At 53.4% G+C, this 57,671-nt stretch carries 41 protein-coding genes and 2 pseudogenes (2 of these 43 only partly in view); 18 read left to right on the plus strand and 25 right to left on the minus strand.

All coding sequences use genetic code 11. The features are described from left to right. Positions 1-651: the 5' portion of a 7-carboxy-7-deazaguanine synthase QueE gene (gene queE, locus H4F65_RS17950; protein ID WP_010681608.1), read on the minus strand. Its footprint begins 21 nt before the window's first position; only the first 651 of its 672 coding nucleotides appear in the window; its start codon is at positions 649-651; its stop codon lies off the left edge, out of view. A gap of 202 nt (positions 652-853) precedes the next feature. Between queE and H4F65_RS17955 the strand changes: the two genes are divergently transcribed. After that, a complete protein-coding gene (locus tag H4F65_RS17955; RefSeq protein WP_010681609.1) occupies positions 854-1,837 on the plus strand; it encodes an MBL fold metallo-hydrolase in 984 nt (327 codons plus the stop codon). An 8-nt stretch (positions 1,838-1,845) separates the two neighbouring features. Next, positions 1,846-2,592: an SDR family oxidoreductase gene (locus H4F65_RS17960; protein WP_010681610.1), complete on the plus strand. Its 747-nt coding sequence runs from the start codon at positions 1,846-1,848 to the stop codon at positions 2,590-2,592. A 233-nt stretch (positions 2,593-2,825) separates the two neighbouring features. On the opposite strand, the gene bglB is transcribed toward H4F65_RS17960, so the two are convergent. From bglB to H4F65_RS17975, 3 genes are all read right to left on the minus strand, one after another. Next, complete coding sequence (bglB, locus tag H4F65_RS17965; RefSeq protein ID WP_010681611.1) at positions 2,826-3,965, minus strand: beta-galactosidase BglB; 1,140 nt, start codon at positions 3,963-3,965, stop codon at positions 2,826-2,828. A gap of 43 nt (positions 3,966-4,008) precedes the next feature. Next, on the minus strand, positions 4,009-5,568 hold the full coding sequence (locus H4F65_RS17970; protein WP_010681612.1) for an MFS transporter: 1,560 nt from the start codon (positions 5,566-5,568) through the stop codon (positions 4,009-4,011). 301 nt (positions 5,569-5,869) lie between these two features. Beyond that, positions 5,870-6,760, minus strand: coding sequence for a LysR family transcriptional regulator (locus tag H4F65_RS17975; RefSeq protein ID WP_010681613.1), 891 nt, complete (start codon positions 6,758-6,760; stop codon positions 5,870-5,872). A 169-nt stretch (positions 6,761-6,929) separates the two neighbouring features. On the opposite strand from H4F65_RS17975, the gene H4F65_RS17980 reads away from it, so the two are divergent. Both H4F65_RS17980 and H4F65_RS17985 read left to right on the plus strand, forming a co-directional pair. Beyond that, on the plus strand, positions 6,930-8,348 hold the full coding sequence (locus H4F65_RS17980; RefSeq protein WP_010681614.1) for a coniferyl aldehyde dehydrogenase: 1,419 nt from the start codon (positions 6,930-6,932) through the stop codon (positions 8,346-8,348). Between the two features lie 47 nt (positions 8,349-8,395). Beyond that, complete coding sequence (locus tag H4F65_RS17985; protein WP_010681615.1) at positions 8,396-9,073, plus strand: type 1 glutamine amidotransferase domain-containing protein; 678 nt, start codon at positions 8,396-8,398, stop codon at positions 9,071-9,073. An 87-nt stretch (positions 9,074-9,160) separates the two neighbouring features. On the opposite strand, the gene H4F65_RS17990 is transcribed toward H4F65_RS17985, so the two are convergent. The 7 genes and pseudogenes from H4F65_RS17990 to rlmD all read right to left on the minus strand — a co-directional run bounded on the left by H4F65_RS17990 (position 9,161) and on the right by rlmD (position 20,993). Next, entirely contained in the window at positions 9,161-10,237 is a 1,077-nt protein-coding gene (locus H4F65_RS17990; protein ID WP_010681616.1) for an ABC transporter substrate-binding protein, read from the minus strand. 5 nt (positions 10,238-10,242) lie between these two features. Continuing rightward, a complete protein-coding gene (locus H4F65_RS17995; protein WP_010681617.1) occupies positions 10,243-12,438 on the minus strand; it encodes a TonB-dependent receptor in 2,196 nt (731 codons plus the stop codon). Between the two features lie 455 nt (positions 12,439-12,893). After that, entirely contained in the window at positions 12,894-14,189 is a 1,296-nt protein-coding gene (gene eno / locus H4F65_RS18000) for a phosphopyruvate hydratase (RefSeq protein ID WP_010305823.1), read from the minus strand. Positions 14,190-14,287: 98 nt separating this feature from the next. Beyond that, entirely contained in the window at positions 14,288-15,925 is a 1,638-nt protein-coding gene (gene pyrG, locus H4F65_RS18005; protein WP_010305827.1) for a glutamine hydrolyzing CTP synthase, read from the minus strand. A gap of 226 nt (positions 15,926-16,151) precedes the next feature. Continuing rightward, positions 16,152-16,964, minus strand: coding sequence for a nucleoside triphosphate pyrophosphohydrolase (mazG, locus tag H4F65_RS18010; RefSeq protein ID WP_039316978.1), 813 nt, complete (start codon positions 16,962-16,964; stop codon positions 16,152-16,154). Positions 16,965-17,353: 389 nt separating this feature from the next. After that, positions 17,354-19,590 (minus strand): annotated as a pseudogene (relA, locus tag H4F65_RS18015) (GTP diphosphokinase). Positions 19,591-19,643: 53 nt separating this feature from the next. After that, positions 19,644-20,993: a 23S rRNA (uracil(1939)-C(5))-methyltransferase RlmD gene (rlmD, locus tag H4F65_RS18020; RefSeq protein ID WP_010285141.1), complete on the minus strand. Its 1,350-nt coding sequence runs from the start codon at positions 20,991-20,993 to the stop codon at positions 19,644-19,646. A 117-nt stretch (positions 20,994-21,110) separates the two neighbouring features. Here rlmD and barA point away from each other — a divergent pair, with 117 nt between their 5' ends. From barA to H4F65_RS18050, 6 genes and pseudogenes are all read left to right on the plus strand, one after another. Further along, a complete protein-coding gene (gene barA / locus H4F65_RS18025) occupies positions 21,111-23,906 on the plus strand; it encodes a two-component sensor histidine kinase BarA (RefSeq protein ID WP_010285143.1) in 2,796 nt (931 codons plus the stop codon). 296 nt (positions 23,907-24,202) lie between these two features. Further along, positions 24,203-26,640: pseudogene (locus H4F65_RS22015) on the plus strand (DMSO/selenate family reductase complex A subunit). A 13-nt stretch (positions 26,641-26,653) separates the two neighbouring features. Continuing rightward, entirely contained in the window at positions 26,654-27,280 is a 627-nt protein-coding gene (locus H4F65_RS18035) for a DMSO/selenate family reductase complex B subunit (protein ID WP_010285146.1), read from the plus strand. Continuing rightward, positions 27,273-28,049, plus strand: coding sequence for a dimethyl sulfoxide reductase anchor subunit family protein (locus tag H4F65_RS18040; RefSeq protein WP_010285147.1), 777 nt, complete (start codon positions 27,273-27,275; stop codon positions 28,047-28,049). The genes H4F65_RS18035 and H4F65_RS18040 overlap by 8 nt, the downstream gene beginning before the upstream one ends. A gap of 51 nt (positions 28,050-28,100) precedes the next feature. Continuing rightward, entirely contained in the window at positions 28,101-28,694 is a 594-nt protein-coding gene (locus H4F65_RS18045; protein ID WP_010285149.1) for a molecular chaperone TorD family protein, read from the plus strand. Beyond that, complete coding sequence (locus H4F65_RS18050; protein ID WP_039319036.1) at positions 28,694-29,236, plus strand: 4Fe-4S dicluster domain-containing protein; 543 nt, start codon at positions 28,694-28,696, stop codon at positions 29,234-29,236. The genes H4F65_RS18045 and H4F65_RS18050 overlap by 1 nt, the downstream gene beginning before the upstream one ends. A gap of 176 nt (positions 29,237-29,412) precedes the next feature. On the opposite strand, the gene H4F65_RS18055 is transcribed toward H4F65_RS18050, so the two are convergent. The 6 genes from H4F65_RS18055 to H4F65_RS18080 form a co-directional block, all read right to left on the minus strand. Continuing rightward, positions 29,413-30,558, minus strand: a complete 1,146-nt coding sequence (locus H4F65_RS18055; protein ID WP_010285152.1) for a glycerate kinase — start codon at positions 30,556-30,558, stop codon at positions 29,413-29,415. Between the two features lie 178 nt (positions 30,559-30,736). Beyond that, positions 30,737-31,651 carry a 2-hydroxy-3-oxopropionate reductase gene (gene garR, locus H4F65_RS18060; protein ID WP_258070492.1) on the minus strand — a complete coding sequence of 305 codons (915 nt, stop codon included), beginning with the start codon at positions 31,649-31,651 and terminating at the stop codon, positions 30,737-30,739. Positions 31,652-31,710: 59 nt separating this feature from the next. Then, complete coding sequence (gene garL, locus H4F65_RS18065; RefSeq protein WP_010285154.1) at positions 31,711-32,481, minus strand: 2-dehydro-3-deoxyglucarate aldolase; 771 nt, start codon at positions 32,479-32,481, stop codon at positions 31,711-31,713. 69 nt (positions 32,482-32,550) lie between these two features. Further along, positions 32,551-33,891 carry a glucarate dehydratase gene (gene gudD, locus H4F65_RS18070; RefSeq protein ID WP_010285155.1) on the minus strand — a complete coding sequence of 447 codons (1,341 nt, stop codon included), beginning with the start codon at positions 33,889-33,891 and terminating at the stop codon, positions 32,551-32,553. Positions 33,892-33,927: 36 nt separating this feature from the next. Then, positions 33,928-35,280, minus strand: coding sequence for an enolase C-terminal domain-like protein (locus H4F65_RS18075; RefSeq protein ID WP_010285156.1), 1,353 nt, complete (start codon positions 35,278-35,280; stop codon positions 33,928-33,930). 741 nt (positions 35,281-36,021) lie between these two features. Then, the gene (locus H4F65_RS18080; protein WP_010285157.1) at positions 36,022-37,374 is read right to left on the minus strand and encodes an MFS transporter; all 1,353 of its coding nucleotides are present in this window, start codon (positions 37,372-37,374) and stop codon (positions 36,022-36,024) included. Between the two features lie 544 nt (positions 37,375-37,918). Here H4F65_RS18080 and garD point away from each other — a divergent pair. The 4 genes from garD to H4F65_RS18100 all read left to right on the plus strand — a co-directional run bounded on the left by garD (position 37,919) and on the right by H4F65_RS18100 (position 42,846). Then, positions 37,919-39,493, plus strand: coding sequence for a galactarate dehydratase (garD, locus tag H4F65_RS18085; protein ID WP_010285163.1), 1,575 nt, complete (start codon positions 37,919-37,921; stop codon positions 39,491-39,493). A gap of 665 nt (positions 39,494-40,158) precedes the next feature. Next, complete coding sequence (locus tag H4F65_RS18090; RefSeq protein ID WP_039319039.1) at positions 40,159-41,694, plus strand: methyl-accepting chemotaxis protein; 1,536 nt, start codon at positions 40,159-40,161, stop codon at positions 41,692-41,694. A 168-nt stretch (positions 41,695-41,862) separates the two neighbouring features. Beyond that, positions 41,863-42,288, plus strand: a complete 426-nt coding sequence (locus H4F65_RS18095) for a FlxA-like family protein (protein WP_010285166.1) — start codon at positions 41,863-41,865, stop codon at positions 42,286-42,288. Between the two features lie 198 nt (positions 42,289-42,486). Then, the gene (locus tag H4F65_RS18100) at positions 42,487-42,846 is read left to right on the plus strand and encodes a FlxA-like family protein (RefSeq protein ID WP_010285168.1); all 360 of its coding nucleotides are present in this window, start codon (positions 42,487-42,489) and stop codon (positions 42,844-42,846) included. 92 nt (positions 42,847-42,938) lie between these two features. Here the strand turns inward: H4F65_RS18100 and H4F65_RS18105 are convergent, their stop codons facing one another. From H4F65_RS18105 to H4F65_RS18125, 5 genes are all read right to left on the minus strand, one after another. Continuing rightward, the gene (locus H4F65_RS18105; RefSeq protein WP_010285169.1) at positions 42,939-43,160 is read right to left on the minus strand and encodes a DUF3820 family protein; all 222 of its coding nucleotides are present in this window, start codon (positions 43,158-43,160) and stop codon (positions 42,939-42,941) included. A 4-nt stretch (positions 43,161-43,164) separates the two neighbouring features. After that, positions 43,165-45,219, minus strand: coding sequence for an NAD-dependent DNA ligase LigA (gene ligA / locus H4F65_RS18110; protein ID WP_010285170.1), 2,055 nt, complete (start codon positions 45,217-45,219; stop codon positions 43,165-43,167). A 136-nt stretch (positions 45,220-45,355) separates the two neighbouring features. After that, positions 45,356-46,792 carry a bifunctional D-glycero-beta-D-manno-heptose-7-phosphate kinase/D-glycero-beta-D-manno-heptose 1-phosphate adenylyltransferase HldE gene (gene hldE, locus H4F65_RS18115; protein ID WP_010285172.1) on the minus strand — a complete coding sequence of 479 codons (1,437 nt, stop codon included), beginning with the start codon at positions 46,790-46,792 and terminating at the stop codon, positions 45,356-45,358. A 120-nt stretch (positions 46,793-46,912) separates the two neighbouring features. After that, a complete protein-coding gene (glnE, locus tag H4F65_RS18120; protein WP_010285174.1) occupies positions 46,913-49,768 on the minus strand; it encodes a bifunctional [glutamate--ammonia ligase]-adenylyl-L-tyrosine phosphorylase/[glutamate--ammonia-ligase] adenylyltransferase in 2,856 nt (951 codons plus the stop codon). A 52-nt stretch (positions 49,769-49,820) separates the two neighbouring features. Beyond that, positions 49,821-51,158, minus strand: a complete 1,338-nt coding sequence (locus H4F65_RS18125) for a CYTH domain-containing protein (RefSeq protein ID WP_010285178.1) — start codon at positions 51,156-51,158, stop codon at positions 49,821-49,823. Positions 51,159-51,479: 321 nt separating this feature from the next. Between H4F65_RS18125 and H4F65_RS18130 the strand changes: the two genes are divergently transcribed. Together H4F65_RS18130 and H4F65_RS18135 are read left to right on the plus strand one after the other, a co-directional pair. Continuing rightward, positions 51,480-52,100 carry a TIGR04211 family SH3 domain-containing protein gene (locus tag H4F65_RS18130; protein WP_010287218.1) on the plus strand — a complete coding sequence of 207 codons (621 nt, stop codon included), beginning with the start codon at positions 51,480-51,482 and terminating at the stop codon, positions 52,098-52,100. 109 nt (positions 52,101-52,209) lie between these two features. Next, positions 52,210-53,454, plus strand: a complete 1,245-nt coding sequence (locus tag H4F65_RS18135) for a multifunctional CCA addition/repair protein (protein ID WP_010287219.1) — start codon at positions 52,210-52,212, stop codon at positions 53,452-53,454. A 68-nt stretch (positions 53,455-53,522) separates the two neighbouring features. Here the strand turns inward: H4F65_RS18135 and bacA are convergent, their stop codons facing one another. Both bacA and folB read right to left on the minus strand, forming a co-directional pair. Continuing rightward, complete coding sequence (gene bacA, locus H4F65_RS18140; RefSeq protein WP_010287495.1) at positions 53,523-54,341, minus strand: undecaprenyl-diphosphate phosphatase; 819 nt, start codon at positions 54,339-54,341, stop codon at positions 53,523-53,525. 147 nt (positions 54,342-54,488) lie between these two features. Then, positions 54,489-54,842, minus strand: coding sequence for a bifunctional dihydroneopterin aldolase/7,8-dihydroneopterin epimerase (gene folB, locus H4F65_RS18145; protein WP_010287496.1), 354 nt, complete (start codon positions 54,840-54,842; stop codon positions 54,489-54,491). Positions 54,843-54,968: 126 nt separating this feature from the next. Between folB and plsY the strand changes: the two genes are divergently transcribed. Continuing rightward, complete coding sequence (gene plsY / locus H4F65_RS18150; protein WP_010287497.1) at positions 54,969-55,604, plus strand: glycerol-3-phosphate 1-O-acyltransferase PlsY; 636 nt, start codon at positions 54,969-54,971, stop codon at positions 55,602-55,604. Between the two features lie 54 nt (positions 55,605-55,658). Here the strand turns inward: plsY and H4F65_RS18155 are convergent, their stop codons facing one another. Beyond that, positions 55,659-57,245: a methyl-accepting chemotaxis protein gene (locus tag H4F65_RS18155; RefSeq protein ID WP_010278970.1), complete on the minus strand. Its 1,587-nt coding sequence runs from the start codon at positions 57,243-57,245 to the stop codon at positions 55,659-55,661. Between the two features lie 248 nt (positions 57,246-57,493). Here H4F65_RS18155 and ppa point away from each other — a divergent pair, with 248 nt between their 5' ends. Further along, positions 57,494-57,671, plus strand: partial view of an inorganic diphosphatase gene (gene ppa / locus H4F65_RS18160; protein WP_010278977.1) — the 5' portion only. The gene runs 353 nt beyond the window's last position; the window shows 178 of its 531 coding nt (coding positions 1-178); its start codon is at positions 57,494-57,496; the stop codon falls past the right edge of the window.

Below are 57,671 nucleotides of genomic sequence, written 5' to 3' on the forward strand. Positions count from 1 at the left end.
ATGTGTCTGCATAGACAGCCGCCAGTTGCGGGCGATGCAGGTCGCGATACACAGTTTGGTCGCATCGTCTTTCTGGCTGATCGGCTGTAGCGCCACAATCCGCGGCTTATCATCATCAAGCCGCGCCAGTAATGCATCCAACGCCTCAATGTCACGCTCACGCGCCACCGGATGTTTTATTTCATCCGCCCGTTGCAGCGCCTGATCGAGCACTTTCATACCGCCGCGCATATTCACTTTCGGCGATACCGTCACCCAGGTTTTTGGCGAACAGCGCACGTCATGGGTGCCGCTGGTTTCGATCTGGCAACTAAAGCCCTGCTTTTCCAGCTGTAGCGTCAGCGGTGCCAAATCGTGGATGCAGGGTTCACCGCCGGTGATCACAATGTGGCGCGCCGTGTAGCCTTGCTGCACCATCAGCGCCAGAATATCGTCCGCGCTCGCCGCCCCCCAGGCATCACTTTCTTCCGTTTTTACCAGCACCTGATCCAATGAGGTTTCCCGCTCTGCCAGTTTGTCCCAGGTGTGTTTGGTATCGCACCAGCTACAGCCGACCGGGCAGCCTTGCAGGCGCACAAACACCGCCGGCACACCGGTAAAATAGCCTTCGCCCTGTAACGTCTGGAACATTTCATTAATCGGGTACTGCATGGTTTTCACTGTCTCTCTCGCTTAAAAATGCAGTATACCCTAAATCATTCGCGTTGCAGGACGTCAGCAATGCGCTAACAAATCTGGCTGGAACACACGACATCGGGGACAGTTGAGTAATTTGGCCCGTGCGTCATAATCAATCTGTTGTTACGACTTCACCTGCTTTCATATGTTTCATTATTAACAAGGAAAAGAATAAATGAAGTTATTGAAACCTCTAGCCCTATTACTCGTCTCGTGTGCCTTTGTGCCTGCATTTACTCAGGCACAGGATATCGCGCAGATTAAAACGCAGCCGGGTTATTACCGCATGATGCTGGGCCAGTTCGAAATTACCGCGCTGTCTGACGGCACCAATACCATGCCGATGGATAAGCTGTTACAGCGCACGCCACCGGAAAAAATCACCGAACTGCTGGCAGAAAAAGCGCTGACGCCGCAGGTGGAAACCTCTATCAACGCCTATTTGGTCAATACCGGCAAACACCTGATTCTAATCGACACCGGTAACGGCAAGCAGAGCAATCCTACGGTCGGAAAAGTGCTGCCGAACCTGATTGCGGCGGGCTACAAACCTGAACAGGTCGATACCGTATTGATGACCCACCTGCACGGCGACCATTTTGGCGGTCTGGTGCAGGACAATAAACTCAGCTACCCGAATGCCACCGTGTATGTCAGCCAGCCAGAAACCGACTTCTGGCTCAGCCCGGATAATCTGAAGAACGCGCCAGAGAACAGAAAATCCGCGTTCCAACGCGTGCAAAGTACCTTTGATGTCATTCGCAAAGAGAACAAGCTGAAAACGTTCCCGGCTCAACAGACAACACTGCTGCCCGGTGTCACCGCGATCCCAAGCCCAGGACATACGCCGGGGCACACGTCTTTTCTGATCGAGAGCGAAGGCAAAAAGCTGCTGGCATGGGGAGACATCATTCATGCGGAAGCGGTGCAAATGAGCTTACCGGCCACCACCATCAGCTTTGACTCAAATATGGATCAGGCAACGGAATCTCGTAATAAAGCGCTGGCCGACGCCGCCAGTCAGGGTTACTGGGTTGCTGGCGCTCACCTGCCCTTCCCCGGCATCGGCCACGTGGGTACGCGTCTGGAACGCAACGGCACCACCAACGGCTACCGCTGGCTTCCGGCGAATTACAGCGTGGCGGGGTTAAAGAACTAGGTATCAGAATGGCGTTCATTACGTTAATTACTGGCGGTTCGCGCGGCATTGGCCGCGCAACCGCGTGCTATCTGGCAGGAAAAGGCCACAAGATTTGTATCGGGTATCGCACCCGGCAGGACAGTGCGAATAGCATTCTCGACGAGATTCGCGCAAGTGGCGGGACGGCCATCGCTGTTCAGGTCGATATCGCCGATGAAGAGCAGGTTATCGAGCTTTTTAAGCGGACGGATAAAGAACTTGGCTGCCTCACCGGTCTGGTGAATAACGCCGCGATGCTGAAACCTCAAGCCACTATTGAACAGCTTGATGCTGTGCGGCTTAACGATATTTTTGCCACCAACACGGTGGGCAGCTTTCTCTGTGCCCGGGAAGCGGTCAAGCGTATGGCGTTCCGTCATGGCGGAAAAGGCGGGGCTATCGTCAACGTGTCATCCGCCGCTGCACGGCTGGGTTCACCGCATGAATATATTGATTATGCGGCGTCAAAAGGCGCGCTTGATACGCTGACGATTGGCTTATCGTTGGAAGTCGCCGATCAGGGCATTCGAGTGAACGCCGTGCGTCCCGGTTTTATCTATACCGATATGCACGCTGACGGCGGCGAACCGGCAAGAGTGGATCGCATCAAGCACTCGCTCCCCATGAAACGGGGCGGTCACCCGATGGAAGTCGCACAGGCAATAGGCTGGCTGTTATCGGACGAGGCGTCCTATGTCACAGGGAATTTTATCGATTTAGCTGGCGGGAAATAGACGCAACCTATGCAGGTTCCCACCGCTTAGCCTGTCTATTAATCACATTGGTATGCAGATTAAGAGGGGCTTTCGTGCGCCATACTACGGTAATTCATGTTGCGCTATGTACAAACGCCCTGCGTCGGGCGCGTATACGGTATCGCATATGAATAGCGACGGTGTGGCGCACGAAACTGCCCCTTAGCCAGCATAACCGATATGACTAAGAGGCAACGCTCGCGTTAACCCAATTACAGATACACCCGCAGATATTCCGCCAGACATAGGATCGCCATCGCCTGACCGTACGGCATAGAGGTCAGGGCGATGTTGCGGTAGAAATCCAGATCGTTGCCCATCGCCGTGCCGAATGATACCTGCGTCAGTTCACCGTCCTTATTGACGTGATTAATCACGCCGCGAATCGCTTTCTCCGCCACCTCAGCGTAGCTCGGGTCGACGTAGCGCTTGCGCACCGCTTTCAAAATACCGTAGGCAAAACCGGCGGTTGCAGAGCTTTCAAGGTACGAATTCGGATCGTCGATCAGCGTGTGCCACAGGCCGCTGTCATCCTGATATTTCGCCAAGGCTTCAATCTGGCTTTCCAGAACCTGCAACAGGAAGCGGCGTGTCGCGTTATGCTCCGGCAGATCCAGCAGTTCGATAAATTCAGGAATAACGATCGTCAGCCAGCTGTTACCACGCGCCCAGCGCGCTTTCGCGTAATTGTGCTGCCCCTCGAACGTCCAGCCGTGGAACCACAGGCCGCTTTCGCGATCCATCAGATATTGCACGTGCAACAGGAACTGATACGTGGCTTCTTCTACAAACTCCGGCCGGTTTAACAGCTTGCCGATTTTCGCCAGCGGCAGCACGCTCATCATCAGCGTGTCGTCCCACAGCTGCTGATGGTTTTCGTTGTTATAAACAATGTGCTGCAAGCCCTGCTTATCCGTGCGCGGCATTTCGTACATCACCCACTCGGCCCAGCGTTCCAGATACGGCAACCAACGCGCATCGCCCGTTTCTTCATAGCGATAAGCCAGCGTCAGGAACGGGCACACGGTGTTCACGTTCTTCGTCGGCGTACCTTCCGCCAGACGCTCGGTAAACCAGTCGTCGATGATTGCGCGCATCTGCTCGTCGCCCGTCTGCTGGTAATACTGGTAAATCCCGTACAGCCCGATGCCGTGCGTCCATTCCCAACCCGCCCAGCCTTTGGTATCAATTACCCGACCATCGTCCAGCCGTAACAAAAACTCACCGGTTTTATCCTCAATATTCACCAGATTGTCGGTGATACGGCAAATCAGCGCCTTCAGATCCTCGCGGGAGATGAAGCGTTCTGGCTGACGTAAAAGCGGGCTATGTTTTACACTGAATACGGTCATAGTCATTCATCCAATTGAGTTATCAGTTAACAGTTCAATACAGTTACGACTGCGTGGCATGCGTGACCGGCTTGTCACCTTTATGGCGATTCAGATAGCCGATGTTGTTATTGCCCCACAGCGATTCATACGGCATACCAGCCAGCATTTCGACCGTTGCCCGCGCCTGCGGCGTAATGTTCTCCGGCACCGGACGCCCGGCTTCACGCATTTTCAGCGTCTCTTCCCGCAGCACGCTGTGCGTTTGCAGGTTGAGTTTAAAGCGCAGAGAAACCAGGAAGCCCAGCGCCAGCACGCCGACGGTGCCGAAGCTCAAAATCATCAGAATCGTGTGGCTAACGCCAGGCGCCTGTACGCTCTGGCCGGACACAAAGCCGGAGAGCTGTAACACCACGCCTACCAGCATCACCGCACCGGCCTGAGAGGCTTTGCGAGTCAGCGTCATAATCCCGGCGAAGATCCCCTCGCGACGCTGTGCGGTAATCACTTCATCCACGTCGGCGATGTAAGTGTAGGTATTCCACGGCACGTAGTTGATTCCGCCACGCCCGATACCCGCCAGCGCAGAAATCAACAGCAGCAGAGAGAAGGTGTCATGCAGGCCGCTGTACCACAGGACGGCGTAGGAAAGCGCACTCACGCCAAACAGGCACACGACCAAGCGGTAAGACGGGGCTGGCCCAAAGCGGATACACAGCGGAATCATGCCAATCACCGCAATGAATTGCAGAATCGCCATCGTTCCCATCAGGCTTGACGCCATGGTCGGGCTTTGCATCAGTACAAAGACCACGTAGTAAGTGAACACGGCGTTAAACACGTCCTGCGCGATATACCCACCCAGATACATCCCAAGATGCTGACGGAAAATACGAATACGCAGCGTGGAAACCAGTTCGACGTTCAGCCGTTTCAGGCTTTGGCCTAACGTCAGAGACTGGCGCTCTTTCTCCGCCCGCAGCGACGCTTCCGACATCTGATCGCGCGGCCGTTCCCAGGTAAAGAAATAGACCAGCGTCAGCACCAGCGCACAGATAACGGAGAACACCAGACTCGAATAGAAGAAGGAAATGGCGTTGTCTTTACCAAAGTAGCCCAGCAGGATGCCGGGCAGGAACGCGGCCAAAATCGCGGACAGCTGCGCCAGCGCGATGCGTGCGCCGGAGAACTTGGTCTTCTGTTTGAAATCGTCGGTCATTTCCGGCACCAGAGTTTCATACGGCACCAGCACCATCGTATAGACGATATCGAACAGCAGGTACGTCAGTAGATAGTACCAATAGCTCATATCCCCGACCCACATGAAGCTGTAGCTGAACACAAAGGGAATACCGAGCAGAATAAAGAACTTGCGGCGGCCAAAGCGTTTGCCCAGCCAGGTTGAACCGAAGTTATCGGTCAGGAAGCCCATTAGCGGGCTGACGACGGCATCAAGCACTCGCGCCATCGCAAAAATAAACGTTGCCTCAATCGGCGTTAAGCCACAGAACGTGGTGTAAAAATAGAGTAACCAAGCGGCCGTCAGCGCCGTTGTACCAGCGCCAAGAAAGTCCCCTGAACCGTAGGCTAAATAGTTAGCCAAACCGATCTTACGCGTTTTCATCGCCATCCTTCCCCGAACATTTTTAATTATGAAGGTGTCACGCTGATACGGTAGCGCCCGGCGATCGTGAAAACCTTTGCGCTTTTGCCACCACGCGCCCCACGCTGGCAGCACAGGGAAGATTGGTGCGATCCGCGTCAAAGATTTTATAAAAAGCCATTTTAACTGAAAGAAACCCGCGGTTCGTTTATGGCGATCACAGGATAGAAGATAGGAAGTCGGCAGGAAGCAAGGCAGCGCCACCAACGGACGTTGCCTCGTGAGGTCTTGAAAAATGGCGTTTTTCTAGCAGAGACTGGCGCTATTGCGCGTGCTGTAATCGCCATAGGAAGGTTTGCCGCGCGTGGGCTAAACGCGGCTGGCGCAGTGCCCCCGGCACCCAGGCCAGATAGTAATCCAGTTGCGTTGTACCGACAGGAGGAGGAATAATGGCAAGCTCCCCCGTATCCAGCAGATCCTGACATAAATACACCGGCATCACCGTCCAGCCAAATCCACTGGTCAGCACGCGACGCAGCGCACGCAGATCCTGACTCACCACGGCGGGCACCAGTCCCTTGTCTTCCATGCGGTTCTTCTTCAACCAGTGATCGATCAGAGGAAACTCAAGGTCATACGCCAGCATCGGTTCCTGCGCCAGCGCCTGCGGCAGATCGCCCGTCTGCAATAACCGTTCGACAATCGCGGGAGCCGCCACCGCCTGTAGTGTCGCACTCTTTAACAGATCGCTTTTCAGCCGCTTATCCGTCACCGGATGCGCCGTTATGCCCAAATCACAGTGCCCTTCCAGCAGCATCTGTTTAATCAAATCGCCGTCGCCGGTATGCATATGCACCCGCACACCCGCCTCAAGCAGCGGCAATAGCTGTTCCGACACCACTTCGGCCATGAAATCTGCATGACCAATGATATGCAGCGTCCCCGCGACGTCCATTGACCTCGCACGGGCGGAAGCCAGCGCCGCCTCGGCCTCATCAAGCTTATCCCCCAGATCCGCCGCTAAGTCGTCTGCCGCCGACGTTGGCGTTACGCCATTTGCCTGACGCTCAAAAAGCCGCCGCCCCACCGCCACCTCCAGCCCGGCAATGTGCTGCGATACCGCTGGCTGGGTCAGATTAAGCGCGCGTGACGCTCCGCTAATCGAGCGCTGCCGATAGACTTCCACAAACGTGCGTAGACGAATAAGTGACATACGGTACCTATAGAAATCAAGCCATAAAATTATTTATACCCCTAGAATAATAATCTTGTTGGCGGGTGGATCAACCCCTGCCGTATCCTTTATCCCATCTTGAGTGACCCGGAAACCCCGGCTAACTTTCTGTTTTCTCTGGTACTCGACGACAAAAAGGGGACAAAACATGTCGACACAACAATCCAAAAAGGATTTACAAGCCATCCTGAATACGATGAAGCGTGCCCACATTGCATCTGGTCCAGCCGATGCCGCGCTGCGTCAAGATCGCCTACAGCGCAGCATCAATCTGCTCCGTGAAAACCATGCCACGATCGCGCAGGCCATGAGTGATGATTTCGGCCATCGCAGCCTGTATCACTCCTTTGCCGCCGACATCGGCATCACGTTGAAAATACTTCAGAACGCCATCGACAACGTTGAACGCTGGATGCAGCCAGAACCTGTTGATGAACCCGCTCCCGGCATGCAGGCGTGGATCCAGCATCAGCCTCTGGGCGTGATCGGGGTGATCAGCCCGTGGAATTTCCCGGTAAATCTGTCATTCGGCCCGCTGGCTGATATTTTTGCCGCCGGTAATACCGCGATTCTGAAACCGTCAGAACTCACGCCACGCACATCTGAACTGCTGGCGGAATTGATTGCCCACTATTTTGATCCGCTGGAATTGGCCGTGGTGCTGGGTGATGCGGAAATCGGTCAGGCATTCAGCGAACTGCCGTTCGATCATCTGGTCTTCACCGGCAGCACCGCGGTGGGTAAGCATGTGATGCGCGCAGCAGCAGAGAATCTGGTGCCGGTTACGCTGGAGCTGGGTGGCAAATCACCAGTTGTCATCGATCGTAGCGCAGATATTACCGAAGCCGTTGAACGCACGCTGACGGTGAAAACCTTCAACGCTGGGCAAATCTGCCTGTCACCGGACTACGTTCTGCTGCCCGAAGGTCAGGAGCAGGCTTTCCGCGATGCCGCGAAAGCCTTTATGCAGAAAAGTTTCCCGACGTTACAGGCGAACCCGGATTACACGTCTATCATTGCTGACAGGCATTACGATCGCCTGATTCGTATTCTGAAAGAAGCTGAACAGCAGGGCGCGACCGTCGTCAGCCTGGCACCAGAAGGTGAAGCGCCCTACGATGCGAAAAGCCGCAAGATTGCACCGCATCTGGTGTTCGGCGTACATGACGATATGACGATCATGCAGGAAGAAATTTTCGGCCCGCTGCTGCCGATTAAAACCTATCAGGCCGCAGAGGAACCGATTAACTACATCAATGCGCACCCACGCCCGCTGGCGGCGTATCTGTTCAGCAACGATGACGCTATGCAACAGCGTTTCGCAGCCAGAACGACATCAGGCGCGCTGGTTATCAACGATGTGATGACGCACGTGTCTATCGACACACTTCCGTTCGGCGGCGTTGGCGCATCCGGCATCGGCGCATATCACGGCGTTCACGGATTCCGCCGTTTCAGCCATGCCAAACCGATTGTCATACAGAGTGAAGATGGCGCGTCTAACCTGACACTGCGTGCGCCTTACCATGAGAAACAAGACGCGATTGTCGCCGTACTCAAAGGGTAAATGGCAGCTATTCACCCGATCATCCTGCAACCATAGAGAGAAAAATGATGAAAATTTTAATGGTCCTGACTTCTCACGACAAACTGGGCAACACGGGTAATAAAACCGGCTTCTGGCTGGAAGAGTTTGCCGCCCCTTATTACACCTTTAAAGACGCCGGTGCCGAGTTGGTGCTCGCCTCCCCTACTGGCGGCCAGCCGCCTCTCGACCCGAAAAGCGATCTGGCCGATTTTCAAACCGAGCTGACGCATCGCTTTAAAGCAGATCCTGCCGCACAGCAGGAACTGGCCAATACGGTAAAACTCGATACCGTCAACGAGCAGGATTTCGATGCGGTCTTCTATCCCGGCGGTCACGGCCCGCTGTGGGATTTGGCGGAATCGCCGGTCTCTATCGCGCTCATCGAAGCCTTTGTCCGCGCCAACAAGCCGACCGGGTTTGTTTGCCACGCGCCGGGCGTGCTGATTCATGTGAAAGCAGAAAATGGCGATGCGCTGGTTAAAGGCCGCAAAGTAACGGGCTTCACCAACGGTGAAGAAGAAGCGGTTCAGTTGACGGACGTGGTGCCTTTCCTGATTGAGGATGAGTTCAAGAAACTCGGCGGACTATACGAAAAAGGCCCAGACTGGGCACCGTACCTCGTTGAAGACGGCAAGCTGATCACCGGCCAGAACCCGGCAAGCTCGGAAGTGGTTGCTAAAGCGATTCTTAAGCAGCTGGCTTAATCCGCGCTATACCCTCATTTGTCTGTGTCTAAAAAAACAGGGCCGCATCACGATGCGGCCCTGTCATCAAGTGAAGTCCCCTATATTTCAGGGTGGAGATAAAATCGAAGCGATCTGCTGCGCGGTTAAATCGAAGCCGTAAAAGCGCTGATAGAAATCATGCGTCTCTTTTGCCATATCAATGTGCTGCATCTGCTGCGGATACAGCGTTTTTGCCAGCCAAAGAAATTGCAGCGCCTGCTCCGACGTTTCCCGACACCACCAGAACATCCCTAGCGGATTCGCATAAACGCGCCCCTGTTTTACCGCCCGTAGCTGCTGCCACTGCGCATCCTGCCGAATCGCCTTCGCATCGTCAGCCCGCATCGTAATAATCACATCAGGATCGGCCTGAAAAATCTGCTCAAGCGACACAGGCGCGGTTGTCACACCAGAACGGCTAAACCACGGTTCCGCCACGTTGATCGCGCCGCCCAGATCCATCCAGTCTTGATTCAGTGAAGGGCGTCCCGATGTCGTTAACGAATCGCCAACCGCATGGTAGACCTTCACACGCTGCTGTGACGGAATATTCTGGATCACCTCCGTCACACGCCTGACGTTATCCTGATAGTAGGCGGAAAAATCCTGCGCCCGACGCGACGCGTCCGGCCCCAGAACCTCACCGGTAATCAGCGTGCGTTCGACCATCGCCGCCAGCGAGTTATAGCGGAGCGGTACAATAGCGATCCCCGCTTTATTCAGCGCTTCCGCTTCAGCAACCGGCACGCTGTCCGATACGAAAAAGACCTGAGCACGACGAGAGATCAGCGCTTCCGTATTGATTCCCATGTTTCCGCTATGAGCAACCAGCGACGCCTGCGTAATAGACGGAACAAACTGGCGGAACAGCGGCATATCACGCACGAGTTTCGTCGTCCCGACAATACGATCGCCATAGCCCAGCATAGCCAGTATCGAGTTTTGTGCATTCCACGAGGTGGCAACTCGTTCAACCGTCGCGGGCACCGTCACAGAGCGATCGCCGTAATAGTGAATCGTCCGCGTAGCGGGTTCAGGCGTTTCCGCCTGAACCCAATGCACACCGGAGAAACTCACCGCCAACAGCACTAACGCATTGAGCAAATACTCGCGATACCGCGTGGTAAGGTTACGTTTCAGCATCACACTCACCAGTCAACGGTCAAAGAAGCACGGATCTCACGCGGTTCACCGACGAACGCGTTGGCACCGCCGTTAATGCCGTCCGTGCTGCCAGGGAATAGGGAAGCCCAGTAATGTTCATTGGTGACGTTATTGAGCGCAACGCGAAATGCCGCGGGCTTATCGTACAGTTTGAAGCCGTAGCGTGTGCCCAAATCCAGCGTGATGTAGCTATCCGCCCACGTCGTATTGGTATCATTAGCCGCGCGTTTACCGGTGTAGTGAAGATTCGCGATATAGACCAGATTCGGTGCAGACGGGTGGCTATATTCCGTCAGCAGATTAGCCTGAAACTTCGGCACCCCAACCACTCGCTTATCACGCGTTGCGGCTAATTCAGTATCCTTCAGCTTGGGAGCCAATAGCGTCATGCTGCCGTAAAGGTGCAAACCGGAAAGCACTTCACCATCAGCCATCAACTCCAGCCCCGTATTGACCTGATTACCCTGCTCTTTGAATACGTTATCTGCTGCGACATACGCGAAGGGGCGCTCCAGACGGAAAATAGCCGCGTTCAGATTCAACCCATCCCACTGCGATTTCACCCCCGCTTCATACTGGGTACTGCGATAAGGCTTCAGCGTCTGCCCTTTATTCACCACATAATCATCAGTTGGCGCGGTGCCGCCCTGCTCCAACGAATCGGCATAGGCGACATACGTCATCACGTTAGGCAAGGGTTTGTACATCAGAGACAGCGTCGGGCTAGTGCCCGTATCACGGGTCACTTCACCATCGGAGCCAAAACTGCGTGAGGTAATCCAACTTTGGCTCACGACGCCCATGGCCGACCAGCGCTCGTTAAACGTAATGGTATCGCCGGCGGTGATAGCCTGCTGACTGGTACGGCTAGATTTATAGCGCCCCGATCCCAGATAGAAACGCCCATCGCTAGGATCGGTATAACTACGCGGTGAATCAATGGTGCTGTTTCCCAGCGGGAAGCGCTTGCTATTACCTAGTCCGTTATAGATTGTCCACTGGTATCCGGTGGTGCTGAAGACCACGTCATGAGAAGGCCCGTTCGTATCGATATGGCCATTCAGTTGCAGCGTATTGCTTAATACCTTAAAACGTCCGGCGGTATAAGGCTGCGTCAGAGAGGTACTCACCGCGCCCTGATTGTTAGTAATCGCATTCGACAGCGAGCGCATACCGCGATCGGCGGTTTGATACCCCACCCCGCCCGAGGCATACCAGTTATTGTTGAAGTAGTGTTTCAGGCGTGTGCTGGCGGTTTTCGTCACCAGATCGAGCCCCGCAAAGCTCTGCCCGTATCCCTGTTTCGTCACGTCTGGTGCGCTGGGTAACTGAATCGTCGGACCATAGGAAAAGCCACTGGCATAGCCCATTTTTCTGAAGCGATACTCGCTGGCATTCACTTCCAACACCGTGTCGGGCGAGAGATTCCAGTCAAACGCGACGCTGGCGAGTTGCCGTCTCAGCGTACTGTTGCTGATACTCCCCTCACCTTCATCGTGCAGCAGGTTGATGCGATAACCGAACTGGTTTTCATCACCCAGATGTCCACCCAGATCGGCATGACCCATCGCGGCACCTTTACCGGAATAGCCTGCGGTAAAGCGGTTCAGCGTCTGCGCCGTCGGTCTTTTTTGTGTGAAGTTAAACTGGCCGGACGGGCTGGCAGGTCCATACAGCGCGCCAGTCAGACTGTTAATCACATCCAGCCGCTCCAGCATTTCGACTGGGAACGCCGTGGTGGAAATAATGTTTAATCCATCCAACCGGCTGTTCGCCAGCACATCACCTTGCATACCACGGCTTTGCGGACGCCCCACGTCAATACCGCCGCGCGCCTGCATCTGGCTGGACGCGCTGTATTTCAGGAGGTCATTCACGTTCTTCGCCTGCTGATTGGCAATCATGGCTTCCGTCACGGTCGTGGTCGAATACGGCGTATCCAGCCGTGAACGTTTACCCAGCGGTCCGATCTCCACATCATCGGTCGTCATGCCTGCGCCAGCCAGATTCGCATTCGCCTCACTGCGTTCTGCCTTGACGACCATAACGTCGGCCGCTTTTGCCTTTTCGTTGACCTTGCTGGTTGTCGGTTCGGCGCTCAATACCGGTGGAACAACCACCATTAATGCTGGCAATAACCACTGTGCTTTTTTTCTATTATTTTTTCTTGGGGCCTTCATCTGCTATGTCCCTGTTGGTCAATATTATGTCAATAATCGATATGTAATTTTTTATATATCGCCACATACTATACAGACATGACAAAAAGAAAATAAGGCGAGCCATAGAGGGATTTATTTTATAAAACGTTGAATTTTAAAAATTAAAATATAAAAACGGGGAGTATGACCGATACCACAAAGTGGGCAGCAGATATCAAAGAAAAGGAAGGAACAGATCATTTTTCAACGTTGCGCAGCAACGGCCCGAAGGGTGACGGGCAAGGATGTCCGTCATAAAAAAACGTAAGGAACGTTTTTCAACGTTGCGCAAGCAACGGCCCGTAGGGTGGCAGACAGGGATGTCTGCCATAAAAAAATCCAGAAACGTTTTCACGCTTCTGGATTTTTATAGTTAATCACGTTGGCGTATATCAGGCCGTTTTATCCGCAGCCTGATGACGCCAGAGACGTAATTACTGGCCTTTAACTTCTTTCAGGCCATTGAACGGTGCAGCATCACCCAGCGCTTCTTCGATACGAATCAGCTGGTTGTATTTAGCAACACGGTCAGAACGGCTCATAGAACCGGTTTTGATCTGGCCAGCCGCTGTACCTACTGCCAGGTCAGCGATGGTCGCATCTTCAGTTTCGCCTGAACGGTGAGAGATAACAGCCGTGTAGCCTGCATCTTTCGCCATTTTAATTGCAGCCAGCGTTTCAGTCAGAGAACCGATCTGGTTGAATTTGATCAGGATGGAGTTAGCGATGCCTTTCTCGATACCTTCTTTCAGGATCTTGGTGTTGGTTACGAACAGATCGTCACCAACCAGCTGGATTTTGTCGCCCAGAACTTTAGTCTGGTAAGCGAAGCCAGCCCAATCAGATTCGTCCAGACCGTCTTCGATAGAGACGATTGGGTACTGTTTGGTCAGATCTTCCAAGAAGTGAGTGAATTCTTCAGAGGTGAACGCTTTGTTGCCTTCGCCAGCCAGAACGTATTTACCGTCTTTGTAGAATTCAGACGCTGCACAGTCCATCGCCAACGTGATGTCTTTGCCCAGCTCGTAGCCTGCTGCTTTTACCGCTTCTGCGATAACGGCCAGCGCTTCAGCGTTGGAACCCAGGTTTGGCGCATAGCCACCTTCGTCACCAACAGCCGTACCCATACCTTTAGATTTCAGAACTTTAGCCAGGGTGTGGAACACTTCAGAACCCATACGGATGGCTTCTTTCAGGGTTTTCGCGCCAACAGGCTGAATCATGAACTCTTGGATATCAACGTTGTTATCCGCGTGCTCGCCGCCGTTGATGATGTTCATCATTGGCAGTGGCATAGAGTATTTACCTGGGGTGCCGTTCAGTTCAGCGATGTGAGCATACAGCGGCAGGCCTTTTGATGCTGCTGCTGCTTTAGCGGCAGCCAGAGAAACGGCCAGAATAGCGTTAGCACCGAACTGAGATTTGTTGTCAGTACCGTCCAGGTCGATCATGATCTTGTCGATGTTCGCCTGATCTTTCGCGTCTTTACCCAGAACAGCCTGAGCAATCGGGCCGTTAACAGCAGCAACAGCTTTCGTTACGCCTTTGCCCAGAAAACGGGATTTGTCACCGTCACGCAGTTCCAGCGCTTCGCGAGAGCCAGTAGAAGCTCCTGATGGCGCAGCAGCCAGACCTACAAAACCACCTTCCAGATGAACTTCCGCTTCAACAGTTGGGTTTCCGCGTGAGTCGATGATTTCACGGCCGATGACTTTAACAATTTTGGACATTAGATTTTCCTCAGTACAAGTTAAACTAAAACTTTAGATAGAACTAAAACCCTAGACGAACAACGCGCGATAGCGATCGCGCGTTGCTGATATAACTCTTACTTCACCTGACGCTTCTGGTACGCGCCAGCGGCTTTCACAAAGCCAGCAAACAGGGGATGTCCATCTCGCGGCGTTGACGTGAATTCCGGGTGGAATTGACAGGCAACGAACCAGGGATGATCGGGTAATTCAACAATCTCCACCAGTTTGCGGTCGGCGGAAAGACCAGCAACCCGTAATCCCGCCGCTTCAATCTGTTTCAACAGCATGTTGTTAACTTCATAACGATGACGGTGACGTTCGATAATCGTCTGCTCACCGTACATCTGACGCACCAGACTGCCTTCGGTCAGATGGCATTGCTGCCCGCCAACGCGCATGGTGCCGCCCAGATCGCTAGCTTCATCACGGACTTCAACATTGCCGTTCTCATCACGCCATTCGGTGATCAGCGCAACCACCGGATACTTACAGTCTGGCATAAACTCCGTTGAGTTTGCGCCTTCCATTCCGGCAACGTTACGGGCAAATTCCATTAATGCGACCTGCATCCCGAGGCAAATGCCCAGATAAGGGATATTGTTCTCACGGGCGTAGCGCGCCGACATGATTTTCCCTTCGACGCCACGATAACCAAAACCGCCTGGAATCAGTATCGCGTCTAAATCTTTCAATACTTCGACACCACGGGTTTCAACATCCTGTGAGTCGATCAGCTTGATATTCACCGTCAGACGGTTCTTCAACCCGCCGTGTTTCAGGGCTTCAATCACGGATTTGTAGGCATCCGGCAGCGCAACATATTTGCCGACCATACCGATAGTGACTTCACCGCCCGGATTCGCTTCTTCATACACAACCTGTTCCCATTCTGACAGGTTCGCTTCGGGACAGTTCAAGCTGAATCGTTTACAAATATAATCGTCCAGCCCCTGTGATTTCAATAGCGACGGGATTTTATAAATCGAATCAATGTCTTTAAGGGAGATTACTGCTTTTTCTGGCACATTACAGAATAAAGCAATTTTTGCACGCTCATTGGCCGGCACGGTGCGGTCGGAACGGCAAATCAGCACGTCAGGCTGAATACCGATGGAAAGCAGTTCTTTAACGGAGTGCTGCGTCGGCTTGGTTTTCACTTCGCCCGCCGCCGCCAGATACGGCACCAGCGTCAGGTGCATAAACAGCGTGTGTTCGCGGCCCACTTGTACCGCCATCTGCCGAATCGCTTCAAGGAACGGCAAAGATTCGATATCGCCGACGGTACCGCCGATTTCGACCAGAACGACATCGTGGCCTTCGCCACCTTCAATGATGCGCTCTTTAATCGCGTTGGTGATATGTGGAATCACCTGAATAGTCGCGCCCAGATAGTCGCCACGACGCTCTTTGCGCAGGACATCAGAGTAGATACGGCCAGTGGTGAAGTTGTTGCGGCGCGACATTTTCGTGCGGATGAAACGCTCGTAGTGACCCAAGTCCAGATCGGTTTCGGCGCCGTCTTCGGTGACAAACACTTCACCGTGCTGCGTCGGGCTCATCGTGCCCGGATCCACGTTGATGTACGGGTCCAGTTTCATGATGGTAACGTTGAGGCCACGGGCTTCAAGAATAGCCGCCAGAGAGGCTGCGGCAATGCCTTTACCCAGAGAGGAAACGACCCCGCCGGTCACAAAAATATAATTAGTTGTCATGCTGAACCTGAGAGTTTAGGTTTAAAGACGATGGAGGTACCAAGACGGGAAAGTAGTATACCTGAACCTGATGAACGCCACAAATGTTCGTTTTACACAATGTGGCGATTCCAACACACACTAAGGCGAGATAAAACCGCCCTTATCAAAACCAATAATTACCTTTAATAACAATACAATAAATGCATTAAAATCGATAAAAATACGGTTTGTGATTAAAAATGGATTAATGGCCTATTTCCTGTTTTTTCACCTGCTGCCATGCGGCTTCCATTTCATCCAGCGTCGCCTGTTCCAGCGTTTTTCCCGATGCCGTAACGATTTGTTCTACCTCACGAAAACGACGAGTGAACTTGCGATTTGCCGCCTGTAATGCATTCTCAGCCTTGTGCCCCAGGTGACGAGAGAGATTGACTGTGGCGAACAATAAATCACCAATCTCTTCACCTAATTTTTCTTCATCGACAACGGCTTGCCGTGCCTCAAACATCACCTCATCGATCTCTTCATACACTTTGTCGAGCACCGGGCCCAGACTGTCCCAATCGAAGCCCACAGACGAACAACGCTGCTGAATTTTTTGTGCTTTCATCAAAGCAGGCAGCGCATCAGGAATGTCATCCAACGGCGAGTGACGATCTTTCTCGGCACGCTCCTGCGCTTTGGTCTGCTCCCAGTTTGCCAGCACGGCATCGCTGTCCGTTAGCGTCAGGTCGCCGAAGATATGCGGGTGGCGGCGTTCCAGCTTATCGCTGATGGCGTTACACACGTCGGAGAAATCGAACAGGCCCTTTTCCTGCGCCATTTGCGCGTAAAACACCACCTGAAACAGCAAATCCCCTAACTCACCGCGCAAATCATCAAAATCCTGACGGCTGATGGCATCCAGCACTTCATACGTTTCTTCCAGCGTATAGGGCGCGATGGTGTCAAACGTCTGTTTCTTGTCCCACGGGCAGCCGTTTTCAGGATCGCGGAGGGTTTTCATGATGGCGAGCAGGCGCTCGATGGAAGGTAAATTCGTCAAAGATACGGTCATAATATTCCTGAAAAAATGTGTATGAAAATAGCAAAACACGGCAGCCAACTTCTGCTAAAAAGCGCCAAGACATCACTATTTTCATTTCAACGGCGTAAAAAAATTGTGCTGAGATGCACATGACCGCCGAGTGAGCCGCATGGACGCGGCGAAAGCCTGTGCCGCGTATGGAACGCGTCACAGGTGGCTCGACAGCGGACATGTACATCGAAGGAACCGCAACGCGGCACAATTCTCGCCAAAAGCCAGGGTTCTGAGGGATGCGGCACCTGAGCATCCCTCAGTCGGGCGTGGCAATGGTGCCACAAAGAACAATATTGCTAACCACGCACGAAACTTTTCACCACACTCGTACAAGGTTTTCAGCTGGCTGATGGTGAAACCATCATTTACGCCCCCTGCTGGCGCCGCGCATCAATCACATCCGGCAGTTGGTTGAGCTTCGCCAGAATGCGGCTCAGCACCTGCAAGTTGTAGATCTCAATATCCATATCAATCGTTGCCAACTGCTGCTTGGTGTCGCTGCGGCTGGCGACGCCCAGTACATTGACCTTCTCATTCGCCAGAATCGTGGTGATATCCCGCAACAGCCCGCTACGATCGTTGGCAATCACCCTCACCACCAGCGAATAGCCGCTGGAGTAGCTTTCGCCCCAGACGGCATCGACAATGCGTTCCGGCGAACTGGCGCGCAGTTCGTCCAGCTGTTCACAGTCGGCTCGGTGAATCGAAATACCCCGTCCGCGCGTGATGAACCCGGTGATCTCATCGCCCGGAATCGGCTGGCAGCAGCGGGCAATGTGGTGCATAAGATTGCCTACACCTTCTACCACCACGCGGCCGTTGTCCTTCGTGTTACGTGCCGGTGGCTGATGTGATTTTTGCGTCAGCTGGCGCAGCGCTTCGCGATCCAGTTCTTCCGCGCTCGGCTGTTTTAACTGCGATTGCAGGAAATTCACCATCTGGTTCAGGCGAACATCACCGCCACCGATAGCAGCCAGTAACTCATCCAGCGAATTCACGTTGTAGCGTGGCAGCAGCAGTTTTTCGGCTGCTTTCAGGCTGACACCCAGATGCGCCAGTTCGTCATCCAGAATCTGTCGACCCGCCAGAATGTTCTTGTCGCGATCTTGCTTACGGAACCAGTTCTGAATCTTCGAACGTCCGCGACTGGTGGTGATATACCCCAGATTCGGGTTCAGCCAGTCACGGCTCGGGTTCGGTTGCTTCTGGGTGATGATTTCAATCTGATCGCCCATTTGCAGTTGGTAGGTAAACGGCACGATACGTCCGCCGATTTTCGCCCCGATGCAGCGGTGCCCGATATCACTGTGGATGTGATAGGCAAAATCCAACGGCGTGGAGCCCGTGGGGAGATCCACCACATCGCCTTTCGGCGTAAAGACATAAACCCGATCGTCAAACACCTGGCTGCGAACTTCGTCCAGTACGTCATTCGAATCCGCCACTTCTTCCTGCCAGGCAAGCAGTTTACGCAGCCAGGCAATGCGGCCTTCGTAGCCGGAGCGCCCGCCCACGGAGGTGCCTTCTTTGTATTTCCAGTGTGCCGCCACGCCCAGTTCAGCATCTTCATGCATCTGCCGCGTACGAATCTGGATTTCGAGCGTCTTTCCACCCGGCCCTAACACCACGGTGTGGATGGACTGATAGCCGTTTGGTTTAGGGTTAGCGACGTAGTCGTCGAACTCGTCCGGCAGATGGCGATAGTGGGTATGCACGATACCGAGCGCACCGTAGCAGTCCTGCAAGCGCTCAACGACAATACGTACCGCACGCACATCGAACAGCTCATCGAACGACAGCGCTTTCTTCTGCATCTTACGCCAGATGCTGTAGATATGCTTAGGACGACCGTAGATCTCCGCCTGCACGCCCTCTTCTTTCATCGCGTTGCGCAGCGTTTTAACAAAATCGTCAATGTACTGCGCGCGATCGATACGGCGCTCATGCAGCAGCTTGGCGATTTTTTTATATTCATCAGGATGCAGATAGCGGAAGCAGAAATCCTCCAGCTCCCACTTCAACTGGCCGATACCCAGACGGTTAGCCAGCGGCGCATAGATATTGGTACACTCTTTGGCCGCCAATACCCGTTCTTCTTCCGGGGCATCCTTCACTTCACGCAGGTGCGCAATCCGCTCCGCGAGCTTGATCACCACGCAGCGGAAATCTTCCACCATCGCCAGCAGCATGCGGCGGATGTTATCGACCTGCTCAGACGCGCCGGAATCATTCTGCGTCGCTTTGAGCTGGCGGATTGCATCCATATCGCGCACGCCATGCACCAAATCAACGATGTTTTTCCCAAACGCGGCTTCTAGCGTCGCTTCATCGACCACGTTCGCATCGGCCAGCGGAAAGAGCAGCGCCGCGCGCGCATGCTGTCATTGTCCATGCTGAGCGTGGACAGGATTTCCACCATTTCAATGCCGCGCCACAGCAGGAGCGACGCATCGGCGTGATCTTGCGTTTGCTGCTCACAGTAACGCCAGGTTTCGGATAAACGTTCACACGATTGCTCGCTGGAAATACCCAGTGAAGCAATCCACGCGTCAGGGACAAATTCACCTGCCGTATTCAAATGCGCACTTCTTACCGCAACCATAATTTCTCCCTACGTTACCCTTCACCTTGCAAACGACGCTGCTTTGCTGCCTATTACGCCTTTCGCGTGCTGGTATCGTGCAAAAACAGTGCCATCGATTCAAGGTGACCGGTATGTGGAAACATATCCAACATGGCGACATTCGCCAGCCGATAACCAGCGGCCAGTAATACTTTGCTGTCGCGTGCTAACGTCGTGGCGTTACAGGAGACGTACACCACGCGTTTCGGTGCCAGTCTGGTTATCTGCTCCATCACGCCCGCCGCGCCCGCACGTGCCGGATCAAGTAATATCTTATCAAAACCCTGAGCCGCCCACGGCTGCTGGGTGACGTCATCTTCAAGATTTTGGTGAAAAAATGTGACATTGGACAACCCATTGCGCTGGGCATTCTCGCGTCCTTTCTCAACTAACGCGGTCACACCTTCCACGCCGACGACGCTGGCGGCACGCTGTGCCAGCGGCAGCGTGAAGTTACCCATGCCACAAAACAGATCTAATATTCTATCCTGCGGTTGCACATCCAGCCATGTCAGCGCCTGCGCGACCATCTGCTGGTTCACCGCGTCATTGACCTGAATAAAATCGCGCGGGCTAAAGGCCAGCGTCAGCCCGGCCACGTGATAAACCGCTTCTTCACCCTGTAGACACGTCAGCGAGTCGGCATCCGGTGCCAGATAAACCGATACGCCCTGCTGCTGCGCAAAGTCACGCAGCGCCTGCTGATCCGATGAATGGAGTGGATCAAGGTGCCTCAGCACCAGCAGCGGACCGTTCTCTGCCTGCACCAGTTCCACATGCCCAAGACGCTTCACCGCCTTTAATCGGCTCAGGCAGTCGCGCAGCGGTTGCAGCAGCGCTTCAAGCTCGGGGCGCAACACCGGACAGGCTTTGATATCCACCAGATCGTGAGAATTTGATTGTCGATAGCCCATCAACAAACGCTGCTCTTTTGCCTGAAAGTATAACGCAAGCCGCGCACGCCTCCGATAGGCATAAGGTGTGCCAGCGATCAGCGAGGCTTCAGGCAGCTCTGCGCCCGTTTCCCGCGTCATCAGGCGCACCAATGCCGCCGTTTTGCTGCTCTGTTGCAGCATGATGTCCGCGTGCTGCTGCTGGCAGCCGCCACAGCGGGTAAAATGCGGACACGGCGGCGTAACGCGCTGCGGGCTAGGCGTAAGAAGGCGTTTAAGTTTTGCATGTGAAAATTGACGCTTCTCTTCCGTCAACTGAACGTCGGCCTGCTCTCCCGGCAGTACACCCGTGACAAACACCGTCTTGCCGTCGTGACGCGCCACCCCCTGCCCAAACGGATCAAGCGATGTGACCGTAACAGTGAGGTGCTTAGCAGGAATCGCTTTCCGGGTCGTCACACGCCGGTTTGGAGAGTAGAATTGCGCCATAATGTACTATCGATTTGTCTCATGAGTTAAACGGCTGTACCAGGTACATGCAGTACCCGATAACTAATGACATCATTGGATGCTCAGCATCCTCTAATTCTCCCACATTGGAACCCCATGACCAAATACAGTCTTCGTGCACGGATGTTGATACTGATTTTGGCACCGACGTTGATGATCGGACTGCTGCTTAGTTCGTTCTTCGTCATTCATCGTTACAACCAGTTGCAGTCGCAGTTGGCCGATTCGGGCACCAGTATCATTGAGCCGCTGGCGACCATCAGCGCTTACGCCATTACCCATCGCCAGATGGACACGATTCCAGCGTTAATCAATACGCTTCATCGCCGCCACTCCGCGATTATTCGTACCATTAGCGTGTTCGATGCGCGTAATCAGCTTCTGGCGACCACCAACGTACGCAACAACGTGACATTGCAGCCGCTCAGCGGCGATGCGCTTGCACACAATAAACTGCACCTGCACTACACGAATGACGCGCTGATTCTGCACATGCCGATCGTCAATGACAGCGAATTCATGCCGGGCGGAACCACACCGGTGCTGCCCGGTACCGCGACACCTCTCGGCTATCTGGTGATCGAGCTGGATACCAGCACCATTCGGCTTCAGCAGTATCAGGAAATCTTCATCGCCGCGCTCCTGCTGCTGCTCTCTTTGGGTGCCGCCGTCATCTTTGCCTATCGTCTGATGCGGGATGTCACCACCCCGATTCGTAATATGGTGGATACCGTTGACCGCATTCGCCGTGGGCAGTTGGATAGCCGCGTCGAAGGTTACATGCTCGGCGAGCTGGATATGCTGAAAAACGGCATCAACTCGATGGCGATGTCGCTGACCGCCTATCACGAAGAGATGCAGCAAAATATCGATCAGGCGACCTACGATCTGCGGGAAACGCTGGAGCAGATGGAGATCCAGAACGTCGAACTGGATCTGGCCAAAAAGCGCGCGCAGGAAGCGGCACGCATCAAATCAGAGTTTCTGGCAAATATGTCGCACGAACTGAGAACGCCGCTGAATGGCGTGATCGGTTTCACCCGCCAGACGTTGAAGACGCCACTGAACACCACGCAGACGGACTATCTGCTCACCATCGAACGGTCCGCCAATAACCTGCTGAATATTATTAACGATGTGCTGGATTTCTCGAAGCTGGAGGCCGGAAAGCTGGTGCTGGAAGATATTCCGTTCTCGCTGCACAGCACGCTGGACGACGTTGTGATGCTGCTGGCGCACACGGCACATGAAAAAGGGTTGGAGCTAACGCTCAGTATTCAGAATGACGTGCCTGAACAGTTTGTCGGCGATCCGCTGCGAATACAGCAAATCATCACCAACCTGCTGGGCAATGCGATTAAATTCACCGAGCAGGGCAACATCGATATTCGGGTGGAGAAGCGTCGACAGGAATCTCATCAGGTGCAGCTAGAGGTGCAAATACGCGATACCGGCATCGGTATTGCCGAGTTGCAGCAATCGCAGCTGTTTCAGGCTTTCCGTCAGGCCGACACCAGTATTTCGCGCCGTCATGGCGGTACGGGGCTTGGGCTGGTCATTACCCAGCGTCTGGTCAAAGAGATGGGGGGCGATATCAGTTTCCAGAGCCAGCTCAACAAGGGATCGACCTTCTGGTTCCATATCACGCTGCCGCTCAACCCGCACGCCATGCCGACCGAGCCGGCCTACACGATGCTGCAAGGCAAACATCTGGCCTACGTTGAGTACCACCCCATCGCCGCGCAGGCCACGCTGGATATCCTGAGCCAGACGCCGCTGATCGTGAGCTACAGCCCGACGTTTGAGCAGCTGCCGGAAGGGGAATTCGATATCCTGCTGCTCGGTATTCCCGTGCAATATCGCAACACCCTACTCGACTACACGCCCAGACTGCGCGATATCTGCCGCCGTTCGCCCTGTGTGATTCTGGCACTGCCCAGCCTCGCGCAAATGGATGCCGAACAGTTGAAAACCTTCGGCGTACATGCCTGCCTGAGCAAGCCGCTCGCCGCGTCACGCCTGCTGCCACTGTTACAGGACAGCACGCTGTTCCAACTCTCTTTTCTGCCGGACGATGCCGCATCGCACCAGAGTGTCGTACGCCATCCCGCCCGTTTGCCGCTGAGTGTGATGGCGGTGGATGACAATCCCGCTAATCTGAAACTGATCGGCACGCTGCTGGAAGAGCAGGTCGAGACGATTATTTTGTGCGAAAGCGGACAAGATGCGATTGCACAGGCAGAACTGAATCAGTTCGACGTTATTCTCATGGATATCCAGATGCCGGGTATGGACGGCATTTGCGCCAGCGAGTTGATCCGTCAGATCCCTCACCATGCCACCACGCCGATCATCGCGGTGACGGCGCAGACCATGACGGGTGAACGCGAGCACCTGCTGCGTTCGGGCATGGATGACTATCTGGCTAAGCCTATAGATGAACAGATGCTGAAAAGCGTGCTGACACGTCATGCACGGCAAGATCCGTTGAAGCGCAATCGGGGCGATATGACGGGATTACTGAACGAGCACGACGATAGTCAGCTATCACTCGACTGGGCGCTGGCGCAGCAACAGGCGGCCAACAAGCCAGAACTGGCACGTGACCTACTGCAAATGCTATTGGATTTCTTGCCGGAGGTTCAGCGGAAGATAGAAAACGTGCTGAAGGGTCAGACGGATGATGACATCATCGACCTGGTTCATAAACTACACGGCAGTTGCAGCTACAGCGGCGTTCCGCGCCTGCAACGCATCTGCCGCTATCTGGAACAACAGCTGCGTAAAGGCGTTCACGCCAGCGATCTGGAACCCGAATGGCTGGAGTTGCTGGACGAAATCGACAACGTCAACAAAGCCGCCCAGCCGCATATCAAACCGATGCATTCGTAGAATTTCAACTAATTGAAAGTATTATCAAATAATCTATAAGTGATCTCTGCTGATACTCTGTTACTGCTTATGTTCAGGTAGATCAGTGTTAATAAATCTCATTATCATCATCTAGTTTTTATCGATAATTTAGTATTTAAATCTAAAAACGATATATATTTAAGTAAATAACGACGTTACAAGATCACACTTCTACCCCTTTTTGGTTACTTAACCCTACCCTCTTGATCGATATCAATCCCACACTATTAGCATGCCTTTATGGTTAGCAAGGTAAGCAAAGTGGGATAATAATCATGAATAAAATTATTGAAGACCTTTTACACCAGGAAATATCTCGTCGGGACGCGGTGATCGATGCCGTGAAAATCAGTTCTGCGGTAGCGATTACCAGCGCCATCGCCTTGCCGTTTTCTGCTCATGCACAACCTACGGTGATGCCAACCGGCGTGGTGAACGAAAATGAAACCGTGCGCCACAGTGCCTGTCTGGTTAACTGTGGCAGTCGCTGTCCACTTAAGGTGATTGTGAAGGACGATCGCATCGTGCGTATCGAACCGGAAGATGCCAAAGATGACAGCATATTCGGTGAACATCAGATTCGCCCTTGTCTGCGCGGGCGCTCTAACCGCTGGCGTGTTTACAGCCCGGATCGCATCAAATACCCGATGAAGCGGGTCGGTAAACGTGGCGAGGGCAAGTTTAAACGCATCAGTTGGGAAGAGGCGACCGCGTTTGTCGCATCGGAAATGAAGCGCATTGCCGAAAAGTATGGCAATGAGGCGATCTACTACAACTACCAATCCGGTGCCTATTACCATAATCAGGGAACACACGCGTGGAAACGCTTGCTGAACCTGACGGGCGGCTACCTTAACTATCACAACACGTACTCAACTGCGCAAATTGCTACCGCCACGCCGTACACCCACGGCACCTACGTCGGCAGCCACTTTACACAAATTGCCCATTCCGATCTGGTGGTGTTTTTCGGCCTGAACTTATCGGAAACCCGCATGTCCGGTGGCGGGCAGGTGGAAGAGTTGCGCCGTGCGCTGGAAGCTTCACAGGCCCGCGTAGTAATCATCGATCCGCGTTACACCGATTCGGTAATCACCGAACATGCCGAGTGGCTGGCGATTCGTCCTACCACCGATGCGGCGCTGGTCGCCGGGTTAGCGCATACCCTGATTACTGAGAACCTGATCGACGAAGCGCAAATCAACCGTTACAGCGTCGGGTTCGATGCCAGCACGTTGCCTGCGTCTGCGACGCCGAATGCCAGCTATAAGGATTACATTCTGGGAACCGGACCAGATGGCATCACTAAAACGCCGGAATGGGCAGCCAATGTCACCGGCATTCCGGCTGCGCGAATTCGTCAACTAGCGCGGGAAATCGCGGGCGCGCGCGCGCCTGCTATATCGGCCAGGGCTGGGGGCCCCAGCGCCACGCCAACGGTGAACAAACCGTACGCGCCATCCAAACGTTACCAGCGCTTACCGGCCATTTTGGGCTACCAGGCACCAACAACGGCAACTGGCCTTATGGCACGCCTTACGGTGTCCCAACCTTGCCGGTAGGCAGCAATCCGATTAAAACCTCGATTCCCTGCTATCTCTGGACCGATGCCATCCTTAACCCAGAGAAAATGACCGCCACCACCATGGGTGTGAAAGGGGTCGATAAGCTACGTGCCGGCATTAAAATGGTGGTCAATCAGGCAGGGCAGGCGCTATTGAATCAGCACGGCGATATCAACCGTACGCGTAAAATCCTGGCCGACGACACGCTGTGTGAAACCATCGTGGTGATTGATAACCACATGACACCCAGTGCCAAGTTTGCCGATATCCTGCTGCCGGAAACCAGCTATCTGGAAGCGGAAGATCTGGTTGATAGCTCATATTCAACCGGCTCGCATAACTACATGATCGCCATCCAAAAAACCATCACGCCGATGTGGGAAGTGCGTAGCACCTACGACATCTGCGCCGATATTGCCGATCATCTGGGGCTGAAGGAAAAATTCACTGAAGGCCGTACTCAGGCGCAGTGGGTAGAAAAGCATTATCAGCAGGTGAAAGAGAAGCGCGCCTATTTGCCGGAATGGTCGGTGGCGAAAGAGAAAGGCGTGATCGATCAACAGATCGCAACGGAAAAACAGAGTATTGCCTTCCTGGATTTTCGGGCCGACCCACAAGCTAATCCGTTAAAAACGCCGTCGGGCAAGATTGAGATCTATTCCGAAGCGTTGGCCAAGCTGGCACAAACCTGGACGCTGCCGGAGGGCGATCGTATTCCGCCGATCCCTGAATTCTGCGTGGTGCGCGAATCTCATCTCAATAAAACGATGACGGCCAAATATCCTCTGCAACTTAGTGGATTTCATACCAAGGGGCATACGCACTCAACGTACAGCAACGTGCAATTCCTGCATGAAGCGGCTCCGGATGAAGTCTGGATCAACCCGATCGATGCGGCTGCACGCCAGTTGAAATCTGGCGATCGCGTTCGCGTGTTTAACGATCGCGGCGTTGTGGAAATTCCCTGCAAAGTCACGCAGCGCATTTTGCCCGGCGTCGCCGCCATGCCGCAAGGTGCCTGGACGCGCCTTGACAGCATGGGCGTCGATGTCGGTGGGTGCATTAACACCCTGACTTCCCAGGAACCGTCGCCGCTGGCGAAAGGTAATCCACAACACACCAACCTGGTTGAGATTCAGCGCGCTTAAGGGGATATGACAGATGACACAATATGGCTTTTACGTTGACTCCTCGCGCTGTTCGGGTTGCAAAACCTGTCAGGTAAGTTGCAAGGATAATAAAGATCTCGATCTTGGCCCGAAACTGCGCCGCGTGTATGAATACGGCGGCGGCAGTTGGATAAAAGAGGGTGAATCCTGGCAAAACGACACCTACAGCTACTACCTGTCGATTGCCTGTAACCACTGTGACGATCCCACCTGTGTGGCGGGTTGCCCAACAGGTGCCATGCACAAGCGGAAGGAAGATGGGCTGGTGCTGGTGGATGAGAACGTGTGCGTTGGCTGCCGTTACTGTGAGATGCGTTGCCCCTACGGTGCACCGCAGTTTGATGCACACGCCAAGGTGATGCGCAAATGCGACGGCTGCCTGGATCGCTTGCAGAAAAACCTGCGCCCGATTTGTGTGGACTCCTGTCCGCAACGCGCGCTAGATTTTGGCCCCATCGACGAACTGCGTGCCAAATATGGCAGCGAAAATGAGATTGCACCGTTACCTTCTGCGTCGTTGACGCACCCGAATCTGATCGTCAAACCGCACCCCAAAGCGCGGCCGAGTGGCGATAAAGACGGTGCTATTCAAAACTTGCAGGAGGTGCGTCATGCATGAATTGCCTTTGGTCTTTTTTACCGTGCTCACGCAGAGTGCGGTGGGGGCGTTTATCCTGTTGTTGGTCGCCGGTATAACAAAACAGGTGGACGCGCGTCCGTTGGCAACCGGGCTTTTTGCCGTGATGTGCCTGTTCGGCCTGGCGCTGCCGATTGCGGGGCTCCATCTCGGACAACCGCTGCGCGCGATGAACGTGCTGCTGCGTACCGGTTACTCACCGATGAGCGACGAAATAGTCCTCTCCTCACTGTTTTGTACCTTAGGTGGGCTGGGCGCGCTTGGGTTATTGCTTAACCGCGGTGGGCAGCGCCTGTTTACCGCGCTGACGTGGGCCGCCGCCGTGGTGGGCGTGTTGTTCCTGTTGGCCATCCCGCGTATCTACCAGTTACCGACAGTGACAACCTGGAACACCGGCTACACACCGCTGATGATGCTGCTGACACCGATGATTGGCGGCGGCGCACTGGCGGCAGTGCTCGGTGCACGCCGTATTGGGCTGACCGTTAGCGTGTTGGCAACGCTGGCAAGCTTCTGCCTGCGTCCGGGCTATATGGCCACTCTAATGAACGCAGATAGCGCGCTAACCAGCGCACAACTTGCCTGGTTCAGCGCACAGGCAATCCTGCTCGCGATAGGTGTCGCCGGGGGGCTGGTGCATGTTCGTTATAAAACCGGGCGCTCGCTGCTGGCTGCCTGTGCGCTGGTGGTGATTGCCGCCGAGTTGGCGGGCCGTGTCGCGTTCTACAATCTGTGGACGTTGCCGATGTAATGCCATGCCGCCCTGTATGTCATGCGGGGCGGCATCCTAAGGGGAACTATGATGTCATCTATTGCTGTGTTGCCACGTTTTCTGGGCGCACTTTTTTACTATCCGCCCACGTCCCCTGATGTACTGGCTATTGTGGGGAGCTTACCTGCGTTGCCTGCGCTTTGTCCTTGGGCAGAACGCGCCGAGATGGAAACGCTGTGCCAGCTCTGGCCGGAGCCTGAAGCGGAGGCGTTTATCTGGCAATACTCGGTACTGTTTGAAGGACAAGGGGAAATGTTTGCACCGCCCTGGGCGTCGGTCTATCTGGAAAAAGAGAACCTGTTAATGGGAGAAAGCACGGTTCGCTATCGTGCGTTTCTTCGCCAACATGGGCTCTCGTTTACCGGCGCACAACAGGAACCGGAAGATCAGTTTGGGCTGATGCTGCTGGCGCTCGCTGCGCTACTGGAGCAAGAGAAAGATCAGGCGGCCCAGACGCTGTTGGAAGCGTATTTACTACCCTGGAGCGATCGTTATTTGGAGCGGGTGCAGCAAAATCCGTACAGTCCCTTCTATGCGCAATTGGCCGCAGTCACCCGTTTGTTGTTGCAAGGGATGCAGCGCCACTATGGGTTACAACCCGAAACCCCTCGGATGTTTTTCTGATGGAAAAGGATGCGCGCTATTACCGTGGGTATTTGTCTCATCGCTACGTTAGTCGGCGCGGATTGTTCCGCGCCTTTCTCAACGCATCGCGCCACAATGAGCCACAACCGGATAGCATACAGCCCCGAGCGCCACTTCCGCCGGGGGCTTTGTCTGCATCGCAGTTTTATCAACACTGCGATCGCTGCCAGCAGTGCGTTGGCGCTTGCCCAATGGGCGTGTTGATCGTCAATGAAGAAGGTTATCCGCAATTGGTGATTGAATATGCCAGTTGCGATGGCTGCCAGGCCTGTGTTTCACATTGCCTCTCGGGAGCATTATTGCCTCAGGCGCATTTTGATACCGGGTTACGTCCGACGGTTGGGACAACCTGTATCAGTGTGCCACGCCATTGCCGCAGTTGTATTGAGGCATGCCCAGTTCAGGCGCTTTCCCTGAGCGAACGCGGCTTGCCTGAGGTTGATAGCGCACGCTGTCACGGCTGTGGAGAATGCTTGATTCAGTGTGAAACCCAGGCAATTTCGCTGATCCCCTTCGCTTAAAAGCGTTTGTCTTCATCCCTACCAACCACGTTAACGGCATAATTCATGCCGAAAGCCTAGGGGGCGCGTGCTGCGAAGTAGCATGAAATAGCCGTGTTGTGGCGCACGAAACCGTCTCTCAGTCTGCATAGAAATAAGTAGATAAAAGGTTCTAGACTAACCGTAGCGCCATCTCACTATCGCGATACCGACTGCGCCAGTCGGATCGTGGCAGCGATATTACGTGCCGTCATTCGCACATTCTCTGCCGCATTATCCAGCGCTTCTTCGAGTGAGCAGATGTTGTAAAGCACGCTGAATACGGCATCCAGACCATGTTCATGCACCACGGCGACATCTGCCGTCAGGCTGCCAGCAATACCAATCACCGGTTTATTATACTGTTTGGCAACCCGCGCCACGCCAATCGGTACTTTGCCGTGGATCGTCTGACTGTCGATGCGCCCTTCCCCGGTAATCACCAGCGTGGCGTCTCGTACCAGTTCATCCAGCCCTAACGCTTCCGTGACAATCTCAATGCCTTGACGCAGCTCAGCGCCGCAAAAGGCCTGTAGTGCCGCCCCCATACCGCCTGCCGCCCCTGCACCGGGAACGTGTTCCACGTCCATATCCAGATCGTGGCGAATCACCGCCGCATAATGCTTCAGCGCATTATCCAGCTGTTCAATCATCTCTGGCGTTGCCCCTTTCTGAGGGCCAAAAATCGCCGACGCGCCCTGTTTCCCCGTCAACGGGTTAGTCACATCGCAGGCCACTTCAAAACGACAATTTTTAATACGCTCATCCAGCTCGCTGATATCAATGCGTTCAAGTTTGTCGAGTTCACCACCGCCAAAACCAATCTGTTCACCTTGCTTATCCAGCAACTTCGCGCCCAGCGCTTGCACCATGCCCGACCCGCCGTCATTGGTTGCGCTCCCGCCAATTCCGATGATGCAGTGTCGAACACCGTGATCCAACGCGCAGCGAATCAACTCGCCCGTGCCATAGCTGGTGGTTTTTAACGGATTACGCAGTTGCGAAGGCACACGCTCCAGACCACTTGCCGCCGCCATCTCGATAAAAGCCGTTTTTTCATCGCCAGACAGGCCAAAGAACGCCTCGATGTTATCGCCTAACGGTCCTGTCACTTTAACATTCACAATTTTGCCATCGGTCGCAGCGACCATGGCTTCAACGGTGCCTTCCCCACCATCTGCAACAGGCAATTTGACATAGCAGGCATCGGGAAATATTTCACGAAATCCCTTTTCAATCTGCGTAGCAACCTCTTGTGCAGACAGGCTTTCTTTATAAGAATCCGGTGCGATCACTATTTTCATAAACGATCCGATTTCATCAACGTTCCGATTGCATCAATAATCCGCGCGCTCATGAAAACGGCGCTTATACCTGCCAACGTTCAGGGCAGCAGATCCTGAAACCCAGTAGGTAGATCAGAGTGATTATCTGCCAGTCGGCTGGCATCCTGTGCCAGCCTCGTGACTATCGCTTCACGGCTTATCGCGTAACTTCAACTTTGGCCAGCTTCTCGTAGTAACACGCCAGCGCACTGTGGTCGGCCGATCCCAGATCGTCCGCTTTCAGCGCCTGCATCATTTCCATCACCGCGGCGGTTAACGGCAGTTGAGCACCCACGCCGTGTGAGGTATCCAGCGCGTTCGCCAGATCCTTGATATGCAGATCGATGCGGAAACCCGGCTTAAAGTTACGATCCATCACCATCGGCGCTTTCGCATCCAGCACGGTGCTGCCCGCCAAACCACCGCGGATCGCCTGATAAACCAGATCCGGGTTAACGCCTGCTTTCGTCGCCAGTACCAACGCTTCAGACATGGCGGCAATGTTCAGTGCCACAATCACCTGATTCGCCAGTTTGGTCACGTTACCGGCACCGATATCACCGGTATGTACAACGGAACCCGCCATGGATTTGAGAATTTCAAAGCAGCGGTCAAACTGGGCTTTGTCGCCACCGACCATCACGGACAGCGTGCCGTCGATCGCTTTAGGTTCACCGCCACTGACCGGTGCGTCCAGCATAGCGATCTCTTTCGCCGCCAGTGCGGTCGCAATTTCACGGCTGGCAAGCGGGGCGATTGAGCTCATATCGACCACAATGCTTCCGGCGCGAGCACCGTCGATGACGCCGTTTTCACCCAGCACTACGTCTTTAACGTGTGGAGAGTTAGGCAGCATGGTGATGATGACATCGCACTGCTCTGCAACCTGTTTCGGCGTTGTAGCCGCCGTGGCGCCCGCCGCAACCACTTCCGCGACCGCATCCAGATTTCGATCCATCACGACTAATGAGTAACCTGCTTTCAGCAGATTTTTACTCATCGGTTTTCCCATGATGCCCAATCCAATAAAACCAATTTTCATCGCCCTAACCTCATTGTCTGATGTAGATATCACTTCAATTCACGATGAACCCGCCTCATGGCGGATCCGATTCGCACTGAATGACTGAATTACTTCTTGTACTTGTCGCTCAGCGCCTGTGTTGCGCTGCGGAACACGCCCAGATCGCTACCGACCGCAACGAAGCTTGCACCCCATTCCAGATAGCGACGCGCATCGGCTTCAACCGGAGCCAGAATGCCGCACGGCTTGTTATGCGCCGCGGTACGATCGAAGATGTGGCGGATCGCCTTCTGCACGTCAGGATGGTTAGGCTGACCGAGATATCCCAGCGCCGCAGACAGGTCGCTCGGGCCAACAAACACGCCGTCTACGCCGTCAACCGCGATAATCGCATCCAGATTGTCGAGGCCGTCCTGACTTTCGATTTGCACCACGACGGTAATGTTGTCGTTAATCTTGGCGAAGTAATCCGGTTCGGTGCCATAGCAGTTGCTACGGTGCGCCACGGAAACCCCGCGAATCCCCGCTGGCGGATAACGCGTTGACGCAACCGCACGCGCGGCTTCTTCCGCCGTTTCCACGAAGGGAATTAGGAAGTTATTGAACCCAATATCCAACAACCGCTTGATGATGATCGGCTCATTGCACGGCGGACGGACGACGGGCGCACTGTGGCTGCCTTTCAGCGCCATGAGCTGAGGAATAAACGTCACGATATCGTTAGGCGCATGCTCTCCATCCAGCACCAGCCAGTCGAATCCCGCCAGCCCCAGCACTTCAGTTGAAATCGGGTTGCCCAGCGCACACCAGCAGCCAATCAACGTTTTCCTCTGTAGCAAATCCTGGCGAAAACGGTTAGGTAACAGCGGAGTCTTCATTTTTTATCCTCGGTCATTCCAGCGCCGCTTGCCTGAAGCGGCGCGCTCAAAAAACGGAAAATCAGAACGTTAGCGAACCAGACACGGACGTTTATTATCAAACGTCCACTCAGGAATAAGGTACTGCATTCCCATGGCGTCGTTACGTGCGCCTAATCCCATGTTTTTATACAGTTCGTGTGCTTTCATCACTTGGTCCATATCCAGCTCGACGCCCAGACCCGGTTTCTTCGGCACTTCCACCATGCCGCCAACAATCTGCAACGGTTCTTTCGCCAGGCGTTGGTTGCCTTCCTGCCAGATCCAGTGCGTATCAATCGCCGTAATCTTGCCCGGTGCCGCCGCAGCGACCTGAGTAAACATGGCCAGTGAAATATCAAAGTGGTTATTGGAGTGAGAACCCCAGGTTAAGCCCCATTCGTGGCACATCTGCGCCACACGAACGGAACCTTGCATCGTCCAGAAGTGCGGATCGGCCAGCGGGATATCGACCGATTGCAGCGAAATGGTGTGCCCCATCTGCCGCCAGTCGGTGGCGATCATGTTGGTCGCAGTAGGCAGCCCCGTCGCACGGCGGAATTCCGCCATCACTTCACGACCGGAGAAACCTTGCTCCGCGCCGCACGGATCTTCTGCATACGCCAGCACGTTACGCAGTTGTTTGCCCAGACCGATGGCTTCATCCAGCGACCAGGCACCGTTTGGATCCAGCGTGATACGCGCCTGTGGGAAGCGTTTTGCCAGCGCAGTAACCGCCTCGGCCTCTTCGCTACCGGCCAGTACGCCGCCTTTCAGTTTGAAATCGTTGAAGCCGTATTTTTCGTACGCGGCTTCAGCCAGACGCACGATAGTCTCTGGCGTCAGCGCTTCTTCATGACGCAGACGATACCAGTCGCATTTCTCATTAGACTGGTTCTGGTAAGGCAAATCGGTTTTATTACGATCGCCGATGTAGAACAGATAGCCCAGCATCTCGACGGCATCACGCTGTTGCCCATCGCCCAGCAGCGAGGCCACGCTGACGTTGAGGAATTGCCCCAGCAGATCGAGCATCGCGGCTTCGATCCCCGTGACGACATGGATAGTGGTACGCAGATCAAATGTCTGCAAACCTCGCCCGGAAGAATCGCGGTCGGCGAACTGCGCACGTACCGCCGTCATCACGTTTTTGTATTCGCCCAGCGTTTTACCCACCACCAGCGCAGCAGCATCCTCCAGCGTCTGACGGATTTTCTCACCGCCGGGAATTTCGCCGACACCGGTATTCCCGGCGTTATCTTTCAGAATCACAATGTTGCGAGTGAAATAAGGGGCATGTGCGCCACTCAGGTTGAGCAGCATACTGTCGTGACCTGCAACCGGAATAACCTGCATGTGGGTAATCACCGGCGTTGAACTTTGCAATGTCATTTTCTTATCCTTTCTCTCTAATTTTTCACTGTAGGGTTAGCGGCCAAAAACCGGGCGTTTACGGTCAAACTTCCAACCAGGAATCAGGTACTGCATGGCAACGGCATCATTACGTGCCCCGCTCGGTAATTTTTTATACAGATCGTGAGCTTTCATGACCTGTTCCATATCCAGCTCAATCCCCAGACCGGGACGATCCGGCACCTTAATTTTGCCGTTGACGATTTGCAGCGGCTCTTTGGTCAGATGCTGCCCTTCCTGCCAGATCCAGTGCGTATCGATCGCCGTCGGGTTACCCGGTGCCGCAGCTCCCACGTGCGTGAACATCGCCAGAGAAATATCGAAATGGTTATTGGAATGGCAGCCCCACGTCAGGCCCCACTCATCACACAGTTGGGCAACGCGCACCGCTCCGTGCATCGTCCAGAAATGCGGATCGGCCAGCGGGATATCGACCGCCTGTAGCATCACGGCATGGTTCATTTCACGCCAGTTGGTGGCAATCATGTTGGTCGCGACTGGCAGCCCAGTGGCGCGGCGGAATTCCGCCATCACTTCACGACCGGAGAAACCTTGTTCGGCACCGCACGGGTCTTCCGCGTAGGTCAGAATGCCCTTCATGTCTTTGCACAAACCAATCGCTTCATCCAGCAGCCAGGCACCGTTTGGATCGACGGTAATACGCGCATCTGGGAAACGTTTCTTCAGCGCCTTCACGGCATCGATTTCCTGCTCGCCGGGCAGTACGCCACCTTTGAGTTTGAAATCTTTAAATCCGTAGCGGTCAGTTGTTGCTTCGGCCAAACGCACAATCGCGTCGCTGTCCATCGCCTGCTGGTGACGCAGGTGATACCACTCGTGCTTGCCTTTCTCACCTGATACTTTCTCACCTGATAAATAAGGCAGATCTGTCTTCGTGCGGTCGCCGATATAGAACAGATAACCGAGCACGGTGACTTCATCACGCTGTTTACCCGGCCCCAGCAGTTCGGCAACAGGAACGCCCATGAATTGCCCCAGCAGATCGAGCAGCGCCGCTTCGAGTGCTGCCACCGCATTCACGCGCAGCTCAAACGTCCAGGCACCTTTGCCGAAGGAATCAAAATCAGAAGATTGGTTGCCGACATGAATGTCATGAACCAGACGGTTCATACGGGCGATTTGTTCGCCTTTTACACGAGGAATAGCTTCAACCAGCGTGTTGTAAATGACTTCGCCACCGGGCGCTTCGCCGACACCGGTATGCCCGGCGCTATCGGTTAAAATGACGAGGTTACGCGTGAAGTAAGCACCATGCGCACCGCCGATGTTCAGCAACATGCTGTCATAGCCCGCAACGGGGATGACTTTCATGTCGGTAATCACAGGCGTCGCTGAAAAGTTTGTCATGACAAGCTCCCGTCATGAATGGAGCGCACAGGATTGACGCTTAGGTTTCCGATGTTTGCCACAACGCAGGGGCGCGTTGAAGCGGATGAAAATAATTCAGTCATACAGAAATAAAAAACAGATGGTGCACCAGTAGATGATTTCATGTTGTTTTCCTACTTTATTAGCGCGACCTTGTTTTTACTCTGATTTGAACTGAACACTGCTTGTAGGGTTATCAGAATAAAAACAGGTTATAACTGTCCCGATACCAAAATAAACCAGTCAGGAAAGCGGTGTTGTACTCCGTACCGCCTTACCAACCTCAGTAAAAAGTATAAGTTTTCTTATTTCACAACTCATTGGGCAATAGCACAGCATTCCCTGTCGAAATGCAGATTAAATATGTCATTATCACAGGCCAATGGGAGATGTTTCACGAAAACCGGGCAAAGCGAATTTCCGCCTTATAAACACCGAAATACGTCTTCCCAGCAGCCGATTTCAAAGAGATAAAACCCGGATTTTTATGAGGTAAATAAACGGCAAATCTATACCCTAAATAATTCGAGTTTCAGGAAGGCGGCAAGAGAGCGAATCCCGATGAGCTTACTTAAGTAAGTGATTCGGGTGAGTAAACGCAGCCAACGCACATGCAACGTGAAGTATGACGGGTATATAGCGAAACGCTGCGCCATCAGTACGATAGCGCAGCGTTTCGTGTTATTGCCTATATTCAGATTAATGCAGTAACGAATGGCCTTAATTCTTAACGAACGGCTTCAATTCGATACGTTTAATATCTTTTACGATGAACAGGTAGCTGAAGATCGCAACCAGCGCATGGATCCCGACATAGACCAGACCCCCATTGAAGGAACCGGTCATTCCGATGATGTAGCCAATCGCAATCGGCGTCACGATACCAGATGCGTTACCGAACATATTGAACAGCCCGCCGCTCAATCCGCTGATTTCTTTCGGTGCGGTATCGGCCATAACCGCCCAGCCCAGCGCACCAATGCCTTTACCGAAGAAGGCTGCGGACATCACCGCAATAACCACCCACTCGGTTTCAACGTAGTTACAAATCACCATCGACATGGAGAGCAACATACCGAGAACGATTGGCGTTTTACGGGCAAAGGTCAGGGAGTTGGTCCGGCGCATCAGGTAATCGGAAATAATGCCGCCCAGAACGCCGCCGACAAAACCACAGATAGCAGGAACCGAGGCGACAAATCCCGCTTTGAGGATCGACATACCGCGAGCCTGAACCAGATAGAGTGGGAACCAGGTGATGAAGAAGTAAGTTAGTGCGTTAATACAGTATTGACCGATATAGACGCCGAGCATCATACGGGACTGCATTAATTGCTTGATCTGATGCCATTTTTCACCCTTCTCGGTCGCTTTCTTCGTCCCTTTGGCATCCATGTTAATCAGCGCACCACCGGCCTCAATGTAATCCAGTTCAGCCTGATTCACGCCTGGATGATCTTTAGGATCGTGGATCACTTTCAGCCAGACAAAGCTGAGGATGATACCCAATCCACCCATGAACCAGAACACGTGCGCCCAACCCACCTCATGTACCAGCCAGCCCATGATAGGAGCGAAGATCACAGTCGCAAAGTACTGGGCCGAGTTGAATATCGCGACGGCTGTTCCACGCTCTTGTGCAGGGAACCAGGCAGCGACAATACGGCTATTTCCCGGGAAGGAAGGCGATTCACACAGGCCGACCATAAAGCGTAAGAGGAACAAAGAAATGACGATGCCAGCACCGCTGAAGATATCGACAAAGCCTTGTAATAAGGTAAAAACCGACCAGGTGAAGATACTGTAGAAGTAAACTTTCTTTGAGCCAAAGCGATCGAGCAGCCAGCCCCCAGGTATTTGTCCAATCACATAGGCCCAGGAGAACGCTGAGAAGATATAACCCATCCCCACCGCGTCCAACCCAATTTCCTTAGACATTGCTGAACCAGCAATGGACAAGGTCGCACGGTCTCCATAGTTAAATGACGTGACAATAAACAACATCACGACAATCCAGTAGCGGGCGTTTGTTCTCTTTTGTATCGCGCCAGCTGCTGAGCTTACTGTATTCATGATGAACTCCTGCTTCAATCGCGGTTCGCTCATTCATTCCGAATAACAGATAACGGTGTAGGGTTATCAGAATGAAGATCAGTGGATAGTTAACATTCCCATTTTTATTTTTTTTGCGAATAGTCAGGCTATATAGCATCAGAGTAATTAGCTGACATCTTCAACTCGCAGGAACATTATAATTTTTACCCGCTGACTGCTCACTAGCTAAAAGCACAACATTAAAAATATCCTTTTGAATATGTTGGTGCACTTGCACGATATAATGCGAGGTATTTCACGAAAAACACTGCCATTCTCTTTTTACATTTATACACATTATTGTCATTTCCTCCTGAAAAAACCGTACGCAGTCAGAATGTGATCAAACTCACCGAAAATTGGGTCTTCGCCTGATAAATCAGAAACAAAAAGCGCTGGCTTAGGTCAATTGCATAATGTACGAGAAGAGAACCTCACGTATACTCGTTAGCGAGCAATGAAATAATAGCGTGATAATAGTTATCACCGCGTTTCTGATAAACCAATAATAAAGGCTTGCATCATGTCAGATAAATCAGAAAGTAATGCTGCACAAGAGCAGCCACTTTATATTAAGGTCCACGATTCTGATAATGTTGCCATTGTTGTTAATAATAATGGCTTACGTGCCGGAACCCGCTTTAACGATGATCTGGAATTAATTGAGCATGTTCCGCAAGGTCATAAAGTGGCCCTTGTGGATATCGCCAAATCAGGTGCCATCATTCGCTATGGTGAAATTATCGGGTATGCGCTGCGTGATATTGCCAAAGGAAGCTGGATCGATGAATCGCTGGTCGAGTTGCCTCTGGCTCCTGCGCTGGAAACCCTACCGCTAGCGACCAAAATCCCCCCTGCTCTGCCTGCGCTGGAAGGTTATACCTTTGAAGGTTACCGCAACGCCGACGGCAGCGTAGGCACGAAAAATCTGCTGGGCATCAGCACCAGCGTGCACTGCGTCGCGGGCGTGGTGGACTATGTCGTCAAAATTATCGAGCGCGATTTATTACCAAGATATCCCAATGTTGATGGCGTGGTCGCACTCAACCATCTTTATGGCTGTGGCGTAGCAATCAATGCCCCTGCTGCGGTGGTTCCTATCCGTACTATTCACAATCTGGCGCTGAACCCGAATTTTGGCGGCGAGATACTGGTGGTCGGTCTGGGCTGCGAAAAATTACAGCCGGAACGCCTGCTGGAAGGGACGTCTGACGTACAGGCCATTTCCCTTGACGACACCAGCATTGTCCGCTTGCAGGATGAACACCACGTTGGTTTCAGATCGATGGTGGATGACATTCTGACGATGGCAGACAAGCACCTACAGCAGTTGAACAAACGTCAGCGTGAAACCTGCCCGGCCTCTGAGCTGGTTGTCGGCATGCAGTGTGGCGGCAGCGATGCTTTCTCTGGCGTCACCGCGAACCCAGCCGTGGGTTTTGCATCCGATCTATTGGTACGCTGCGGCGCAACCGTCATGTTCTCCGAAGTGACCGAAGTACGCGACGCCATTCATCTGTTAACGCCACGCGTCATCAATGAAGAAGTCGGTAAACGCCTGCTGGAAGAAATGGCCTGGTACGATAACTACCTCGACAGCGGACAGACCGACCGTAGCGCTAACCCATCGCCGGGCAACAAAAAAGGTGGCCTCGCGAACGTGGTGGAAAAAGCGCTTGGTTCCATCGCCAAATCCGGCACCAGCGCGATTGTCGAAGTCCTGTCACCTGGACAACGTCCAACCAAACGTGGCTTGATTTACGCTGCAACGCCGGCCAGCGACTTTGTGTGCGGCACGCAGCAACTCGCTTCCGGTATCACCGTACAAGTCTTCACCACGGGTCGCGGTACCCCCTATGGCCTGTTGGCTGTCCCCGTCATCAAAATGGCAACCCGCACCGCATTGGCAAACCGCTGGCACGATCTGATGGATATTGATGCCGGTACCATTGCTACCGGAGAGGCCACAATCGAAGACGTAGGCTGGCAGCTTTTCCACTTCATTTTAGATATCGCCAGCGGCAAGAAAAAAACCTGGTCCGATCAATGGGGGCTGCATAATGCACTGGCCGTCTTCAATCCAGCGCCAGTAACCTGATTACCGTTCTCCGCAGGCCAGCGCCATTATCTGGTCTGCGGATAGCGTTATTTGATCTACAATAAATTCAGCGCCAATAAAAATGAAAGAAAGGCCGAAATTAAAAGAATAAACAGCATGGCAGCAACATTTAATTTCATTAACGCAAAGAAAAAATAAAAAAAACTTAACAAGTTATTCTTCTTAGCGTCAAATTCATCGAACCCAAAACACCTTTTAAGAAAAATCTCTATTTTACTCCCCATCTATTTTTAATCATTTTTTACCAATTATTTATTGCTAATAAAATGAATCAATTGACAGATAATCGTCCTCATCATAAATTTACGCGTGCTGAAAAAGCGTGCTAACACTGATGACATATTTGTTACAAAAATAAAGTTACAAAATCTCCATCACGCACAATATAGGGTCAATAGGCTGCTCATAAATAATGCCTGACATTATTTTATATAAATGAGTCAGCCACCCAGAAAATTTCAGTATACCCATTTGAATAACTTGAATATTTACACAGCAATATGCCTGACAGATTTCACGGGACGAACCATTCGGCAGCGATACTGCGTTTCAGCCTCTGTAATAACCAGAGCGTCTGAGGCGAGAAAAGCGGCCAGCGTGTCTGAACCTGGAAACTGAGCGGGATACGTACGCCGGGGTTTCTAATGAGATTAAATACACCTGTTACACAGCAGGAGTATCTGTTAGACATGGACACCATATTGATGTCCACAACAAATATTCACAGCCACATTACCTATGCCAACTCTGCCTTCATTACGGTCAGTGGTTTTTCCGAAGAGCAGCTCATCAATCAGCCCCACAATATTGTGCGCCATCCCGATATGCCCGTTGAAGCCTATGCCGACATGTGGTTTACGCTGAAACAAGGCGATAGCTGGACTGGGTTAGTTAAAAATCGTCGCAACAACGGTGACCACTACTGGGTTCGCGCCAACGTTACGCCTGTCTACCATCAGGAGCAGCTTGCAGGCTACATCTCAGTACGTAACACGCCCAACGCCGAAGAAATCAAGCATGCCGAAACGCTGTATAGCGCCGTGCAGAAAAAACAGGCGGGCAGCCGTAAGTTCTACAAAGGATTAGTCGTCCGCACCGGGCTCTTCTCGCCACTGTCGCTCTTGCAGAAATTGTCAGTCCGCTGGCGCTTGCGCCTGGCAGTCTTAGCGGTGGGCCTCATTCCCGCACTGCTTGCGTTAAATGGCATGAATCCGCTGTGGCTATTGGCACTGACGTTACTACTCATCGTCATCATGGATCAGTTTCTGCAAAAGCAAATTGCACAGCCAATCAGGATGATACTGAAGCAGGCTCAGCATGTGGTATCGGGCCGTAAAGTAAAGCATGTCCACCTGAACCGGGTCGACGAAATTGGCTTGCTGCTACGCTCTGTTAACCAGTTTGGCCTGAACTTGCATTCGCTTGTCGACGACGTCAGTACTCAGGTTAACGGCATCACCAACGTCAGCCATAAGCTGGCGGAAAACAATGTCGACCTGAATGCCCGCACGGAAGAGACATCGGCCAATCTGCAACAAACCGCCGCCGCCATTGAAGAAATTACCGTTGCCGTGCAGCAGAGCGCAGAAACAGCGGCACAGGCCACCACCATGGCAGAAGCCGCCAGCAGCACCGCGTTTAAAGGTGGCAATATCATGAAGGAAACCATCGGCATGATGGATTCCATCTCCAGCGCCAGCGATAAAATCGTTGATATCATTGGCGTGATAGACAGTATAGCCTTCCAGACCAACATCCTTGCGCTGAATGCGGCCGTTGAAGCCGCTCGTGCGGGCGTACAGGGGCGCGGATTTGCGGTGGTAGCCGCTGAGGTTCGCAATCTGGCGCAGCATTCCGCCTCTGCAGCCAAAGAGATTAAAACGTTGATCGATGCCAATGTCGAAAGTGTGAAACAGGGCAGCACAATGGTCGAGAACGCGGGCAAACATATCAGCGACATCGTTGATGAAGTCTTGCAGGTCTCCACCATGATCAAAGAGATCAGCAACGCAACGCATGAGCAAACCTCGGCATTGGGCCTGATCAATACCTCTATTGCACAGATAGAAAAAATGACACAGCGCAACACCGATATGGTTACGCACTCAACAGAAGCCGCTGAAGGGCTCAACCTTCAGGCAAGGCGGCTGAATAGCGCGATTAACGTGTACGGTAGTTAGCTAACGTCATCTCATCCATTGTGGCAAGGGAGTAGAAAAGCGCCCTTGCCTCCCTTTCTTTCCCTCCAGCAAGCACATATCATCCTCGTAGTTTTGTAAATTTTTCGTAAATAAAAGGGCGAGACTGCCGATAATAACTACAGAATTGACTTATTTCAGGAGGAAGTGATGGCTAATGATATCAGCCGGATTACCATGAATACGGTATCAAACGTAGCGGCGGCCTCTACGGCCAGTAAGTCTGCATCTAATACTGAGAGTAAGGCTGCATCGACGAGTGAGAGTAAAGCTGCGCCCGCTGGCAGTAGTGGTGCTCAACAAAAAATTGCCGCATTACAACATCAGATCAAACAGCTGACCAAAAAGCTAAAAGATCTGGGCACAGATGCCGCCAATGCGCAAAGTGAAGACGAGCGCAAACTCATCAAACAGCAGCAGCAGATGATTCAGGCACAAATCCAGGCGCTCTATGCCGAAATTGCCCGCATCCAAAAAGAAGAAGCGGAAAAGAAAGCGATGGAAGCTGCATCAAAAACAACATCACAACAAACTACAAATAAAGCCCAAAAAGGCGGCGTTGATATCTACGTCTAACTGCAATATCTGGCGTATCTCCCTCTTTCTTTTTCTCCCTTTCCTGACTGATACACTTTGTTACATGAGCTGTCAGGAAAGTGAGTATTTCATGTTTCATTGCCAACAATATCCCCTTCGAGAAAATGCTTAAATTGCCGATGCACAGGCATGTAGCCCAAGTCATTCGGGTACATCGGCATCTTTTCAGGAGGGAAAATGTCAAACACCATCAGCAGTATCAGCGTATCGACAACCACGGCAAGCAGCAGTAAAAGCAGTAGCAGCACTTCGGAGCAACAAGTTGCGCAGCTCACCAAGCAGCTCCAAACGCTAACCAAACAGGTCAGTAAGCTAGCCGAATCCGCTTCCAGCGCAGAAAGCGACGAAGAACGTCAGCAGATCCAGCAGCAGCAACAGACCATTCAGGCGCAGATCCAGATGTTACAGGCGCAGATTGCCCGTTTGCAGAGTGAAGGATCGGAACAGCAGTCTGATTCCTCTGCTTCGACTCAAAATGCTAAACAAGAAGGCGTTAACCGCCCGACAGAAGACAACCAGATTAATATCTACGTGTAGTCTGCGTCAGGGATGGGGTAGCCAGTTAACGTGAAAGGTCGCTTCAATGAAGCGACCTTTTTTCGTCAGAGGTTGTGCCAGGAAATGGATAATCAGGGGCGGGATCGCTTCAGTGGTGTGACCAACCCTTGCAGACCCTCTATCTTGATTGCCAGCGTAATCTGCATCAATTCCCCTAAGCGACCTTTAGGAAATTCATCCTTGCGGGAGAACCACAGCAGGTACTCTTCCGGTAAATCGATCAGCACTCGCCCTTTGTATTTACCAAACGGCATCTGCATCGTGGCAATATCTATCAGGTCTTCTTTTTCCATCCGTTTACGCCCCCAATAGTCGGATCATTTCCGCCTCATCGATCACTGGGATCCCCAATTCTTGCGCCTTCGCCAGTTTAGAACCCGCGGCTTCACCAGCAATCACCATATCGGTTTTCTTCGAAACGCTGCCGCTCACTTTTGCCCCTAACGCCGTTAACCGATCTTTGGCTTCGTCGCGGGACAGAATACTTAGCGATCCGGTCAATACCACCGTTTTCCCCGCAAATGGGCTGTCGATCTCTTCAGCATTGACGACCTGAACCTCAGGCCAGTGAATGTTGATGCCAGCGGGATCGGTCAATTCGCGGATCACGGTTTGGTTGTGCTCTTCCTCGAGGAAATGGCGCACGTGCGCGGCGACGACTTTACCGACATCCGGCACTTCCAACAGCGCGTCTTCATCGGCAGCAAAAAGCGCCTCTAGCGAACCAAAATGCGCAGCCAGATTAGCCGCCGTCGATTCACCAACGTCACGGATCCCCAACGCATAGAGGAAACGTGCCAGCGTGGTGCTTTTCGCCTTTTCCAGCGCATTGACCAGATTCGTCGCGGATTTCGGCCCCATACGATCCAGCCCCGTCATGATCCCAGCGCTCAGACGAAACAAATCGGCTGGCGTCTTGACGTACTCTTTTTCCACCAGTTGATCGATGATCTTATCGCCCATGCCTTCCACATCCAATGCGCGACGAGAAACAAAATGCTTCAGTGCCTCTTTGCGCTGGGCACCGCAGATCAAGCCACCGGTACAGCGCGTGACGGCCTCGCCCTCTACGCGTTCAACGTCAGATCCACATACGGGACAGGCAGCAGGGAAAACGATCGGGCGCACCGTTTCTGGCCGCTCAGATTCCACGATGCCGACGATCTGCGGGATCACATCCCCCGCTCGACGCACAATCACGCGATCGCCAATCTGCAAACCTAGCCGCTCAATTTCATCGGCATTATGCAGCGTGGCGTTGCTAACGATAACCCCAGCCACGGCGACGGGTTCCAAACGCGCAACTGGCGTAATCGCCCCTGTTCGCCCGACCTGAAACTCGACATCGCGCACCCAGGTCAGCTGTTCCTGCGCTGGGAATTTAAAGGCCACCGCCCAGCGAGGCGCACGGGCAACGAAGCCTAATCGCTCCTGGAGCTCCAAAGAGTCAACCTTGACAACCACGCCATCGATATCAAAGCCTAACGAGCTGCGGGTTTGCTCAACCTGACGATAAAAATCGAGCACCTCGGCTGGACCGGTACATAGCTTAATTCTGTCGCTCACCGGCAGTCCCCACGCCTTGAACTGCATCAGCCGCTCCCAGTGGCTGGCGGGCAGCTCACCACCTTCCAGCAGACCAACGCCATAGCAGAAGAAGGTCAGCGGACGCTTAGCCGTAATGCGCGGGTCAAGCTGGCGCAGCGATCCGGCGGCAGCGTTACGCGGATTGGCAAAAACTTTACTCCCCGTACGGCGAGCCTCTTCGTTCAGCTTTTCAAAACCACTGTGCTTCATAAACACTTCACCGCGTACTTCAACACGGCGCGGAATATTGTCCCCCTCAAGGCGCAGTGGGATCGCTGCAACGGTACGAATGTTACTGGTGATATTTTCCCCGGTCGTGCCATCCCCGCGCGTGGCCGCCTGAACCAGAACGCCATTTTCATACAACAGGCTGACGGCTAAACCATCCAGTTTCAGCTCGCAGCAGAATGTCAGATCGTCACCGTTCTTTAGCCTGTCGCCAATTCGCTTGCTGAAGGCCAGATAGCTCTCTTCATCAAAGACGTTATCCAGCGATAACATCGGCACTTCATGGCGTACCTGCTCAAATGCCGCCAGCGGTGCCGCACCCACGCGCTGCGTGGGAGAATCACTGGTCACCAGCTCGGGATGATCCGCCTCTAACGCTTTCAGTTCCTGCATGAGCTTGTCATATTCGATATCAGGAATTTCGGGCGCATCTTCAACGTGATATTTGTATTCGTGATGGCGTAAGACCCGGCGCAACTCCGCTACCCGCAGTGCGGCCGCATTCACTTCGGCTGGTTCTTTCTTCACTGGTTTCATACCTGTTTTATCTGACGTGTCGCCCTGACGGCGTCGTGATTGTTATGACTCTCGCCCGTGATGTACCAGAGCGAGAATCATTAGCTTGCGGCCTAACGGTGCCGAAATCTTTCGAGCACCGTTAGTTTTATTTCATTTAAGATTGAGACGTGTTGGCTTTAATCGTGTTGATGATGTTCGTCGTGGAACAGCCGTCCTCAAAGTTCAGGACTTTCACTTCACCGCCGTTGGCCCAGACTTCTTCACTACCGGCGATTTCATGTGGCTGGTAGTCTCCGCCTTTCACCAGAATATCCGGCAGAATGCTGGCAATCAGGCGCTGCGGCGTATCTTCTTCAAACGGCACGACCCAGTCGACGGCTTCCAGTGCACCCAGCACGATCATCCGCTGTGGCAGCGGGTTGACAGGTCGAGTCGGCCCTTTCAGACGCTTGGTTGAGGCATCACTGTTTACCGCAACGATTAACCGGTCGCCAAGTTTGCGGGCGTTTGCCAGGTAAGACACGTGTCCGGCGTGCAGAATATCGAAGCAGCCGTTGGTCATCACAATCTTTTCGCCACGCTGACGCGCCAGTTCAACGGCCTGTTTCAGCTGTTCTTCGGTCATGACACCAAATCCGGTGTCGGCACGGCCGCGGATAGCATTTTCCAATTCAATCGGCGTGACCGTGGACGTCCCCAGCTTGCCGACGACGACGCCTGCGGCGGCATTCGCCAGGAAGCAGGCCTCTTCCAGCGGGTTGCCTGCCGCCAGCGCAGCAGCCAACACACCGATTACGGTATCGCCCGCACCGGTCACGTCGTACACTTCCTGCGCCTGGGTCGGCAAATGCAGCGGTGCTTTGCCCGGCTGTAGCAGCGTCATCCCTTGCTCGGAACGGGTAATCAGCAACGCGGACAGATCGTAATCGGCTACCAGTTGCATACCGCGCTCAACCAGCTCGTCTTCCGTTTTGCAACGCCCTGCCACCGCTTCAAACTCAGACAGGTTTGGCGTCAGCAACGTCGCGCCACGGTAACGGGCAAAATCCGTGCCTTTCGGGTCGATCAGCACCGGAACACCTGCCGCTTTTGCCGTCTGAATCATGGTTTGCACATGCGCTAATGCGCCTTTTGCATAGTCAGAGAGCACCAGCGCGCCAATTTTTGGCAGCGCCAGTTGAATACGCTCGATGATCGGCTGAGGATCAATTCCTTCAAAACCCTCTTCGAAATCCAGTCGGATCAACTGCTGATTACGTGACAGCACGCGCAGCTTGGTGATCGTCGGGTGCGTAGGAACAGCGACAAAGTCACACTTCACATTCACTTCGCCAAGCTTGGCATTCAGTGCGCGAGCGGCATCATCAATGCCCGTTAACCCCACCAGACGCGATCCCGCGCCCAATGCTGCGATGTTCATTGCGACGTTCGCCGCGCCGCCTGGGCGCTCTTCGATCGTATCAACCTTGACCACAGGCACCGGTGCCTCTGGTGAAATTCGGCTGGTCGGCCCATACCAGTAACGATCCAGCATGACATCACCGACCACTAATACACCCGCTTGACGGAAATCAGGCAGCGTCACTTTCATCCTCTACTCCAGGCTTATTTCGCATAATGCGCGTAATAATATCATAGGCACGTATCATACACGCCACTGCTGCGCGGCTCTAAACCGCACGGCACATTTGACCATATAGATAGGAGGAACTTACGCTCCCACCAGCCACTTATTCCAACTCACCAGCACCTGCTCCCGCTCCGCAACAAACCGATCCTTGTTGACCCGACCGGACAGCTCCTGCAAGGCCAGATGGTGCAGTTCATTGCGCATGGTGACGTAGGCCAGCTTGAGCGCATTGGCTTCGCTCTCTTCCATTACGCCATATTGCGCCATCAGTTCCAGAATACGCACGTTGTCCGACCAACGGGTCAAACGCGGTTCCTGAGCGGCATAACGCAGCATCAGATATTGGGCAATGAATTCGATATCCGTAATGCCGCCCGCATCCGTTTTGATGTCAAAGAGTGCTTTATCTTTGTTCGCCAGGTGCTGACGCATTTTTTCCCGCATTTCGCGCACTTCGGTTCGCAGGGTCTCCGCGTCACGCTCGGCACACAGAATGCTGCGACGAATAGACTCAAATGTCTGCTGTACGCCGCTTTCGCCGTACACCATACGTGCGCGCACCAGCGCCTGATGCTCCCACGTCCATGCCTCATTACGCTGATACTCATCAAACGCTTCGACCGTACTCACCAGCATACCCGCCGCGCCCGATGGCCGCAGACGGGCATCCACTTCATACAAAATGCCTGATGATGTCCGGGTGCTAAACAGATGCATCACTCGCTGTGCGAGGCGCAGATAAAACTGACGACCATCAATACTGCGTTCGCCGTCCGTCATCACGTCCGATGGACAATCCAGCAAGAATACCAAATCCAGATCGGAGCTGTATCCCAGCTCCCAGCCGCCGAGTTTGCCGTAGGCAATAACGGCAAACCCACGGCCTTCACGATGCTGCAAATGGGACGGCTGGCCATAACGTGCCACCATCTGTCCCCACGCCTGCTGAACCACGGCCGCGATAATCGCTTCTGCTAAATACGTTAAGTGATCGCTCACTTTCATCACGGGCAGTACGCCACCGATATCCCCTGCGGCGATGCGTAGCTGCTGCGACTGCTTGAACTGGCGAACGGCTTCCAACTGCTGTTCTTCATCATCCTCAGGGACACGCATCAAATACTGACGTAGCTCATCGGCATACGCGCCCGGTGCCGTCGGCTGATACAGCGTTGACGCATCGAGCAATTCATCCAGCAGCAGGGGATAGCGTGCCAGTTGGCTGGCCACCATTGGCGACGCCGCGCACAGGCGAATCAGTTGGCCGAGCGCAGCGCGAGACTCCAGCAGCAGTTCGAGATAGGTGGTACGTGTGACAATCCCCAGCAGCAGCGGCGTCAGACGAGACAACACCGTATCCGCTTCCTGACGAGCGCAGACTTCCGCCAGCAAACACGGCATGAGCTGATCCAGCACGTCCCGCCCGCGCGGCCCTATCGTGCGTTTTGCCACATCGTGACGGAATTCCACAATCGTCCGCATCAGCTTTTCACGCACGCTTTCCGAGAGATGCGGCGTCAGCGGAGCCAATTCGCCGTCATCCAGCGTGTCCTGCCATAGACTGCTATAGCTGCTATGTTCAGGGATGTCATTATTGTCCGGCGCATCATCGCCAATCAGGTCGTCAAATACGTGACGCACCGCCTGCATATGCTGTTCCAGCATGGATTGCAGCGTGTCCCAGTTATCGAAACCCATTCCCCATGCCAGCCGCTGCTGATTCAGCTCATCACCCGGCAAGGTTTGCGTCTGCTCATCGGCAATCGCCTGCAACAGGTTTTCCAAACGACGCAGAAACAGGTAAGAGGTACTAAGATCGAGCACCTGCTGCGGCGTTAATAACCCCAGCGTTCCTACATGCTGGAGCGTAGGCAGCAGCGAGCGCCCCTGCAATCCTGGTTCACGCCCGCCACGAATCAGTTGGAAAACCTGCGTGATAAATTCGATTTCACGAATGCCACCCGCACCCAGCTTGATGTTATTGCGCAGATCCCGTCGACGCACTTCGCGGGCAATCATGCCCTTCATATTTCGCAGCGACTGGATCACGCTGAAATCGATATAGCGACGGAAGACAAAGGGCTTCAGCGTACTGCGCAGTTCCTGACTATAGTCATCGTCCATTCCCCCCATCAGGCGTGCTTTGACCATGGCATAGCGCTCCCAATCGCGGCCCTGCTCCTGATAATAATCTTCCATGGCCGCAAAGCTGAGCACCAGTGGGCCGCTGTCACCAAAGGGACGTAGCCGCATATCCACACGGTAAACAAAACCATCGACGGTCGGCTGATCCAGCACCTTAATGAGCCGCTGCCCCAGACGCGTGAAGAATTGCGCGTTATCCAGCTCGCGTCGTCCGCCTTGCGTATGACCATTTTCGGGATAGACGAAGATCAGGTCGATATCCGAAGAGAAGTTCAGTTCTCCCCCACCCAGTTTTCCCATGCCAAGAATCAGTAGAGGCTGAGCCACACCCTGCGCATTGCAAGGTGTGCCCCACTCGCGACAACAGGCCTGATATAGCCAGCTTCTGGCCGCCACGATCACCACCTCGGCCAGCTCACTCAACTGACGCAGCGTGTGTTCCGTCGTACTGGTTTGCAGCGCCTGCGACCACGCAATTCGCGTCAACATATGGCGACGGAACCGGCGCAACGTGGCCATCAACGTATTTTCATCGTTAACATCGGCCAGCGCGTTATCCAACCAGTCGGCGTAATGCTGCCACTCTTCGGGCTGCGGCGGTTGCTGATGAATCCCTTGCCACCAGTCAGGATGCAGTGCAAGCGCATCGCTGACAAAATCGCTCAATGCCAGAACAGCAGAGTCACTGTCGGTTATCGGTTCATCAGGTGCGGCTTCCCGCAAACGCGACAGCGCACGCTGAGATTGTTCCGTCAGAAGCACAGGTAAAGCGGGCAAAGGAAGTATCGACATGGGGGTTCCCTTGATGCGCCGCCTATCCTCACTGACAAGCGGCAGTTAACGGTTACTGTGATGGTCCGCCGCTATGTAGCCAGAACGGGGGCAAGGTCAACGCCTCTTTACGATAGGCTTCCAGATAGGCAGAAGGAGCCTGCCCGGCAGCGAGCCGCTCAATTTCCTGGAGTAATGCCCGCCAGTGTTCAATATAGGATTCCACCTGCTCCGCCGGATAAGCGCCGGATAAGAGAAGAAACGCGCAGATATTACGTTGCAGACGAGGGATTTGCTGTTCGTACTGCGCTTCCGTCAATTTAGAAGAAAAGGCGCTTTTCAGATCCGCCGTGCTACGGCTTAACATAATGTCGGCAAAGCGTTTGAACGATCCCTGTAGCTTAATGCGATCTTTATTATCCATATGGTCACGCCAGCCAGACTCGATCAGCCAGGAAGTCAGTACCAACTTACTTTGCAGGTAATCGACGCTGTAGCACACTTCCGCGCCGTCGGGGCTTTGTAGCCGTGCCTCCAGCGTGGCGAGTGCAGAGCGAAAAAGCGTGGTGACCTTGCGTAACACGACGCCTCCCACCAGCACCAGCATTTCGCGCATCATCGCACTGGCCTCTGGCAGGGCTTCACGGGCAGAGGCATTCCCTCTTACCCACAGTTCTTCGTGGTATTGCCAGTGACTCAACCCCAGTTCCAGCGCCGCGCGGATGGCTTGATCGATATTGGTTTTTGGATCCACAACCAGTCGATTGAGAGGCTGACACTCGCGAACCGGGTTACCTTTAGCCAAATGGTATCCGCGCGCCGCCTTACTCAGGCTGCCCTGCCGCATACCACCAAACTCCGCGATTTCCTTTGCCAGCTCCAGCAGATGGGTGGTCTGCCCGACCTTAAGCTCCATCTCCAGCTCGCACAGCGGTTCACTCAGATCTCCGGCACGAATTTCACCGCGATCTAAGGCAACCTCAATCACACTTTGATAGTAAGTAAACACCCACTTTTCACGCGTAAAATCCGTACTGAACAGTGGATTGAGCGACGATTGCAGCGCCTCAACATCGCAATCTTCCGGCAAGAATTCCTCCGGAAGCAGGCTGAGATCCAGCTCAGCTTTCTCCAGCTCAACGTTATATTCAGGATGTTGATGCAGCCCGCCAGTCACCTTGCCGGCCGTTTTCGCCGTCATTTCGTAGCGTTCATTTTCGCCACGAATACGCAGGCAGATGCCATTGCGACGTAGATAATTATCCGCCGTTTCATAATAGGTATTGCTCAGACGCTGGGCACGCATGTGCTCATACTGACTGTAATCACTCTCCCAGCCAGCCAGTTGCGTCAGCAGCGATTCAACGCTGTCGGGATGAACAATAAACTTCAGCTCAATTTCTTCACTCATAGCATTCACAACACCAAGACCACATTCATTATCCTGTCAGTAAATAACATTTTACTGCAGCTTACTACTCTTACCGCACACACTCTTTTTCACCTGCGAACAAGCGCGCATTTCTTATGCAAACCGGCCATCAGCGACACCGCTTTCCCCCGCTTAAACACGCCCCCCACCGCCTTCTAAGAACCTATTCCAGTAGGCATTATTGGTGTGAAATAGCCCTAATGGGGAGGTTCTAAGACTGTTCTCATTTCGGTTTATACATTGCCTCGTCAGACTTAAGCCTCTACTATCGGACCACCATTAACGCAACATGATGATCTTATGCAGAAATTAGGCTTACTCTGTTTTACTTTATTTTCTCTCACGCTGAGCTGGACCGCACAGGCGGAAGAAAAACGCTACATTTCCGATGAGTTATTGACGTATGTCCACAGCGGCCCTGGCAATCAATATCGTATCGTCGGCACACTGAATGCAGGTGCAGAGGTCACGTTACTCAGCGTTAATGAAAACGCGGGCTATGCGCAGATCCGTGATGACAAAAACCGCACCACCTGGATTCCTCTCGACCAGCTTAGCAATACGCCGAGCCTGCGCACGCGGGTACCGGAGCTGGAAAATCAGGTTAAAGACCTGACTGACAAACTGAATAATATCGATCAGACCTGGAACCAGCGCACCGCGGATATGCAGCAGAAAGTCGCTGCCAGCGATAGTGTGATCAATGGATTACGCCAGGAAAATCAGGATCTGAAAAATCAGCTTATCGTTGCGCAGAAGAAAGTCAGCGCGGCGAATGTCCAGCTTGATGATAAGCAACGCACCATCATTCTACAGTGGTTTATGTATGGCGGCGGCGTTGCTGGCATAGGCTTGCTGTTGGGTCTGCTGTTGCCGCACATCATCCCTCGCAAAAAGAAAAATGACCGCTGGATGAGCTAATCGGAACAATGTGCCTGCTTCTTGCAGGCATTTTTCTTTGCAGCCAACGCCGCGGCGCAAAGATGGTAGTATGTGATGAAGTATTGGTTATTGATTCAGGAGCCCGACGTTGAAGATCTACCTTGTCGGCGGCGCTGTTCGGGACAGCCTGCTGGGTTTACCCGTCATCGAGAAAGATTGGGTGGTGGTCGGCGCGACGCCGGAGAGCCTGCTTGCGCAGGGCTACCAGCAGGTTGGAAAGGATTTCCCCGTCTTCTTACACCCCGTTAGCCGCGATGAATACGCTCTCGCGCGTACCGAACGCAAATCTGGCAAAGGCTATACTGGTTTTGTCTGCCATGCCGCACCTGATGTCACGTTAGAGCAGGATTTGCTACGCCGCGATTTGACCATCAATGCGATTGCCCGCACCGAGCGAGGCGACCTTATCGATCCTTATCACGGCCATCGCGATCTTGAGAATCGCGTGCTGCGCCACGTCTCCAACGCATTCAGCGAAGATCCGTTACGGGTGCTGCGTGTCGCCCGTTTTGCCGCGCGTTTTGCTCATCTCGGCTTCCAGATTGCCGAAGAAACCATGGCGCTGATGCAAAAAATGGCGCATGAGGGCGAGCTGGCTTATCTGACGCCAGAGCGCGTCTGGAAAGAGACGGAAAAAGCGCTCGGCACCTCGTCGCCAGATGTCTATTTTCAGGTGCTTCGTGACTGCGGCGCGCTGGCCGTGCTGTTCCCTGAAATCGATAACCTGTACGGCGTGCCCGCCCCCGCCAAATGGCACCCGGAAATCGATACCGGCATTCATACCATGATGACGGTGGCGATGGCCGCTCGTCTCAGCCCTGAGATTGACGTCCGTTTTGCTACGCTGTGCCACGATTTAGGAAAAGGGCTGACGCCCCCCGAACTGTGGCCGCGTCATCACGGGCATGGCCCGGCGGGCGTCAAACTGGTTGAAGCACTGTGCCAGCGCCTGCGCGTACCTAACCCGATTCGCGATTTGGCAAAGCTGGTTGCGGAATATCATGATCTGGTTCATACCGTGCAGGTGCTGCAACCCAAAACCCTGCTGAAGTTATTTGATGCGATTGACGTCTGGCGTAAACCACAGCGTCTGGAGCAGTTAGCGCTCACGAGCGAAGCCGATGCCAGAGGCCGTGCCGGTTTTGAAGAGAACCCGTATCCACAAGGCGACTATCTGCGTGAAGCTTTCCGCGTCGCCAGTCAGGTCAGCAGTGCGGACGTCGTCGCCGATGGGTTTAAGGGCATTGACGTGCGTAACGAACTCGCACGTCGCCGCACTCATGCCCTGGCGGACTGGAAAGCACAGCAGCCAGATTCATCAGGCGCATCCTGAAACAAAGAGGCCACGCTAATGCGTGGCCTCTTTCTATAACGGTCTACCTAAAATCGACATTCTCAGTCTTACATAAACACCATGTAAACCACGCCCGCGACGATAAAACGGTAAATCGCGAACGGGACAAACGAGATGCGTTTGATGACTTTCAGGAAGGTTTTAATCGCAATCAGCGCCACGATAAAGGCCGTCACGAAACCAACGGCAAACATCGGCAGATCGGCCAGCGACAGGAAATGCCAGCTCTTATACAGATCCAGAACGGTCGCGCCCATCATCATGGGAACCGCCAGAATAAAAGAGAACTCAGAAGCCGCATAGCGGCTGACGCCCATCAGCATCCCGCCTGAAATGGTCGCTCCCGAACGTGAAAAGCCGGGCCACAGCGCCAGACATTGAAAACAGCCAATCATAAAAGCCTGACGATGCGTGATGTCATCCAACCCGACGGCACGCGGTTTTTTAGGTTTGAGCCATTCAGCCGCTAACAGCAAGAAACCACCGACAACCAACGCGTACATCACGTTCTGTGGATAAAATAGTGACTTGATCACATCATGGAAAATTAGCCCAAGCACCACAGCGGGAATCATTGCCAATAAGATGTGCGTTAATTTCAGTCGACCAGCCGTATGCCCCTCATGTGGAACTTCACCAAAGTGAATCCCTATCAGACCAAAGAGGCGGCGCCAGAACATCACAACAACGGCCAGAATCGAGCCAAGCTGGATGATAACTTCAAACGTCTTGGCTTTCTCATCAGCGAACCCTAACCAATGACCAACGATAATCATATGCCCCGTAGACGATACGGGCAAAAACTCGGTCAGTCCTTCGACCACGCCAAGAATAAATGCGATTAGCAATGAATGCAGGTCAGTCATCTAAAAATCCTTGCCTCTAATAAAAACGAAAATGCAGCGCACAAAAAAGCGGCCGCGTACTTCCGCGAGCCGCTATAACTGGCTTATAGACTATTTGGGTTACGGTTTAGTTGCACGTAAATCAGTATTTATTCTGTTAAATCAGATTTATCGCGTACCGCGTTCAATGATGACACCAACCTGACGTGCCTGCGCGACGGCACCTGGCTTGCTGAGCTTTATCCGCAGCCAGGGAATCGAGAAGCGCTGCATCAGCATGTGCGCGACTTCTTCAGCCACACGTTCCACCAGAGCAAAGCGCTGGTTTGCCACGTGGGCAATCACCGCCTCGCTGACATCGGCATAGCTCAGGCAGTCATTAACATCGTCACTGGCGGCTGCCTGACGGTTATCCCAGCCCATTTCGATATCGAACACCAGTTTCTGCTGGATGGTCTGTTCCCAATCGTAAACACCAATAGTTGTGATTACAGTAAGTTCTTCAATAAATACGATATCCATCACGCCATTCTCTGTTTTTGTCGCTGTCGGATACCACTTCCGACGGAATGTGCGTATTATCCACAGATGAGAAGAGTAAAACGACCCTTATTAAACGTCTCTCTATAAACTAAACGGAATAGCGTTATGAGTGTTACCGCGCTTGGTATGATGTTAATCGCGTATCTGTGTGGCTCTATTTCCAGTGCGATTTTGTTTTGCAGAATTGCTGGGCTACCCGACCCGCGCCAGCATGGTTCAGGGAACCCCGGAGCCACTAACGTATTGCGTATTGGCGGCAAAGCGGCCGCTGCAACCGTATTGGTGTTTGATGTTCTGAAAGGCATGCTGCCTGTCTGGGCCGCTTACGAGCTGGGCGTTCCCCCGCTGTATCTCGGGTTAACCGCTATCGCTGCCTGCCTCGGCCATATCTATCCCGTCTTTTTCCACTTTCGCGGTGGCAAAGGTGTGGCAACGGCGCTGGGTGCCATTGCCCCTATCGGCTGGGATTTGACGGGCCTGATGACCGGTACCTGGCTACTGACCGTACTGCTGAGCGGCTATTCCTCGCTTGGCGCGATTGTCAGCGCGCTCATCGCCCCGTTTTATGTCTGGTGGTTCAAGCCACAGTTTACCTTCCCCGTCGCGATGCTCTCTTGCCTGATACTGATGCGTCATCATGACAATATCCAACGCCTCTGGCGCGGACAGGAAAGTAAAATCTGGAATAAGCTACGCAAGAAGAAGCAGCCAGAAGACGAACAGACATCCTCCGAAGAATAAGACAAAAAAATTCCCGTTTTCACGGGAATTTTTTTATGAAGTATGACGGGGATATTAGAATCGGCCGATGGCGGCAAATTCCTGCGATTGCACCTTAAACTGAGACATACTTTCTGCCAGCAGGCGCGCCTGATCTTCCAGTGAGCGCGTGGCAGCGGCAGACTCTTCTACCAGAGACGCATTTTGCTGTGCGACTTCATCCATCTGCGATACCGCCAGATTCACCTGCCCAATACCATTGCTTTGCTCACGCGTGGCCGTTGAGATTTCACGCATCAGGGATGTCACGCGCGCCACGGCGTCAGAAACGTCATTCATCGTTTCCCCGGCCATTTTCGCCATCACGGTGCCTTCACTGACGCGACTTTGAGACTCTTCCATCAGCATTTTGATCTCTTTGGCCGATTGCGCACTGCGCTGCGCCAGACTGCGGACTTCACCCGCCACCACCGCAAATCCACGCCCCTGCTCACCCGCACGTGCGGCTTCAACTGCCGCATTCAGCGCCAGAATATTAGTCTGGAACGCGATGCCATCAATCACCGCCAGAATATCGCCAATGCGTGCGGAGCTGCTGGAGATCATCTGCATTTTCTCAATCATGCTCCCCACGGTTTCGCTGCCTTTATTCGCGATATCGGATACATTTTGCGCCAGCGTATGCGCTTGCTCTGCACTTTCCGCATTCAGCGTCACTGTCGCGGTCAACTGCTCCATACTGGCTGCGGTTTCTTCCAGCGAGGAGGCTGACTCTTCCGTACGCGCGGCTAAATGCGTATTGCCGGAAGACAGTTCGCGCGTGCCGACGTCAATCTGCATACCGGCATCACGGACGCGACCCACGGCGGTTGCCAGCGAATGCTGCATGGCCTTCATCGCCTGAATCAGGCGGCCAATCTCATTATTGCCGCCATCGGGAATGCGCTGGGTCAAATCACCACGAGCAATAAACTCCAGTTGACCGACCGTCTCTTCAAGCGGGGAAAGAATAGAACGCTTCAAGGCAATCCAGGCTGCCAACACCAGCAGCAGAACGGAGATACAGGCAATACCGATGATCATCAAACGGTTGAACGCGAAGCTTTCCGCTTCTGCAAGCATGTTTTCCCCGACCTCCAGACCGAAATCACGGAATTCGTTCGCGACCTTATCCATCTTAACGCTGAGCGGTGGTAACACGTCCTGCAACAGCATGTAATAGGCTGCGACATCGCCACGTTTCAGCGCATCAACCATCGGCTGAACGCCAAGATTCATGTATTGTTCGTAGTTGCTTTTAACCTCTGCGGCCATTTTGGCACCGCGCTCCGTTACGGTGCCGTAGGAAAGAAAGCGTGCCATTTCTTTGTGGGAAAGCGCCGTGTAGGCCTCTGCCCGCGCGACCGATGCATTCGCCAGATCGGTCAGCCCGCTTTCCATCTGACGAGCCGCCAACGCAGCCCCTGTTCTCGCACGCAGTGAAGCGGTATAGCTCCCCGCCAGCGCCGTGACTTCTTTGCCCTGAATCTTGTCGATTGTCGTCAGCGACGTGATTCCCTGATTGATTGAGGTGATGCCAATTCCACACACCAGCAATAACAGCAGTACCATCGTTCCTAACAAAGCAATCAAGCTCGTCTTGATTGTGATATTTCTTAACATTTTTGTTTCCCTGATATTACAAATGATAAATAAATGCGGAGAAATGCTCCGCATAACGTGATCCAGATCATCTTCCTATCGGTAACAAGCCTGCTTTCTTTAAAGAAACTTTAGTAACGAAAGTATTTTTACTTAAACGACTCGCGCAAGCGCATCACACCTTGCACACGCTAAAAATCAGGGACATTAAACGCTTTTTGGCTATAATGACGACCACGCTATTTCAGGTTTAAGAGAAGGAAACCGACATGAGTCTGAACAATGTCCCGGCGGGTAAAGATCTGCCGGAAGATATCTATGTAGTGATTGAAATTCCCGCGAACGCCGATCCGATCAAATATGAAATTGATAAAGATACCGGTGCGCTGTTTGTAGACCGTTTCATGTCTACGGCCATGTTCTACCCATGCAACTACGGCTACATCA

Source organism: Pectobacterium brasiliense (assembly GCF_016950255.1).
Lineage (GTDB): Bacteria > Pseudomonadota > Gammaproteobacteria > Enterobacterales > Enterobacteriaceae > Pectobacterium > Pectobacterium brasiliense.

Coding starts and splice junctions, on each gene's coding strand:
- H4F65_RS17955 (WP_010681609.1), top strand. CDS start 854: ATGAAGTTATTGAAACCTCTAGCCCTATTACTCGTCTCGTGTGCCTTT.
- H4F65_RS17960 (WP_010681610.1), top strand. CDS start 1,846: ATGGCGTTCATTACGTTAATTACTGGCGGTTCGCGCGGCATTGGCCGC.
- bglB (WP_010681611.1), bottom strand. CDS start 3,965: ATGACCGTATTCAGTGTAAAACATAGCCCGCTTTTACGTCAGCCAGAA.
- H4F65_RS17970 (WP_010681612.1), bottom strand. CDS start 5,568: ATGAAAACGCGTAAGATCGGTTTGGCTAACTATTTAGCCTACGGTTCA.
- H4F65_RS17975 (WP_010681613.1), bottom strand. CDS start 6,760: ATGTCACTTATTCGTCTACGCACGTTTGTGGAAGTCTATCGGCAGCGC.
- H4F65_RS17980 (WP_010681614.1), top strand. CDS start 6,930: ATGTCGACACAACAATCCAAAAAGGATTTACAAGCCATCCTGAATACG.
- H4F65_RS17985 (WP_010681615.1), top strand. CDS start 8,396: ATGAAAATTTTAATGGTCCTGACTTCTCACGACAAACTGGGCAACACG.
- H4F65_RS17990 (WP_010681616.1), bottom strand. CDS start 10,237: ATGCTGAAACGTAACCTTACCACGCGGTATCGCGAGTATTTGCTCAAT.
- H4F65_RS17995 (WP_010681617.1), bottom strand. CDS start 12,438: ATGAAGGCCCCAAGAAAAAATAATAGAAAAAAAGCACAGTGGTTATTG.
- eno (WP_010305823.1), bottom strand. CDS start 14,189: ATGTCCAAAATTGTTAAAGTCATCGGCCGTGAAATCATCGACTCACGC.
- pyrG (WP_010305827.1), bottom strand. CDS start 15,925: ATGACAACTAATTATATTTTTGTGACCGGCGGGGTCGTTTCCTCTCTG.
- mazG (WP_039316978.1), bottom strand. CDS start 16,964: ATGACCGTATCTTTGACGAATTTACCTTCCATCGAGCGCCTGCTCGCC.
- rlmD (WP_010285141.1), bottom strand. CDS start 20,993: ATGGCGCAATTCTACTCTCCAAACCGGCGTGTGACGACCCGGAAAGCG.
- barA (WP_010285143.1), top strand. CDS start 21,111: ATGACCAAATACAGTCTTCGTGCACGGATGTTGATACTGATTTTGGCA.
- H4F65_RS18035 (WP_010285146.1), top strand. CDS start 26,654: ATGACACAATATGGCTTTTACGTTGACTCCTCGCGCTGTTCGGGTTGC.
- H4F65_RS18040 (WP_010285147.1), top strand. CDS start 27,273: ATGCATGAATTGCCTTTGGTCTTTTTTACCGTGCTCACGCAGAGTGCG.
- H4F65_RS18045 (WP_010285149.1), top strand. CDS start 28,101: ATGTCATCTATTGCTGTGTTGCCACGTTTTCTGGGCGCACTTTTTTAC.
- H4F65_RS18050 (WP_039319036.1), top strand. CDS start 28,694: ATGGAAAAGGATGCGCGCTATTACCGTGGGTATTTGTCTCATCGCTAC.
- H4F65_RS18055 (WP_010285152.1), bottom strand. CDS start 30,558: ATGAAAATAGTGATCGCACCGGATTCTTATAAAGAAAGCCTGTCTGCA.
- garL (WP_010285154.1), bottom strand. CDS start 32,481: ATGAAGACTCCGCTGTTACCTAACCGTTTTCGCCAGGATTTGCTACAG.
- gudD (WP_010285155.1), bottom strand. CDS start 33,891: ATGACATTGCAAAGTTCAACGCCGGTGATTACCCACATGCAGGTTATT.
- H4F65_RS18075 (WP_010285156.1), bottom strand. CDS start 35,280: ATGACAAACTTTTCAGCGACGCCTGTGATTACCGACATGAAAGTCATC.
- H4F65_RS18080 (WP_010285157.1), bottom strand. CDS start 37,374: ATGAATACAGTAAGCTCAGCAGCTGGCGCGATACAAAAGAGAACAAAC.
- garD (WP_010285163.1), top strand. CDS start 37,919: ATGTCAGATAAATCAGAAAGTAATGCTGCACAAGAGCAGCCACTTTAT.
- H4F65_RS18090 (WP_039319039.1), top strand. CDS start 40,159: ATGAGATTAAATACACCTGTTACACAGCAGGAGTATCTGTTAGACATG.
- H4F65_RS18095 (WP_010285166.1), top strand. CDS start 41,863: ATGGCTAATGATATCAGCCGGATTACCATGAATACGGTATCAAACGTA.
- H4F65_RS18100 (WP_010285168.1), top strand. CDS start 42,487: ATGTCAAACACCATCAGCAGTATCAGCGTATCGACAACCACGGCAAGC.
- H4F65_RS18105 (WP_010285169.1), bottom strand. CDS start 43,160: ATGGAAAAAGAAGACCTGATAGATATTGCCACGATGCAGATGCCGTTT.
- ligA (WP_010285170.1), bottom strand. CDS start 45,219: ATGAAACCAGTGAAGAAAGAACCAGCCGAAGTGAATGCGGCCGCACTG.
- hldE (WP_010285172.1), bottom strand. CDS start 46,792: ATGAAAGTGACGCTGCCTGATTTCCGTCAAGCGGGTGTATTAGTGGTC.
- glnE (WP_010285174.1), bottom strand. CDS start 49,768: ATGTCGATACTTCCTTTGCCCGCTTTACCTGTGCTTCTGACGGAACAA.
- H4F65_RS18125 (WP_010285178.1), bottom strand. CDS start 51,158: ATGAGTGAAGAAATTGAGCTGAAGTTTATTGTTCATCCCGACAGCGTT.
- H4F65_RS18130 (WP_010287218.1), top strand. CDS start 51,480: ATGCAGAAATTAGGCTTACTCTGTTTTACTTTATTTTCTCTCACGCTG.
- bacA (WP_010287495.1), bottom strand. CDS start 54,341: ATGACTGACCTGCATTCATTGCTAATCGCATTTATTCTTGGCGTGGTC.
- folB (WP_010287496.1), bottom strand. CDS start 54,842: ATGGATATCGTATTTATTGAAGAACTTACTGTAATCACAACTATTGGT.
- plsY (WP_010287497.1), top strand. CDS start 54,969: ATGAGTGTTACCGCGCTTGGTATGATGTTAATCGCGTATCTGTGTGGC.
- H4F65_RS18155 (WP_010278970.1), bottom strand. CDS start 57,245: ATGTTAAGAAATATCACAATCAAGACGAGCTTGATTGCTTTGTTAGGA.